The following is a 57,671-nucleotide window of genomic DNA, read 5'->3' as shown; positions in this document are numbered from 1 at the left end:
TGAGCGATCAACACATGGTCGAACTGCCCCTCGGGAAGCTCGGTGGTCAAAGCGTCGCCTTGAATGGATTCAAAGCGATCACCCAACTCGATCGAGTTGGCAGTTGCGAGCGCCGCTTCCAAGGCACCGGGATGGTCCACCAACGTGACTCGCAACTGTGGGTCACGGTGAGCCGCCGCACAGCTCCATACCGCCGACCCGCATCCGAGATCGAGCAACGTTTGTGGAGCCGAGTCGCCGGAACTCAAAACCGTTCCTGCGCCTTCGTCCTCTTCTCCTGGAGTCGGTCCAAAGTCCAAGATTTCTGCCGCCTGCATCGCCGCAGGTGTGTGCACCCACTGAGTCGCGGCAATGGAATCAAAGCGACTCTGAGGGACGGCGGCATCGGCAGACGATTGTGGCTCGGATTTCAATCCGGCCGGGGCGCCCTGCCAAATCGCGTCGCCCAGGTCCGCGTCGTACTGGCACAACAAACGAGCGACCGATGAAATCGCATAATCCTCGGCGTACTTCTCGATGATCCCCACCGATGTCAGGGGTCGCAGCAACAGCAACAACCGTGACTCCGGCAAACCGGTGCGTTCGGCCAGCACCTCGAGCGTTTTCTGACCTTCCAGCAAGGCGTCGAACAATCCGAGTTCACGGCCGGTTCGCAACACGTGCGAAGTGGCGTTGATGGTCATCAATTCCTGGTAGTGATCCAGGGTACGGTCTTGGGCAGACATGCAATCAGAGAAAGAAGAGTCAAACGGATGGGTGGGTTGGGCAACGCCTCGTGAAGGCTGCACAGCCAAGAAATGATCAGGTCAGCTTCGAACAACGAATCTCGTCAGCGGATTGTCCAGTCAGTCAGCCGATTCAATGCTGAGCCGAGGGGCGTGAGACTGGAATCCAACGCCTAGACCACCTCTCGCTTCGCTCGACCCTCCCAAAGGGAAGGTGAAACCCCAGAGCAGGTGGCTTCGGACTCATGCCGTGCCGCTCATGAAACGGCAAACGTGGTTCACCACTCTTCGCCGCGCAGACGAGCGATTTCCATCGAGTCCTTGTCGCCTCGTCCGGACAAGCAGATCACCAAGTGTTCTTGGTCCGACATTTCGGCCGCGACCTCCATGGCCTTGGCCACCGCATGAGAGGTTTCAAGGGCTGCCAAGATGCCTTCGCTAGATGCCAAGCGTTCAAACGCGATCAGCGCTTCCTCGTCACGGCAACCGATGTAGTCGACGCGTTTCGTGTCCTTCCAATAACTGTGTTCAGGACCGACCCCGGGGTAGTCCAATCCGGCGCTCATCGAATGCACGTCACACGTTTGACCATCATCGTCTTGCATCACGTAGCTGTAACTGCCGTGCAGAACGCCGGGGCAACCATAAGACAGTGGCGAGGCGTGATCACCGGGTGTTGCCGATCGGCCACCAGCTTCCACACCGACCATTCGCACCCCTTCGTCTTCGACAAACGGATAGAACATGCCCGCCGCGTTGCTGCCACCACCGACGCATGCGACGACGCAATCCGGCAACCGACCAAACGTGTCCCGGCACTGCTCACGCGTTTCGCGGCCGATCACCGATTGAAAATCGCGAACCATCATTGGGAATGGATGCGGGCCGATCACGCTGCCGATGATGTAGTGCGTGTTCTCGACCGAAGCCATCCAGTCTCGCATCGCTTCGTTGACCGCGTCCCGCAGCGTTCGCGAACCGGACTCGACGGGCGAGATTTTGGCCCCCAACAACTTCATGCTGAACACATTGGGTTTTTGCCGCCGAATGTCTTCCGCGCCCATGTAAACGGTGCAGGGCAGTCCGAAGTGGGCGCAAGCGGTCGCCGACGCCACGCCATGCTGACCAGCGCCGGTTTCGGCGATCACTCGAGTCTTGCCCATCCGCAGCGTCAGCAGGGCTTGCCCGATCGTGTTGTTGATTTTGTGAGCGCCGGTGTGATTGAGGTCTTCGCGTTTCAACCAAATCTGGGCCCCACCAACGGCCGAAGACAACCGCTTGGCGTGGTACAGCGGGCTGGGACGCCCGACAAAGGTCTTCAGCAAACCGTCCAATTCACGCTGAAACTCGGGATCCCGCTTGGCCTTTTCGTACTCTTCGGAAAGCTCATCGAGTGCCCGCGTGAGTGTCTCGGGAACGAAACGGCCACCAAAATCGCCGAATCGCCCGCGAGAATCGGGGACTTGGGCGGAGGCATGTTGCTGCGACGGGACGGTACTCATGAGGTAGTTTCAGCGGGAAAAACGAAAAGGGTTCGAAGACTTCCGTAACCGAATTGTCACTGGAGAACAAAACTTGGTCAACGTGAAGCCCGACATGTCCGCCATGATGTTTTGCACGTCCGATGCCAAGATTGGCGTTCCGATGTTCTCCGGCGTCGACTTCCGAGTCGCAGCCCAGGCGAGAAAGAACCCCGGCATCCCAAATTTTTCAGCAGCAAAGCCATCCCCCCGCTGAGAGATCGTGCCGTTTTACTTCACCCTCCCTTGGAGGTCGTGCAGTTTTCTGGTGCTGCGTTTTGGCGGGTTTTCACGTGGCGCACCTCTCCTGAAACGAAGTTTTGGGGGAGGTCGAGCGACGCCGTTCAGGCGTGCGCGAGGGAGGGGGCCGAGCAGGGGAAGCGGCGCGTGTTGCCCTCCCCCGGAAATCTCGCTGAACGCTCGCTTTCCGACCCCTCCCGCTGCACGGGCGGGGTTCTTAAGGCATTGCAAGCACAGCATTTAAAAACTGCACGACCTCCTGAGAATGGTGGATTCTCAACCAGTGGGGCGGGTCGCCAGACAAGGTGACCGCCCAGGTCAATGACTTTGCTTCCTGCTGAACCGATTGGGTCAAGTTTGACGGGCTCGTGAGCCGATTCAACGAAGACACGTGTGCGCGCACGAACGCTCGGCTTCACACTTTCGCGAGACGACCATGGGGCTGTTCGGCACCATCCAACAATCCAAGGGGGCGCTTGACGCGGCCCAGATTGGACTGCAGGTCGTTGGCAATAACATCGCCAACGCCAATACCGAAGGGTATATCCGCCAACGTCTGGAACAGACGCCTGCGGTGGCCTACCGTCAGGGCAACTTGATCCAGGGCCACGGTGTTCGCGCCACCGGTGTCGTGCAGGTGATCGACCAGCAATTAGCCGAGCGGATGTTCAACGCGAAAACCGCGGCGGCCGGTGCCGATTCGCTCAGCTCCGCCTACGGCCAACTGGAGTCCCTGATCACGGACCTCGATGGCGGTGGACTGAATGAACAATTCAGTCTCTTCAACAATGCGATGCACGACCTGTCGACGCAGCCCAACGATGCGGCCACCCGAGAATTTGTGATCATCCAAGGCCAAACTCTGGCCAGCAACGTCCAACAACTCCGCACCAACGCGGGTGAACTGCAAGACGGCTGGAATGCAGAACTCGATGACGCGGCGACGCAAATCAATCGCCTGACTGAACGAATCGCTCAGCTGAACGTCGAAATCGCAACCATCGAAGGTGGCGGCACACTCGGCAGCGACGCGACCGGACTGCGTGACCAACGCTACCGCGACCTGGAAGAACTGGCCAGCTACGTCAACATCAACTTCCAAGAGCAAGCGTCGGGAAACGTCAGCGTCTTCGTGGGCGGGGACTACTTGATTGCCGATGGCAATCGCCGCGAAGTCTACTCTGCCTACAGTGAAGAGGCGGGCGGGCAGGAAGTCCGAATCATCGACACCGACGCTCCTCTGAAAGCCACCGGAGGCAAGCTTGGCGCGGCGATGGAAGCTCGCAGCGGTGTCTTCGGCGAATATGTTGAGAGCCTGGATCAAATGGCTGCGGCACTCATCCAGGGCGTGAACAAGGTTCACTCTCAAGGCCAAGGCCGGACCGGATTCACCTCGTTGGTTTCCAGCAACACCAGCCAACCCGGTGTGCCACTGGGCGAAGCGGAATTGCCCTTTGAACCGAGCAACGGCAGCTTTGATTTCAACATCGTGGACTCCGACGGAGAACTGGTCAGCACCACGCGGATCGACGTTCGCAACTTGGGGACCGTCAACGACTCGACCATCTCATCCATTGTCTCTGACATCAACGCCGTCGAAGGTGTGACAGCGTCGCTTTCCGGCGATGGTCGCATTCGAATCGACAGCGACTCGGCCACGGCCCAGTTCACCTTTGGGCAAGACACCAGTGGTTTTGTGGCGGCGGCCGGAATGAACACCTTCTTCACGGGATCGTCTGCGGTGGACATCGAGGTCAACTCGGTGCTGGCCGACAACATCGATTTGCTGGCGATTTCCGACGGCGGCATCAATGCTGATACCAACACGCTGTACAACATGCTCGACCTGGTGGATCAACCGCTGGACGAACTGGGCAACCGCTCAATCCGCGGAATCCACGAACAAACCATCGCGGCACTGGGACGCGAAATCAGCGTGCAGAACAGTGCGACCGAAGGACTCAACGATTTGTATTCGACGCTGAAAAGCCAACACCTGGCGATCACCGGTGTGAACATCGACGAAGAGTCGATTAAGATGATTTCCTACCAACGCGCCTTCCAAGCTTCGTCGCGCGTGATTTCAACCGCAGCGGAAATGCTGGACATCTTGTTGGCAATTTGATTTGAGTGGTTACCTGCAAGAACTGACGTTGCGATTGTCCGTCGGTGCAAGTCGGCTGAGCCCCGAATTCCGATCTCGCCACGCAGACTGGCTGAGATTGCGACAACGCGACGACGGTGGATTTGCGGGCCGCGAAGGCGAAAGCGATCCCTACTACTCCTCCTTTGCGTTGCGAACGCTTTGGCTCCTCGACGAACTCGACCCCCCAACCGCCGAAGCAGCAGGCATTTTCCTACGCCGGCGGATGAGACAACGGGATTCCATCGTGGACCTGATGTCCCTGATCTTTGGTGCGGCGATTCTCGAAATGGCCTCCGGCGTCGTGGTGATCTCGGACGAAGACCACCAATGGCGAGACAACGTCGCGGCGTTGCTGGCAGACCTCCGCACCGACGACGGCGGATTCGCGAAAACGCCGGAGGGCCGCGCCGGCAGCACCTACCAAACGTTTCTCTCTGTGCTGTGCTACGAACTGATGGAGGTCCCCGTCCCCGACGTCGATGGCCTCCTCCGATTCCTGGCAAGCCAACAGCAACCAGATGGCGGCTACCGCGAGATCCGCGTTGCCAAACGAGCGGGCGTGAACCCGACCGCGGCTGCGATTGGATCGCTGAAGACACTCGGGCGACTGGACCCTGCTCAGCAGGCCGACACGATTGAGTTTCTGCTGGAGATGCAGAGTGACGAAGGTGGCTTGACCGCCAACACGCGAATTCCGTTCGCCGACTTGCTCAGCTCTTGCACCGGTCTGATCACGCTGGTCGACCTCGGTGCCGGTTCCAGAATCGACGCGCCGCGATTGCAGCGATACGCTGATTCCATGCAGCGAGAGGGCGGCTTCGTTGGGTTTGAACTCGACCAAACCCCGGACGTCGAATACACGTTCTATGGCGTCGCCACACTGTCGTTGCTGCAGACACTGGATCTGTAGACGAGTCCGAATGCTTGGCAAATCCGGCGACTGGTCTGTCACAGCTAAAAGATAGGGTTGATCGTAGTGGACGAGGCCACGAGTCCTTGGATTTGACGCCAGTTCAGGACTCGTGGCCTCGTCCACTACCCTAAAAACAAGTCCTGACAGACCACTACGCTTGGATCACAAAAAACGCCTTGCTCATGAAAGCCATGAGCAAGGCGTTTTGAATTTCAGATTCGCGGGTCAACAATCAGTTGACGGAGACTCGCTTGAAGACCACCACTTCGGCTTCCGGGTGGAATTCTTTGATCGCAGCTTCGACGGTCTTGCTGTCGTCCAGTGCGTAGAACTGGCTCAACAAGCAACGCTCTTGGTCGAGCAGCGTGTTGTCGGCGATGAAACGCTCGAGCTTACCAGGAACAATCTTGTCCCAGATCTTCTCAGGCTTGCCTTCGGCCTTCAGTTCTTCCTTGATCGCATCTTCGGTCGCAGCCAAGACTTCAGGAGTCAGTTGGCGACGGCTTGCAAACTGAGGAACGTTCTTCATCGGCTTGCCGAGGTTTTCTCGTTCGTTCAGTTCATTCTCAGCGTTGATCTGAGCCTGAAGTGCTTCGGTTTCCTTGGCAACGAATTCTTCATCGAATTCGTTGGGGTGAAGGATCGAAGGTTTCATGGCAGCGATGTGCATCGAGACGCCGCGGAAGAACAGGGGCGCGTCTTCTTTGCCACCGTCTTTGTACGACACCAGGACACCGATCTTGGCACCCGCGTGGATGTACGACGCCAGGTTTTCACCTTCGACGACTTCCAAATTGGAGACTTCGATCTTCTCGCCGACCTTGCCGGTTTCGTTGACCAAACGCTCTTTGACCGTCGTGCCGTCGATTTCGAGTGCGTTGACTTCGTCAATCGTGGTGCAATTGGCGTCGAAAGCCATCTTGGCGATGGTGTTGGTCAGCTCGATGAACGCTTCGTTTTTGGCAACGAAGTCGGTTTCGCAACTGAGTGCCAACAACAAGCCTTTTTTGCCTTCAACCACGGCAGCCACAACGCCTTCGGAAGCTTCGCGATCCGCTCGCTTGGCCGCGACCTTCTGGCCTTTTTTGCGGAGGTAGTCCATCGCGCCATCCAAGTCGCCACCGGATTCTTCCAATGCCTTCTTGCAATCCATCATCCCGGCGCCGGTGGACTTGCGAAGTTCGCTCACCGCCTTGGCGGAAATCGTCGTCATGTTTCTGTTTCCTAATCGTTGATTGAATTCAGTGAATGTGGTGGTCGAGATCAGCCTTCGCTGGGAGCGGCGGCGACTTCTTCTGCGGGCGCGGCAGCGGCTTCCGGAGCAGCCTGGGTGTTGGGTGCCGCTTCGGTTTGGGTTTGTCCCTTGCCAGCGATCACAGCGTCCGCCAGTTCTCGCATGATCATTTCAACGCTGCGAATCCCGTCATCGTTGCCTGGAATCGGCAAATCGATTTGGCTTGGGTCGCTGTCGGTATCGATCAGAGCAACGGTCGTGATGCCCAAACGTTTGGCTTCGCGAACCGCGTTGCGTTCTTTGCCTGGGTCGACGATGAACATGACTTCCGGCAACCGGTTCATCGATCGCAAACCGTTCAAGTTGCGATACATCTTGCGATATTCGCGGTTCAACGACGACTGCATCTTCTTGCTGTATTCGTTGATGCCGTCACCCTTCCGCAGGGCTTCCAGCTCTTCCAAACGGCCCAGTCGGCTGCGAATGGTGCGGAAGTTGGTCAGGGTGCCACCGAGCCAACGCTCGCTGACAAAAGGCATCCCGCAACGCAGCGACTGCTCTTCAACGGCTTCCCCAGCTTGACGCTTGGTGCCGACGAACAGAATCAAGCTGCCGCCAGCGGCGACTTGCGACAGATACTTCTTCGCTCGCAGCAAACCACGCAGGGTTTCGCGAATGTCGAGAATGTGGATTTGGTTTTTCTTACCGAAGATGTAAGGAGCCATCTTCGGGTTCCAGAGACTGGTGCGGTGACCAAAGTGGACACCAGCTTCAATCATCTCTTTGACAATTTCGTTTGCCATCAGAATCTTTGCCGCGCATTGTTCGCGGCATCTCCAGGATTTGGTTCAGTGCGGGTTCGGAGAACTGGCTTTCCATCAACAGGAAAACAGCAGCCCCAGAGCGGTGAAAACGACGCAAAAACGCGTGATTTCGGTGCCCTTCGCCCCAAAATGCAATGAACTGGGTAAAGGATACGCCCTGCCAAAACACTGGCGGGGCGGGAAAGGAAGGCAAAAAGTACGTCTCAGAGCGAAAATTTGCAACCCCGACGGACTTCTTCCAATCGGGTCTTCCCAAGGAATTCACGGGATTCCATGAATCTTTCATCGGCACGAACCGATCCGAAATCGACTCGGAGTCCAGCAAATGGGATCGGTGATTCCTTCTTGCGAGCTTCATGCAGCATTCACCTTTCACACAAGTTGGAAAGCTACGATCCCCGCCTTGCGGTGACACATCCCTCATCATCGCACACGCTTCCAGCCAAACGGACCTGTTCATGCGAATCGCTGCCATTGCCAATCGCTTGGACCGAAGCCACCCAATCGCGTTGACGCTCTGGGCGATGCTGGCGGCTTTCGTCACGTACTTCTGCATGTACGCCTTCCGCAAGCCGTTCACGGTGGTCAAGTACGAGGGCCTGCTGATTGGCGGCCTTGATTTCAAGGTGGTGCTGCTATTTGCCCAGGTGGGCGGCTACGCACTTTCCAAGCTGATCGGCATCAAGGTGATTTCCGAGCTATCGCCTCGGCGAAGGGCGGTGATGATCCTGTCGCTCATTGCCGTCTCCCATCTGGCGCTGCTGCTGTATGCCGTGGTGCCTTTTTCGCTGAAACCGATTTGCCTGTTTTTCAACGGCTTGCCGCTGGGGATGGTGTTCGGTTGCGTCTTTGCTTATCTCGAGGGACGCCGTGTGACGGAGGCATTGGCCGCAGGACTCTGTGCGAGCTTCATCATGGCCTCTGGATCGGTGAAGTCCGTGGGAGCAATGCTCATGGAATACCAACAAGTCAGCCCTTTCTGGATGCCCTTCGTGACCGGGGCGTTGTTCTGGGTGCCACTGCTTCTAGGTGTCTGGATGCTAGAACAATTGCCTCCCCCAGGCGAACTTGACATCTCCGCCCGTTCTCCTCGAACCCCATTCAACGGGGAGGAACGTGGACGCTTCTTTTCACGCTACGCATTGGGGATCTGCGCATTGGTCTTGGTCATGGTTTTGCTCACTGTGTTCCGAAGCATCCGTGACGACTACGCAACCGAAATCTGGTCGGGATTCGGCGTTGAACGACCGGAGATATTCGCTATTTCGGAAACCTGGGTGGCGGTCGTCGCCGTCCTGTTGAGCGCAATCACCGTTTTGATTCCGGGCAACTACCGAGCGTTCCAGGTCAGCATGGGGATCATCGCGGTTTCATTTGCCAGCGCCTTTGGCACCACACTGTTTTGGTGGAGCACCCCTGAGTGGACGGAAGCAACCGCGTTTCTCTACATGGTTCAGATTGGAATCTGCCTCTACGTTCCCTACGTCCTATTTCATACGACGGTCTATGAGCGGGCAGTCGCGCTGCTGAAAGAAAAAGCCAACGCGGGGTACTTGCTCTACCTAGGCGACTGCGCGGGCTACTTCTGCACCATCTTCATGATGATCCTTTTTCATCTGATCAGCCCCGAATCGGTCGACTTCAAAGGCCTGCTGTTCAGGCTCGCTGTGGTCATTTCACCTGCCTCCATCGCCCTGGCGGCGGTTGTGGCTCTCTACTTTCGAAAACAAGGAAGTTCCTTCCCGATGGAAACCATTGAACACCCTCTTCCCGAAACCGCAGTGCCGACAGGAGTCACGCCATGAGCATCTCTCCGTCAGTGGATCACCTCGAAACATGGGAACAAAAAGGTTACGTCCAATTCCCTGGCTTTCTTTCTGAAACCGAAACCAACGACCTGAAAGAATGGGTGGAGCAAATTAGCTCATGGCCGCCCGATCCGGAAAAGTGGATGCATCACTTTGAGCAAATCGGTCCCATCGCAAGGCCGGCTCGAACGGAGTACATCATCGATTTTCATGACGGACTGCGACGACTGCTGACCACCGGCAAAGTCCCGGAAACAGCCGGCAGCCTGCTCGGGCAGCCTGTTGTCCTGTACAAAGAAAAAATCAACTACAAGTATCCCGGTGGTGGCGGATACGCCGCACACCAGGATGCTCCCGCCTATGAATTCGTGAAGCTGCACATCACGTGCTCCATCGCAATTGATGACGCGACACCAGAAAACGGCTGCCTTTACTTCGCTCCAGAGTTGCACCGCGAAGGTTTGATTCACCTGAACGACCAGGGCTGCATTGAAGAGAGCAAAGCAAAATCACTGAACTGGGAACCGATCCCGATGAAAGCTGGAGACGCATTGTTCTTCAGCTCTTATGCCCCCCATTACAGTCCTTTCAATCAAACGGATCAGTCCCGGCGGACGCTCTACCTCACCTACAACGCGCTTGCAGAAGGCGATCTTCGCGCATCGTATTACGCCGACAAACGACAAGCCTTCGCGGAGGCGGCGAAGGCTGGCGATCAGAGAATGCGAGTTAGTAAAATCGGTCACTTCAACGGCAAACCCCCGGAACAATCATGAATCAGAAAGTCGACACCTCGCTGGCGGAGTGCCTCGAGAACGCAAAGACAGCGGCAGACAAAGTCAGCTTGCTGTTCCAATACATGGACCAGCATGGCCAGAGCTTCTACGACGAGTCCGTGACCCAACTTCAGCACGGGCTGCAGGCGGCGTTCCTGGCACGAACCAACGGAGCCACTGACGAACAGGTGACCGCAGCGCTGCTGCACGACATCGGTCACTTCCTAATGGACGAGCACGATGCCCAGGGGGATTTCTTGCAAGAAGATTGGTGCCACGAGACCGTTGGGGCAGACCTGCTCGAGCCCTTCTTTCCAACTGTGATCATCGAATCCATTCGTCAGCATGTGCCTGCGAAACGATACCTCTGCGCAGTCGACCCCCGCTATCACGACGGGCTGTCGCAGGCGTCGAAACGAAGCCTGGACCTGCAAGGTGGAAAGTTCACGCCCGAAGAAGTCGCCGAATTCGAGAAGAATCCGCACCACGAAACGGTTGTGCTCGTCCGCCGCTGGGACGACGGCGCCAAAATCAAAGACCTCGAAGTCCCCGGCCTGGAAGCCTACCAAGAAACGGTCGAAAGCTGCGTGCTTCAAGGCAACGGCAAATAGCAGAATCGAAACCCGCTGGGAGTGGAGCCGCATCCGCCTGTTTCACTCCGCTTGCTGCTTGGAGCGATTCAACAAACTGATCGCAATCAACGGACTCACCAGCGAACGTGAATAACACGAGGAGCGTGGGAGTCACCAGAAACGCAAAGACGACTGAAGAACACGGCAAACAATCGCCGAACGGTCCTCCGCACAGAACCCGTCCCACCCAAGCCGGCGGCACTCAGCAATGGGAATTTCCGTTTGCGCTGCCCCAATAAAAAACCCTCCGCTGAAGAACAGCGAAGGGTTGGATGCTTGGAACACAGAGGGCGGAACGGAACGTTCGGCCCGACTGGATCAATACATGTCGTGGTCGCCACCGTGACCGGCTTTGCCACTCTTTTCTGGCTTCTCAGCAACCAACGCGTCGCTGGTCAGCAACAAGGTTGCGACGCTGGCTGCGTTGCCCAATGCGGTGCGAGTCACCTTGGTTGGGTCGATGACGCCGGACTTGACCAAGTCTTCGTAAACGTCGGTCAACGCGTTGTAGCCTTCGTTGCCCTTCATCGCCAAAACTTTTTCGCAGACGATGCCGCCGTCTTGGCCAGCGTTTTCGCTGATCATGGTCAACGGAGCACGGCAGGCACGCAGAACGATGTTGTAACCAACCAATTGGTCGTCGCTCAGGGTCTCAGCCGCTTTGACTTTGCCGCTGGCACGAAGCAAGGCCACACCACCGCCGGGCAGGATGCCTTCTTCGACCGCTGCGCGAGTCGCGTGCAACGCATCTTCGACGCGAGCCTTCTTTTCTTTCATTTCGCTTTCGGTTGCCGCACCGACGTTCACCTTGGCAACACCGCCAGCCAACTTGGCCAAACGCTCTTCCAATTTTTCGCGATCGTAGTCGCTGGTGCTGAGCTCGATTTCGCGACGAATTTGGTCGATGCGAGCCTTGATGTCAGTGCTCTTGCCGCCACCTTCGATGACCGTCGTGTTGTCTTTGTCGACGATGATCTTCTTGGCACGACCGAGTTGTGGCAGGTCGACGCTTTCCAGCTTGACGCCCAACGCTTCGAAGATCGCTTGACCACCGGTCAAAATCGCGATGTCTTCCATCATGGCTTTGCGACGATCGCCGTAGCCAGGTGCCTTCACTGCACACACGGTGAACGTGCCACGCAGACGGTTGATTACGAGCGTTGCGAGTGCTTCGCCATCGACGTCTTCGGCGATGATCAACAAAGGCTTGCCTTGTTGAACGACTTTTTCGAGCAACGGCACCATGTCTTTGATGTTGCTGATCTTCTTTTCGAAGACCAAGACATAGGCGTCTTCGAGAACGACTTCCATGCTGGTCGAGTCGGTCACGAAGTAAGGCGACAAGTAGCCGCGATCGAACTGCATGCCTTCGACCCACTCTTGTTCGGTCTGCAGGCTCTTGCCTTCGTCGACGGTGATCACGCCGTCTTTGCCGACCTTGCTCATCGCGTCGGCGAGCAACGTTCCGATTTCACGGTCGTTGTTGCTGGCGATGGTCGCGACGTTGGCCATGGCTTCTTGGTCTTTGACCTTGACCGCCATGCTGTGAAGTTGCTCGGTGATGTCGGCAACCGCGGTTTCAATTCCGCTCTTCATTTGGATCGGGTTGACGCCAGCGACGACGGCTTTGAGGCCTTCGTTGAAGATCGCTTCGGCCATCACGGTTGCGGTGGTCGTTCCGTCACCGGCAACGTCACTGGTCTTGCTCGCGACTTCGCGAACCATTGCAGCACCCATATTTTCATAGGGGTCTTCCAGTTCGATTTCCTTGGCAACGGTCACGCCGTCTTTGGTCACGGTGGGACTGCCGAAGCTCTTTTGCAAAATCACATTGCGACCCTTGGGGCCCAAAGTGACTTTCACGGTGCGAGCGAGTTTGGACACGCCGCGGCGAATGGCTTCGCGTGCTTCTTGGTCAAACGCAATGATTTTTGGCATGGTGGTCTATTAAATTTAAAGGTGTGCAGAGATGGGTTTCAGAACAACGCGATGGAAACCATCGCCGATGATCACTCGATCACGGCCAGGACGTCGTCTTCTCGCATAAGCAGGTATTCGGCGTCGTCGACTTCGACGGTTTCGCCGGCGTAGCTGCTGAACAGCACGCGATCGCCAGCGACGAGTTGGAAGTCAGCTCGGCTGCCGTCGTCCAGCAATTTGCCGGTGCCCAAGGCCACAACGGTCCCTCGAGCAGGCTTTTCCATGGCCGAATCGGGCAACACGATGCCGCCGGCGGTCGTGGTTTCGCTTTCCTCACGCTGAACAACGATGCGTTCGCCGAGGGGTTGCAAACGAATTTTGGTTGCACTCTTGGTGGCTGCTGCCATGTCCGTGACACCTTTCGTGGTCTGGAGTCGAGATGTGGGGGAAATGTGTGGTGGGGCTAACCGGTTCCGGCTGGCTGATCGGAGCGATTTCAAACGCGTCCGACTTCACGGCCAACCAAAATGGCAGCTTTGTTCGTTGAAGCCGCCCAATAAGCAATCGCTGTGCCGCAGACAGAAAGACTGGCCGCAAGCCCCTGCGAGACAATGACTTGCGCCAAATCCGAGGATCGTGACCTGAATTCAGCAGCTCATCAGTGACAGCCCGCCAGCGTGGCACACGCGGCAAAACTGCCACTCGCAAGTGCTCCCCCAACCCGCCGCGTCAGCAAGGAACGAGCACGGATGTGGAACTGTCACTGTCCGGTGGTTTTCGCTTTGCTCGACCACCGGCTACCGTCTGTGACCACTTCGTGGCCTCACTCGCGAACGCAAGCCCCTGTGAAACCCGAGCAAAATGCGACCACCTTGATTGGACCGCTTTCCACCGATTCGTCAGGCCAGGTGAGACCTGGCCGACGGCTTGCAAAACCCCGCCCGCGCAGCGGGAGGGGTCGGAAAGCGAGCGTTCAGCGAGATTTCCGGGGGAGGGCAATCCGCGCCGTTTTCCATGCTCGACCCTCCCCTCGCTTCGCTCGACCCTCCCAGGGGGAGGGTGATGATAAACGCTCGGCAATACAGCACTTCAAAACTGCACGCCCTGTTCAACACGAGAGGATCCTCGTTGTCGGAACTACTTCGACATTGCCTTGACGACGGCTTCGCCCATTTCAGCGGGCGAAGGAGCGACGACGATGCCGGCGTCTTCCAACGCGGCGACCTTTTCTTCTGCCGTTCCTTTGCCGCCACTGATGATCGCACCGGCGTGGCCCATGCGTTTTCCGGGAGGTGCGGTGCGACCCGCGATGAAGGCGGCGACCGGCTTGGTCACGTGCTCTTTGACGAACGCGGCGGCTTCTTCTTCAGCGCTGCCACCGATTTCACCGATCATCAAGATCGCTTCGGTTTGGTCGTCTTCTTGGTACATCTTGAACAGGTCGATGTAGTTCGTTCCGACGATCGGGTCGCCACCCAGACCAACGCAGGTGCTTTGGCCGAGTTTCAGCGAACTGGTTTGCCAAACGGCTTCGTAGGTCAGCGTTCCACTGCGGCTCATCACGCCAACTTTGCCGGGATTGTGGATGTAACCGGGCATGATGCCGATTTTGCATTCACCGGGGGTGATCAAACCGGGGCAGTTGGGGCCGATCAGCGTCGATCCGCTGGCTTTGACCTTTTCGTAGACTCGGACCATGTCGATGACAGGCACGCCTTCGGTGATGGCGGCGATGACACGAATGCCAGCGTCAACGGCTTCCAAGATGGCGTCCGCGGTGAACGGCGGCGGGACGAAAATCATCGTCGCGTCGGCGCCGGTCTTTTGAACCGCTTCTTCCACGGTATCGAAAACAGGAATGCCTTCGACGTCTTGGCCACCTTTGCCGGGCGTGACACCGCCAACCATTTGCGTACCGTAGTCGCGGCACCCGAGAGAGTGAAATTTCCCGGCGTTGCCAGTGATCCCCTGGCAAATGACCTTGGTGTTTTTGTCGACCAGAATACTCATGTTGATAGCTTTTCGCGTTTGGCTGGTGGCGTCGCACCAACAGCCGAGGGTGATGTTTTGGAAGGAAGAGATCAGGCGATGCCTGAATCTTGTTTACAAATCAAGCGACCGACTGGAAGCCGATCGCGAGTCGCTCGACGCGAAGCGTCACGCAGTCGCTGCGACGATCTTTTTCGCCGCGTCGGTCAAATCCATCGCGTTGATGATGTCGACATCGCTTTCCGCCAGCATTTTGCGGCCTTCCTCGACTTCGGTTCCTTCCAATCGCACCACCAAAGGCACGTTGAACCCGACTTCTTTGCTGGCCGTGATCAACGCGTCCGCGATCGTCGTGCAACGAGCGATCCCGCCGAAGATGTTGACCAACACACCCTTGCAGTTGGGGTCCGACAACAGGATCCGGAACGCTTCGGTGACCTGAGCCGCGTTGGCTCCCCCACCGACGTCCAAGAAGTTGGCCGGTTCGCCACCGTGGTACTTGATGATGTCCATGGTCGACATCGCCAGGCCGGCTCCGTTGACCAAGCAAGCGATGTTGCCATCGAGCTTGACGTAGCTGAGCCCAGCCTTCTTGGCTCGCATTTCGGACTCTTCCTCTTCACTGAGGTCCCGCAGCTCTTCCAAGTCTTTGTGACGGAACATCGCGTTCTCGTCGAAGATGATCTTGGCGTCCAAAGCCACCATCTCGCCTGATCCGGTGATCACCAAGGGGTTGATCTCAGCCATTTCGCAGTCGAAATCGACAAAGAAACGGCACATCGCGGTCATGAATTTGTAAGCACTCTTGGCCGCAGCACCTTCGATGCCGAGCTTTTTGCAAAGCTTGCGGACCTGGAAACCGTCCAGCCCGATCGCGGGATCGAAGTGTTCTTTGAAAATCAGTTCGGGTGTTTTTTCCGCGACGGTTTCGATCTCCACACCACCTTCGGTGCTGACCATCAGTACGGGCTTGCTGCTGCCGCGGTCGACCACGATGCCCAAGTACAATTCGCGAGCGATGTCGCATCCGGCTTCGACGAAGACCTTGGAAACCGTTTGGCCTTCGGGCCCGGTTTGAATGGTGACCAATTTGTTGCCCAACAATCCCTCGGCTGCCGCTTTGGCTTCTTCGGCCGATTTGACCAGGACGACGCCCTTTTGGTCCGGGTTGTCGATGACATTGCCTTTGCCACGCCCGCCCGCGTGAATCTGAGCTTTGACGACCGCGATTTTGCCACCCAGTTTGTCGTATGCGGCAGCCGCTTCGTCAGGCGTTGTCACCATGTGCCCTTCCAAAACCGGCACGCCGGCGGTTCGGAAAAGCTGTTTGCCTTGATACTCGTGAATTTTCATCGGGGGTTCAGCCCAGTTGGCAAGCGAAAGGAATGCGAAGGTACGTCTCCTCGCCATGATGGCGAGCGAGTCCGGGGTCTGTCAGACTGCCGGAAGTGAAAATGGTAGCAGCTCGGAAAATTCCAACCACCACCGCTCAATAGATGACTGGCACCGACCACCCATCCGCCTCGACACCGAATCCCAATGCCAACGCGGAGGGCTCCGGGGTCGCTGATCCATCCGAAAACAGCCCGGACGGTGCTGCCCCCAACGGAACCGACCATGGCGTCGTTCAACTGCACGATGGCGACAACGTTTGGATGGCCGCGCGGGCCTTGGTGGCAGGCGAAACAATCGGCAACCTCCGTATCGCAGGGTCCGCCGTTCCCGCGGGACACAAAGTCGCCGCTCAAGCGATTCCCGCCGGCGAATTGGTGATCAAATTTGGCCAGCCGATCGGCAAAGCTTCCTGCGACATCCGCGTCGGTGAACATGTGCACTCGCACAATTTGGTCGACGCCCATCAAGTCGACTCGGATTGGCGTTCGCTGGTCGGAACCGCTTTCTCAAAATCCGCTCCCGCGAAAAAGCCAACCGTTCCAGCCGAAAAAACCTGGCAAGGGTTCGTGCGACCGGACGGCCAAGTCGGCTCGCGAAATTACGTTCAGATTCTGGCTCGCGTGAATTGCAGTGCGACGGTTTGCCACCATGTCGCGGCTCGGTTTCCTCCCGAACGCTTGGCGGAATTCCCCAACGTGGATGGAATCGCGATCGGAACGCACACGACCGGCTGCGCGCTTCGCTACGCCGGCCAAAAACAACAAATGCTCGGCCGAGTCCTCAAGGGCTACGCTGGTCACGCGAATGTCGGATCCTGCCTGACGATCGGACTGGGCTGCGAACAAACGACGCCCGAGTACCTGAGCGAACATCACCAATTGGTCGCGATTTCCGACCCCCGGTCGCTGCCGATCACCTCGCCCGAATCGGAATCGGTCTCGACGACGATGCTGACCATGCAAGCCGAAGGCGGCACGCGAGCGACGATCGATCGCGCGGAAAAGCATCTCGAAACGATGCTCGAGATCGCCAACCAAAATTCGCGAACCACGGTCCCGGCTCGCCACCTTCGACTCGCTCTGGAGTGCGGCGGCAGCGATGGCCATTCGGGATGGACTGCGAATCCGTTGGTCGGTGCACTCGCCGATCGCATGGTCGCTCACGGGGGCGCGGCGGTGCTCAGCGAGACCACCGAACTGATCGGCGCCGAACACTTGCTGGTCGCCCGTTCGCGTGACGAAACGGTGGCCCAGCGTTTGATGGACAAAGTCGATTGGTGGAAGCAGCACGTCGCGATGTACGGCGGCGAGATCGACAACAACCCTTCGATCGGCAACAAAGCCGGTGGGCTGACCACGATCACCGAAAAATCGCTCGGTGCAGTCAGCAAGTCCGGAACGGGAATCCTCGATGGTGTCCTGGACTACGCGGACACGGTGCCCAAACAAGGTCTGTACGTGATGGACTCGCCGGGCTTTGATCCGTCCAGCGTCACGGGCAAGGTCGCCGGCGGCTGCAACTTGGTGTTGTTCACCACCGGCCGCGGAAGTTGCTTCGGCGGCAAACCGGTTCCCGTGATCAAGATCGCCAGTCACTCGGCTCTGTTCCACGCCATGCGAGACGACATGGACTGGAACGCAGGCCAGTTGCTCGAGGGTGTCTCGATGGAAGAGCTCGCGGATCAACTGTTCGAAGAGTTGCTGCAGTTCGCCAGCGGAATGCAAACCGCCAGCGAACGCCTTGGATTGGGCGACCATGAATTTGTGCCGTGGACGGTCGGGCCGGTGCTGTGAATTGTGAGTGGCTCTGAGTTGCGATTGGCACCATGAACATTGACCTGATCATCACCGAGATGAACTTTGGCGGGGCCGAACGAGCGCTCACACAACTCGCCATCGGTCTTCGCGATCGAGGCGATGACGTGCGACTGTTCAGCTTCGGCAAACTGCCCACCGCAGACTCTCTGCCCAAAGGCAACGACCGACTCGTCCAACAGTTGCATGACGAAGGCATCGAGGTCACCAGCGGCGGAGTCCAAACGTCTCGCGGTTTTCTGCCAGCGACGATTCAGTTGCGAGGTTGGCTGGCACGTCGACCTGGTTCATTGGTTCAAACGTTTCTGTGGCACGCCAACGTCCTCGGCATGCTCAACGTCTCGTCCCGACAACCACGAGTCGCCGGCATCCGTGTCGCCGAACCCAATTCGTTGCGACTGGCGGTGGAACGACAAACGCTTCGCAACGTGGACCACGTGGTCTGCGTCAGCCGAGCGGTCGAGACCTTCGCGCAGCAACAACTGAACCTCTTACCGGATCGCACATCGGTGATCCCAAACGCGGTCGACGTCGATGCGTTTGCTTCCGCCGATCCAATTGACTGGACCGACCTGGGTTGGCCCGCCGACAGTCCCGTGGTTCTGTTCGTCGGGCGACTGCACACGCAAAAGGGCTTGGAGCACCTGCAACGCACTGTCGAGCGGTTCGCTCCCGAAGACAGCCATCGCAAGTTGGTGCTGATCGGCAACGGCCCACTGCAAAACGAACTGGCCAACTGGGCGAAGCAAGTCTCCGGCGACCGCGTTCGCGTGCTGACATGGCAGAGCAACATCGCCAGCTGGATCGCCGCCAGCCGCGTGGTGGTTTTGCCAAGCCGTTATGAAGGCATGCCCAACGTGATTTTGGAAGCCATGGCGGCGGGCAAGCCCGTCGTCAGCAGCCATGTCGAAGGCAGCCAAGAGTTGATCGGCCATGATCCCAACCAAGGTTTCGAGCTGAACGATGACACGGCGCTCGTCCATTCGCTGGAACGATTCTTGGCCGACGAAGAACTGGCAAACCAAACCGGACAAGCCAACCAGTCTCGCGTCCGTTCCCAATTCACCATCGACGCAATGGTCGACGCCTACCGCGAACTGTACGCCAAAATAGTAGCATAGGCTTCCAGCCTGTGATTTTCACTCCACAGGCTGGAAGCCTATGCCACTTTGCCATCTTTCGATCCAATCGTTTTTCTTGACTCCAGGACTTCACCCCACGAGACTGATTCACAGGGGATTCACACCTCAAAGGCAGGACGGAGCAGTCCATTCAACCTGCCCCAGTTCAAAAGACGCAGCGACTTAGTCCTTGCCTCACGAAACTGAACACTGACTTGCAACAGCCGCTGCTGCGGCGAAGGTGAACACTGATGAAAGCTTCGTTTCGACGACTGCGGACTGGGGTAAACATTGCGGCCATCGCCATGGCGGTTCTCTCCGGTCACAGCACTTTTTCAGACGAGCCTCCGCAGCCCACTGGCATACTCGGTTCAGACGAGCGGTCATCGGACATAGGCCTGGCTCAAAAACACGCGGTTCACTTCTTGGAGTCTTGGAACGATTTCCCGGCGGACTTCGCCTGCTGGATGGACTCGCAGATAACTCAGATTGTAGAACGCAGTGAGGATCCGCAAGACATACACATGTCGGAAATCATTGCGTTGGGACCTGGTGACAATAACAAAGCTTCATGGACCTATCATGGTTTCGGTGAAGTGCCTGTTCAGAAAGGCCTTTCAACCACTCGCCCGCTGTGGGACCACAGACTACGTGTTAATCAAAAACCCGCCATCCTGTTTGTGCGCCAAGCCACACTATCAACCCCACTAGGGGTTTCCAAATACATCATCGGTGAAGAGCCAGATCCTCCTCGAACGCACAGGGCTTGGTTCCATCCTTTCGTGCTACCTTTCGCTCGACATTCGAATTTGCTATCCGGCCGATGTACGAAAGAATGGTTCACAAGTATCTTCCTCAACAAAGATCTCATTGAGAATGTGGAGTGGTCCGATGACCGAGAAACGCTAACGGCCTCGTATGTTTACGGCGGTGTGCGAATACCAATCATTTGCAAGGTAACCTTTTCAAAAAAGAATGATTGGCTACCCACTTTGGTAGATTACCGCCTCAAGAAAAATGGAGCTCTGGTTGCCACCATTGGAACGTCTTACGAAAAACGGAATGGCCGATGGCTACCAAAGGTGGTCGAGCAAATGAGTGTGTCAGGGAGCGGGAAGACTCGCATTAACTCGCACACCGAGTTGGACTGGCGGATTGCTGACGAATCTCCAGACGGTGCCCCAGACAGCGATGACGACTGGCGGTTGCACTTCTGCAAAATCTTTGAGAAAGACTGTTTGGACCCACGAATGGAAAGGCAACAAATGTTTAACTTCCTCAAACAGGTCGGCGGCGCAGACTCCAAAGAAGCAAACAGGCAATAGTCGAGTGTGGCATAGGCTCCCAGCCTGGGGAGTCGGAATCACAGGCTGGAAGCCTATGCCACTTTGTCTGCTCAGAACTGCTGACGGTTGGCCAAGCGTTCTTTCAAACGTTGTTGCAACTGCTGAACCAGTTCAGGGTTTTCGTCGGCGACGTTTTTGGTTTCGCCGGGGTCCGTTTCATGATCGTACAACTCATAAAAACCCTTCGGATGCGAGATCAAACGATGCGTCGACGTGCGAATCGTCGTCGCCTTCGCATACGAAACCGCTTCGCCTTCGGAGGACGCCGGGTCTTTCAACACGGGCACCAACGACTCGCCATCGACCTTTGGCGGCGACGGCAAATTGGTCAGCTCGCACAACGTCGGAAACACATCGATCGTTTCCACGATCGCGTCCGTTTGGCTGGAGCTGCTCATCGACGGATCGTGAATGATCAGCGGCGAGTGCAGCGATTCCTCGAACAAAGCGTGCTTGCCCCAAATCGCATGTTCGCCCAAGTGCCAACCGTGATCTCCCCAAACGACCACGACGGTGGACTCTCGCAGGCCCAGCTCATCGAGTTGCTTCAACACCTCGCCCACGTTCGCATCCGCGTAGGACACACAAGCGGCGTAGTGCCGCCGGACGGCCTCCGCGAATTCGGCGTCTTGGTTCGGATCCTTGCCCCAGCGGTTGTATCGCATGAACTCACCGGATCGATGCCAAGTCGTTTGGCCTGATGGCTTGGTGGGATGCTCGATCCTCGGCAACACGGTCTGCCGGTAGGGTTCCATGTGCTCGGCGGGAGCCCCAAAGGGCAGGTGCGGTCGAATGAACCCGACCGCCAAAAAGAACGGCTTGTCGGCGGCGTCCTTGGCCAGCGTGGCAAGCTCATCCAGCGACGTTTCCAGGATCAAATCATCAGGGTACTTCGCCTCACCGCCTTCCGATTGGAACACATCCATTTGGCTGGCGTCTTTTCGAATCTCGCCATCGGCCAAGCCGTGCATGGCTCCGCGAGGATGCTGCCACGGCCCGGTGGGCATCCGGTGCCGGTCCCAAGCACCTGGCATTTCAATCTCGTCCTCTTTGTTCCAGTCCGCTCCGCCACGACCGCCGGGATGATGCGAGACCTTGCCGACGGAAACGCTGGTGTACCCATGATCGCGGAACCAACGCGGCATCGACGGGGTGACGGAACTCGGGTCCTTCGCCATCTGCTTGGCTCGCGAAAACAACGCGTGGTTTCCCGAAGGACCGTAACAACCCGTCAGCATCGCAAATCGAGATGCACCACAGGTCGGGGCCTGCACGAAGTGCCGATTGAACTGGATGCCTTTGGCGGCGAGTGAATCAATGTTGGGCGACGAGATGTAGTCCGCTCCATAACAGCCCAACTCAGGTCGCAAGTCGTCGACGCAGATCAACAACACGTTCTTGGGCGTCTCAGCGAAACCACTGACGGCGAAAGCCAACCAACAGACAGTCGCGGCCGCGCTTCGCAGTGTCCAAGCCGAGTGAAAACCGGCTCGTTCAAAACAGCGTGACAAAATGGGAAAGGATCGCATCGCGAGAATCCTTCGTGGGTGAGAGGCAGGGAAGGGGCACCCACCATACTTCATCGCCACCGCCAATGGTCGATCCCGCAACCATCAAATCCTGATGCCCCAAGGCCTTCTTCGACCTCGCCAGGGAAGACACCCTGCGTTTCGGGCCGGCATTTCTACAAACTCCGATGAATCGCGACCAGCAATTCGGCGGTGGCTTCGGTTTGTCGGTCCAAGCGAGCGAAGCTGCGAAGCACGACTCGTCGCGGTTCCAGTTCGTACCCACGCCGCAGCACAGCAATGAAGACGACGCCGTCCACTTCGGGCGGCGCGTCGGGGCCGAGGTGTCCCGTGATGGCCGCGGACATGGTTGCATCAGGGGTGCGTTGAAGGACCGAGGTCGCCATCGCGTTAGTGATCGCCTGGCTCTCGGCAGTGTGCTGTTTCAGGTCGGCTTCCGAGACTCCCAGCCACGCTTGTTTGGTGGTTTCCCGGTACGTCACCGCGCTACCGCAGAACACGTTGGACGCACCCGGAACGCCTCCAATCGCGGCGGCAGCAGCGCCACAGGTGCAGCTTTCGGCCAGGATCAAACGTTGCTGCGACTGATTCAGTTGAGAGACCAGTTTCGCTGCGATCGAGGACGGGGAAGCGGCTTCGTCACTTGGGTCGCTCTCAGACATGATCATGCGTTTGGATCGCTCGACGTGGAATTGGTCGCCGTGGCATCCAGGCATTTGCGAACCAACCGCAGAACTTCTTGGCGGACTTCGTCGGGAGTCATCCCATCGGTTTGCAGAACGATCGCGTCGGCAGCGGCTCGCAACCTTCCGACGGGTCGCATTCGATCCTCGAGATCGCGTTGATTCTGCGCGGTCAGAATTTCTTCCACCGACATCACCTGGCCGCTTTGGGCGAGTTGCTGCTGCCGTCGACGAGCGCGTTCTTCCGGGGATGCAGTCAGGAAGATCTTGCAATGGGCATCGGGAAAGACTTCGGTGCCTTGGTCACGACCTTCCGTCACGATGTCACGCCCGGTGGCGATGCGACGCTGCTGCGATGTGATCCGCTCGCGAATCCTTGGTGGGTCCGCCAAGTGCCGAATGTGACGAGTGACCTGCGGCGAACGGATTTCTTCGGAGATATCTTGGTCGTCGAGATAGATGCAGTCGTCCTGCCAAACCAAACAGACGGCATCGGCGAAATCGACCAACGCATCCACGTCGTCCCACGCGATCTGACGCTGCATGGCGCCCCAAGTCACGGCGCGATACATCGCTCCGGTATCGAGGAATTCGAACCCAAGTTCGTTGGCGACGCGTCGTGCGATGCTGCTCTTGCCTGCTCCGGCTGGACCGTCGATGGTGATGATCATGGGGTGGAACGCTTTGCAATTTGGCGAAGGGTACTCAGTGCGTCTTCCACGTCAGGGCGTGACAACAGCGACGACTCCGGTTGGGGTGCAGGGGCAGCCGATCTGGAATTCACGGCGGAGACTTTGGGGTCAACACGGGAAACTTGGCCGGAGGCTTCTGGATCTCCGGCCGGCATCTGCCCATACCGTAATGCGTAGAACGCGTCGGTCAATCGACGCATAGGAGCATGAAGCTGGGACGACTGCTGACCCGAGTCCGAATGAGCTTCGGATTGGGGACTGCGGGTGGGATCCAGGCCCGGCGACACGTCAGTGGCTTCCAATTGCCGGGTCAGTTCTTCCGGGGTTTGGCCCGGGCGTCGTTCGATACCAAGACTTGAAAGCAGGTCGAGTGCTTCAGCGTAGAAAGGGATCGAGGGGCGTGGGGCCTTGATTTGCCGATGCTTGCCAAGTTTGCTCTGCAACCATCGTGGGAAGCGGATTTTCAGCCCAACCATGGCCAGGATGGTGAGCACGATCGCGGCGACGGCACCTTGCCAAGAAAACAGTTTGCCACCGCCAATGCCTTCGACATCGCCCGAGTTGATTCGCATGGCGAGTTCCTTTGTGCGATCGATCCATGATCGATAGGAAGCGGTCATCGGTGCCAAGCCTGGTGTCGACATCAGGGCCGCCTCTTGTCGCTTGGAATCCATTTCGATGACATAGTCGTCCCACAGATCCCGTGCTAAATCGAGCATTTGGTTGCTACTCGCTTCGGCTCCTGCCACGCCTCCGCCGCCTGGGGTGGGGTCCAAACGCAACCAGTAAAAATCGGACTCCGGTTGCCCGTAAACCGATGTCCCCATGGGGATGTCGGCGCGAGCGATCAAGGCCTCCACCCAGACATGAGCGTGGCTTTGGCGAACGATGAAGTACTGCCCCAGTTCGCTGAATTCATCGGTGTGATAACCAACGACCACGCGAGCGGGGATGTTTTGGCTGCGCAGCATCATCACCAACGCCGAAGCAAAGAATTGGCAGTGGCCACGTCGGTCGGTCGACAAAAATTGCTCGATTGGATCGACGCCGACCATCGCCGATGGGTTGGGCTGCAACGAATAGCGGAAGTCACTGCTCAGCGACAAATGCTTTTGAAACGCGTCCGCAATTCCCGCGGGGGTGCGTTTGTTCGGTGGCATGTCTTCAACGATCTTGTTCGCCAGCGATTCTGCGGTGGGGATCAGGACTTGCGGGTACTCAAGCAATTGGTCCAAGTAATTCAGATCATTCGCGGTCAGATCGGCGGGGGAAGGGGAATTTTCCAGGGACCGATCGAGCACCGGGGTCTTGTACGCCAACCAGCGGCTTTGAACGCCACTTCGAAACGCGTGGGTTCCGAAGTGATACTTGACCGGCGGGTACCAAGGCAGACCCAACGCACCGGTGGCGACAGACCCTCCCGAAGCATTGCGACGCGCGACCGTCCACTTGCCACTGAGTTCCATCAGGTCGTCACTGCCGGGAGACCAGTGATAGGGAGCGATGGCAAACAGCGATTCGGTGGACATCGATTCGCAAGCAATGCGAACGTTGACACGATCATAAAAATTGGAGTCGCTGATTCGTTTCGGAACGAATTCTGGGGGCAGTGGTGGAGGTGGCGACTTGGACACCGACGTCGCTCGCCAGCTCGTCGCTTCATCGGCCAAGTACTGTTCCAGCACAGCGCCGCGTAAGTACAGGTCGCTGACAACGGGATAGGGCTTTTTCGTTTCGCGGTCGATCAGGTCAACGCGCAAGGCTCGTTGAGAGTTTTGTTGCATTTGGCTGATGTCGCTCAGGTGCAACGTGTCGCTGAACCCAACCATCGCGACACCTTGCGAGCTTCCTCGGTTGGCGTCCACGCGACGCGGAAGACCAAAGAAGAACATGGCGGCAAACAGCAGCACCGCTGGAAACAAAATCACTCCGACCATCCAGGGCAAACTCACCCCCGCGCGAGCAAAGGAATCCACCGCGGCGGAGTTGTTCCAGGTGATATTGAAGGCGTCTGTTTCTGCGTCTGCCTCCAACCCTCGAGCCAGCAAACTCGCTTGCTGATCCGGTGACTGAGCCTGCTCGACCAAGTTGTCAGCGGCGAGCAAGGCGATCGCCATGCCGCTGCAGATCGTCAACGGAACGAAGAAAATCGCGTAGGCAAACGCGTCATTGAAGACCGCTGCCACGACGCAGTTCAGCAACGCGAAAACCATCAATTGCTCGAACAGTCGCGAGGTCTTTTCCTGGAGCATCAAAATGGACTGCGCGATGATCAGCAGTTCCGCGACGGTTTCCATCTTGTTGCCGACTTGTATGCCTTGCATGAAGCCCGAGACACAATAGATCGCGGCAATAGCCATGGCGGCATAAGCGACCACGGCGGGCAACGCGAACAGCTTCATCCAGTCAACAAACAGGAACCCAATCACGCTGAAGAACACCACGATGATCGGCAATGATTCTGTTTGCCCGCTGCTGCCAATGACCAACCCACTGAGCATCGTGACCAAGGCGAAGGCCAATTTGGTTCGCAGCCGAAGTGGTGAATCAGGCGTGGTCTCGGTGATCGCCTGCAGTTCACGCAGATTGAGCGCGTCGGCGCCGCTCATGTCATCGTCGGTGATCGAAGCATCACTCATGAAGAGCCTCGGCAGGTGATTGGGAAGACGATCCTCCGGCGATCCAACTTGCAGCGTCACGACTGGACAAATTGACCCAGTTCAACCGCCCTCGTTGCTGCCATTGCCGCAGGAGGGAAGACTGACTGTCATTGGCTGCGAGAACTTCCGACAGCGGTCTGGGACTGAGCACGACCAGATCAGGCAAATGCTTGACCGCCTTGGCCACTTGCCCCAACGATTCGTCTAAATCAGGCGTGTTGGTGGTCTGCAATCGAGCGAGGATTTGCAGCATCCGCCGGAGGGCTTCGCGAGAAAAACCGCCGCCACAGGTTTCATTGTGTTGGCCGGCAACACTCAGCATGATTTGACTGCCGGAGCCACCGAAGAGCTGAACCACCAGCGAAGCGGCCAGGCTGATTGCGGTCTCCACACTCTGATGTGGGGCGTCGGATTCGGCAGCCGAGACGGGGCAATAGGCATCCACCAAAAAGCAAAGATCCAAGCGTCGTTGCTGCTCAAATTGACGGACCACAAGATCACCGATTCTCGCGGTGGTTCGCCAGTGAATGTGCCTGCGACTGTCCCCCCGGCGATATTCGCGAAGCCCAAAGAAGACTTCATCGGCATGCCCCTGCCGGTGAGCCGAGGAGGAGACGTTGCCGAGCTTGGTGGGCAGAAGCTGCCGCCAGGATCGAGTCAGGGGCAGCAGTCGCGGGTAGACATCGACGAACTCTTCTTCGTCAGTCGACTCACGCCAAGCGGTTGACAAAGCAAACGGCGCGGTCGTTGAGACTCGCCATCGCCCCAGCTGATAGCGCCCGCGATGCTCGAAAGTGACATCCAGGTAAGCGCTGGTTGCTTGTGAGGGCAGCAGCAGGCCCACACCCGTGTGGAGCGAGCGAGCGGTGGTGGTTGGTGGCAAAGAGTTGCTGCTTGAGTCGGTCGAGTTCGTATCGGCACCCGTTCGCATGATTTGATCACTGAGACAGATCAACCACAGCGGCATCAATCGATGGCGGTTGCTGACTTGGTACCGGATCCGTGCGGGTTTGCCAGCGAACACTTCCCGCGGGACTCGTCGATCGACTCGAACTGATTCGATGGTGGATCGGCTGACTCGCCATTGCGCAAGCAGCACGGCCAGCGTCATCGCCGCGACAACGATCAGCAAGTTCAATCCGTTGAGCGACCCACCCAGAAGCCCAAACATGCCGATCAGCATGAATTGCCAACCGAGCCGCGTCAGACGATTGCGGGTGTTGCGTCGCTGCAGGACCATCGTGTTTAAACCGGCACAGGGATGGGTTCGATCAAATCCGCCAATTGCTGCTCGACCACCGATCGGTTGCCGCCTTGGAAGATGCCTTCGGCCAACACGCGGTGAGCGAGAGACGGAACTGCCATTTGTTTGATGTCGTCCGGCGTGACATAGTCGCGACCACGCCGGATCGCCATGGCTTGGCAACCGCGATGAAAACTGATCAGCCCTCGGGTGCTGACACCCACTTGGAATGCATCGTGATGACGTGTTGCCTCGACAATGTCCAGCAAATAGTCCACCAGCGATTCATCCATGCGGACTTGTCCGACATAGGCTTGTGCTTCGCTGACTTCCGCGGCGCCCACGATGGATTGAAGTTCATCAACGGGCTCACCTGATTGGTGAGTCGTCAGAATGTCACGTTCCACGTTGCGAGAGGGGTAACCAATCGAGGTCCGCAGCAAGAAACGGTCAAGCTGACTTTCCGGCAACGCGTAAGTGCCTTCGTATTCAAATGGGTTTTGGGTTGCGACCACCATGAACGGTTTCGGCAATTCGTGAGTCACGCCATCGACGGTGACCTGCCCCTCGCTCATCGCTTCTAGCAAAGCCGATTGGGTGCGTGGCGGGGCGCGGTTGATTTCATCGGCCAAAACGATGTTGGCAAAAATGGGGCCCGGTGCAAATTCAAATTGGCTGGTGTCGGTGCGGTAGATCATGCTGCCCGTGATGTCGCTGGGCAGCAAGTCTGGCGTGAACTGAAGCCGAGTGAACTTGGCATCCAGGCTGCGTGCGAGCGCTTTGGCCGTCAACGTTTTCCCGACACCGGGAACATCTTCCAGCAAAACATGTTCACCGGCCAACAACGCGACAACTAACAAATCGACGAGTTCGTCTTTGCCCAAGACGACCTTTGCCAAGTGATCGCAGAGGTTCTGGCATAAGTCAGACGCGGCCCGAAATGACATTTGGTCGACCGTGATTGGTGAGCGAAGGAAGAAGGAGCGAAGCAGCCGTTTGAGAAGAACTGCTATGCTAGTGGCTCCGCGATCGCTTTTCTATCGGCCTGATCTTCTGGGGCGGTGCGTCCCCGTGTTGAGATTCCCCGTGTTGAAATCCCCCATACGAAAATTGAGTGGGATGAATTTCGCGGCAGAGGATCCCGTGCGAACCAATTCAATGGAGACCATCCGATGAACGACGGTCGATCGATTCCTGAACATCAACCAGGCGACGACGAGGGTGTCGCGCCGATGGACTCGGACACTCATGCATCTGGCGATGGCAACACTCAAAAGGAAGACACCACTCGTGAATTAGTGCAGTTGTGCTTGCTTCCGGGATTGGGGCCAAGGACGTTGACGTCCTTGTTGGATGCGTTTGGCTCGGCTCGTTCCATCCTGAATGCAGACAGAAACTCGTTGGCGTCGGTTCATGGTGTGGGGCCCAAGATGGCTCACGTGATCGACACAGCGGATGATCACGTCGATATCGAGGACGTGTTCGCTTGGTGTGCGGCCAAGGATGTCAACATTCTGCGTCGGGGGCAGGCGTCGTATCCGGCTGCCCTGGAAGAACTCGACGACGCCCCGCCGTTGATTTTTAGCCGCGGCTCGATTTTGCCGCGGGACACGGTCTCGGTTGCGATCGTCGGGACGCGGCACGCAACGGCCTACGGGCTGCAGCAAACGCGTCGCATCGCGATGGACCTGGCGCGGGCTGGGGTGACGATCGTCAGCGGGCTGGCGCGGGGCATCGACACGGCGGCTCACCGGGCGGCACTGGAGGCGGAGGGCCGAACGATTGCGGTGCTCGGCGGTGGGCTCGGAAAAATTTATCCTGCCGAAAATGCACCGCTGGCGGACGAAATTTCTCAGCGTGGAGCGGTGATCAGCGAGTACGCCCCGATGGCCCAGCCGCGCGGTGGAATGTTCCCGCAACGCAATCGAATCATCGCTGCGTTGGGGCAAGCGACGTTGGTCATCGAGGCTCCCATGCGAAGCGGGTCCCTGATCACCGCTCGCTTGGCATCGGAGCTGGGCCGGTCGGTCGGATCCCTGCCTGGGCAGGTCAACAGCCGGGCTTCGCAGGGGTGTCATCACCTGATTCGAGATGGTGCAACGCTGGTTCAGCACGCTGACGACGTGCTGGAGCTGCTCGGACCACTGAGCGGGAATGTCTCTCGAGCCACAGCGGCCGATGGGGGGGAGGCAGTCCGAGATGGGCGTGAGATGACGCTCAACGAGGTCGAGCGGCAGGTCCTGTTCGCGGTGGGCACCTCGGGCACGGCGATCGACGAGGTGACGCTCCGCAGTGGGCTACCCGCGTCTCGGGTCAATGCGATCGTGAGCATTCTGGAGATGAAACGGTTTGTTCGCCGCTTGAGCGGCCAGTATGTGTCGCGGATCTGAGAAGGTTGACAGTTCGGCCCTACAGCGCTATTCTCCCGCCTTGGTTCCAAGCCTCCGTTCGTGGCTGTTCACCGAAGGTCCTCGCGACGCTGACTTGGTGGTGGTGTTTCGACCCGCCTCGATGTGGCTTCATCTGCGATGGTGAATGACGCTTACGACTCAATCTCAACCGTTTCTTTCGATTCGATCGCCGCATTGTCTTGACCGATGGCTCATCACTCGTAAGAGAGATTTGCCACGCGCGCATTCGAATCGTCCCACGATGCTAGCAAAGCGACCGACATCCGATGACTGTTGATCTGGACGCAATCGCCCAACGCGGGCGATGCGAGGTCTCGAGTTTACGCCTGGCCCTGCCACTGATTGAGCAAGGTTACACGCCTCCTTTCCTTTCGCGGTATCGCCGTGACGAGCTCGGTGACATCGACGAGGCCAGTCTTTGGAACCTCGCCCATGCCGTGCGAACCCAGAAAGTGCTGGACGAGTACCGAGCGGATCTGCAAGCCGCTTGGCAGCAGACCCCCTTGGTCGATCCAGCGATCGGCCGAGCGGTCGGAAATGCTCAGTCAAAAAGACTGCTCGATCGCCTGAGTCGCCGCGTCAAACTAGAATCCAGCGAATCGGCGGGGCTTGCGCAGCGTTTGGCGGTTCGTGCTCTGAACCCGCAAAAAGGCGACGGCGAAGACCTGAAGAGCCTGGCGGAATCCTTGGCCGCCGAGCCGGTCGCGACAGCAGCCACGGCGGAAGAAGAAGCCCCCGCGACGCCGGACAGCACCCCAGCGGATGTCGACGGTGTGTTGGCAAAATTGGATGCGACCATCGCCAAGCGATTGATCGGCGATCCACGCATCATGGGCGCCGCGGTTCGCTGGCTTTCACGCAACGCGAAAATTCGCGTGATGGAAGTTCACGATCCTCACATTCAATCCGAAGCCGATTCATCGGATTCGCAGCCCAAGAATCAGAAATCAGACGCCGCTGCGGAAGCACAGCCAGAAGCCGCTGCCGCGGAACCGACTGCAGAAGCCCCGGCTGAGACCGCTGAAACTGCTCCTGAGGCCGAAACACCAGCCGCCGAAGCAACTGCCCCCGAGGCCGCGGCCTCCGAGGACGCAGCACCCGACGCGAGCAGCACAGTCGAAGCCAGCGCAGCCGAAGCCAGCAGCGAAGAAGCTCCGACGGCGGAAACCGCAGAGGCACCTGCTAGCGAGCAACCCGCTGCGGATTCGGACTCCACCGAAACCGAAGCGACCGCCACCACAGAACCTGTTGCTGCGGAAGCATCCACTGCGGATGCCACCGCTGCAGAACAGACCGAACCCGCTGGCCCTGAAGCGTCCGCTGATTCGGAAACGCCCGCCGGAACGGACAAACCCGCTGAGTCGGTGACCAAGACGGCTCCTGCAGCCAAGGCAGCGCCCGCGAAAGCGAAGCCCAAGAAGTCCAAGAAAATCTCCCCGCGGCAGCGTCGCCGTCGCTGGTTGGTCAGCACGCTCAAGCCGTTGGCCGGCAAAAGCATGCCTGCCAACAAGCTGAGCTCTTTCCAATTGGTCATGCTGGGCCGGGCTCTGCGAAGCCAGGTCGCTCAGTGTGCATTTGATTACGACGCCGCAAAACTGGTTGCGGAACTGCAAAAGACCGCCGCTGGCTTCAACCGCCCCTTGGCGGATCGCTTGTCCGGGTTGGTGCTCGAAAACGAAGCGATCATTCGCGACGCTGCAGAAGCCGCGTGGTGGGATGAACTGCAAGAGCAGGCTTCTTCACGATTGGTCGCCATCGCCGCTGACAACTTGCACTCGCAAATCAATCGCGGGGGCGTCGAAGCCAAAGTGGTGATGTCGATCGATGCCGTTGGGCCTCGAACCGCTGCCACCTCGATCGTTTCTTCGGACGGTCGATTGCTGCACAGCGAGGACATCCCGTGTCAGCTGTCCGCCGCGATGCGAACACTGGCCGTGACCAAGATGGGCGAGCTGATCCATGCTCATCACGTCGATTTGATCGTGATCAGCAACGGTCCTGCCCGCCGGGCTTGCATGATCGCGGTTGGCGAACTGATCAAGCAATCGGCTGACAAATCGGTGCGTTGGACGCTCGCTGATCGCAGTGGTGCAGACGCCTACGCGGGTGGCCCTGCAGGCGATCAAGAGATGAAATCGACGCCGCGTCGCTTCCGTGCAGCAGCTTGGATCGCATTCTCGGCCATGCAACCCGCTCAGGCACTTGTCAAAGTTGACCCGTTGAAACTGCGACTTGGTTCGTTCCAACGCGAATTGTCGGACGACGCCGTCCTGTCGGCGTTGGAAGACGTGATGGTCAGCGGCGCAGCCCGTGGCGGCGTCGACGTCAACTCGACCGCAACGACTTGGATGCAGCGTCTGCCAGGCATCACGTCGGAAATCTCCCAAGCCATTGATGAGCGTCGCCGAGAGAAGCTGATTGCTTCCCGCGAAGAGCTGGCGACCGCGATTGAGTGGCCTTCCGTTGTCAACTCTCGCCAAGCAATGCCATTCCTGCGAGTCTTCGCCAGCGAAGAAACGCTCGATGGCACATTGATTCATCCCGATGACTACCCGCTCGCGAAAAAACTCGCGACGGCCCTGAACATCGAACTGCCTCCAGATCGGCCGCCAGCCTACGAGTTGCCCGATTACAGCGAACCCGTTGTGGTCACCAGCGCCGAAGCCCCGGTCGAAACGGCCAGCGAACCAACGGCCAGCGAAGAGACTGCTGCCGGTGAAGAAGTCGCCGCCAAGGAAAAATCGGCTGCCTCCGAAAACGCTGAGCCAGATGCTGCGGCCAGTGAAACCACCGCGGAGCTGTCAGCCGAATCCGCGACGGAATCTTCCGATGCACCCGCTGCCCAGACGCCTGCAGCCGACGACACGGCCAGCGAAGAGCCTGCCGCGGAAGCCAGTGCCGAAGAAACCAGTGCCGAGGAAGCCGAAACGCCTGCTTCAGAAGAATCGCCCGCACCGGAAGCTGCCGCTGATTCAAGTGATTCAGAAGCTGCCCCGAGCGATGGCGAGACCACAGAAGGTGCCACCGAAACCAAATCGGAGGCACCCGCCGCGCCGGAACCCGTGCGTCGCCCAATGCCCGAACGGGCCGCCGTCGACAAACTGATCAAAGAATGGCAAATCGGAAAGCGTCGTTCGCACCAACTGGTTCGCTGGTTGTGCGATCCCTTTGGTGAAGGTGCCTCCGAAGGTGAGTCACCTGCCGTGATGACGGCGATGCCATCGCTCGCCGAGCTCAAACCAGGTGACCAAGTCATCGGTGTGGTCGTCGGCGTGATGCCATTTGGTGTGTTCATTGAATTGTCACCGGACTGCAGCGGGTTGATTCATGTGAGCCGCATCTCCGACAGTTTCGTCGAGGATTTGCACGAAGCTGTTCAGGTTGGTGACGTCATCACCGCTTGGGTGACCGGAACCGATGCCAAGCGTCGCCGGGTTGCTTTGAGTGCGATCTCGCCGGAACGCGAAGCGGCTTTGGAAGCCCGTCGCCAGAACGATCGCGGTGGACGCGGTCGCGGACCTGGTGCACGTGGCCCAGGCGGCCAAGGTGGTCGTGGACAACGCGGTGCCCAAGGCGCTCAGACGGGTGGCCAAGCGAGCGGACAGGGCGGCGGACAAGGTCAGCGATCTGAGTCGGCACCACGCGGTCGAGGCGGGCAGTCCGGCGGATCAGGCCAAGGTGGTCAACGTGGCGGGCAAGCTCGTGGTGGCCAAGGCCAAGGCCGTGGTGCTCAGGGCGGACGCGGTGGCAAGCCAGGCGGTCGTCCCGGTGGACGCGACGCAGGCAGAGGCGGACGCGGTCGCGGACCGAAGAAACCGGAAGTCTACGAAGTCATCGGCAAAGACCCTGAAAAGCCACAGATCAGCGATGCGATGGCCAAAGGCGATGAGCCCATGCGATCCTTCGGCGATCTGATGCAAATGTTCAGCAAGGAAAAAGGTCAAACGACTCCTCCTGCGGACAAGAAACCGGCTGCCAAACCGCCTGCTGCGGAGAAACCAGTCGCCGAGAAGCCAGCGGAAGTGAAACCAGCTGAAACACCTCAGACGGATCCGCCGGCCGCTCCGAAAGCAGAGGCACCTGCAACGGAAGCCCCCGCCTCACCATCCGCTCCTGAGAAAGACGAATGAGCGACGATTTTCAGTCTCGATTGGAATCGGCCATCGCTCGCGGACGCCGTCGTGCGGAGCATGAAGCTTCGCAGGAACGGAAGAAGGAGATGTCAGAGGAGGACCTGAAGCGGCTTCACACGTCGTATCGCTTGTCTCTGTCAGAACAAATTGAAGCGGCTGTGCGCCGCGTCGCAGATCACTTTCCCGGGTTTCGCTACGAATCGGTCTTCGGCGAAGAGGGTTGGGGAGCGGCGTGTTACCGCGACGATTTGCGACTCGATGCTGGACGTCGCACGAACCTGTACAGCCGCTTGGAACTGGTCATTCGGCCCTACAGCGACTTGCGAGTGCTGGACCTGAAAGGCAAAGGCACGGTGATGAACCGTGAACTCTTCAATCGCACGCACTACGCCAAAGTTGCGGACGCGGAACCGGAAGAGTTCAGCCAATTGATCGACGCGTGGGCGATCGAGTACGCCGAGATGTACTCCGCGAAAAGCTCAACGTCCTGAGCGTCGCCCACCATCGCCGCGGCCGACTGCCTCAGCCGTTTGTGGGTGACACCTGCATACGAGCGTGCGTTGGCAGATGATTCTTGCCGATGCGTCCGTCGGCTTTGACCCAACCCAGTGGGCGACCGAGATGCTGCACAATCTGCCATCCACGGCGGTCCGTCGGAATCGTGCCTCCCGACAAGTAGGTCGCCGCTTGGGCGTCATCCAAGTCGATTCGTCCCGCCCCCTTTGCGAACTCGTCGTCGACGTGTCGCAGAGCACAAGCGTGAGACGGTTTCCAGGTTTGACCGGTTCGGTACGCCACTTCGGGGCCAATGGTCCAGGCTTGTTTGACCCACTCGGGTGCACCCTTGCAGAACGCTTCGGCGATCCAGTCTCGTTGTCGCAACAGCCCTGAATCCTTGTCGGTGCTGTTTTCCGGAAAAGCTCCCAAGACCGATTGAAGCACTTCATCGCAAGCGGGATCGAGCGGTTGCTCGGATTGGAGAACGCCTCGGCGAAGCAACCAGGGATCCTCGACGAACTCGACCGAGTCTTCAGAGGCGTCAACATCGCCCGGTTTCTTCACGCGCGCTGCGAAGGCGCCGGCGCAACCGTCGCGATGCGGCCACACTCGGTAGCCGCATTCCGTGAGCGAGCTTTGGTAGTCACACAAGGCAGCGACTGGTGACGGCTGCATTCCCAGTTCACGGGTCATCCAGTCCACTTGGTCTTCGTTCTCGGCCACCGCGAAGGTGCACGTGCTGTAGACGATCGTGCCTCCCGGACGCAGCAGCAGATGCGCCGCTGCCAGGATTCGTTGTTGACGGGCCGCGTTGGTAGCGACCATCGACTCGTTCACGGCACCCTTGGATTGCCGGCCACGTGAGAGCAGGGCTTGGCCACTGCAAGGTGCATCGATCAAAATGGTGTCGAAGACGCCCGGCAGTTTTTCCGCGAGGGCGTCCGGGTCTTCGCAGCTGATCGCGTAACGATCCGATCCGGTTCGTGAGAGGTTGTACGCCAGCGGTGCGATCCGCGAACGAATCGGTTCGTTGGCGAGCAGGAAACCATCGTCTCCGATTGCTTCCAACAATCCGGTTGCCTTTCCTCCGGGGGCGGCACAGAGATCGCAAACCAGCTGCCCAGCAAGTGAGCCCGTGTGAGCTTCCGCGGCCGCGAGTGCGAGCAGTGACCCCGCGTCCTGCAGATAGAATTCCCCCGCGGCAAAGTCGATGGAACGGGAGGCGTGAAAGCCATCCGGGATCGAGACAGCGAGTGGATACCAAGGCACGTCGGTTCGTGAATCGGAGCCGCTGCTGCTTGGTTGCAAGCGAAATGTTGGAGCGCGGTCTCGACGGACCCGCATCACATTCGCATGACGTTGGCTCATCGCCGCTGCCAGGTGCTCCAGTTCAGCGTCTGGTAATTCAATCGGGTCGATCGCGGAGGAGACTTGTTCCGCCGTCAGCGCCACGGGCTTGCGATTGGCGGAAGGTTTGGAGGATGCCTGCGATTTGCGGCTGGCTTTCTTCGAGCCTTTTCGAGATCGACTCACGTTCTTGTGATCTTGTTCCAGACGGACATCACGAACGACAGCGTGATTGCGATCATGAGTGGCGAGGTGAAAGTGAACATGATGAACATGACTTGCGAGAGGCTGCCGGATTCGTCCTCGGGCGGTTGAGCACCAACCCAAATCGCAACGTCCGTTTGAACGCTGGGAACTCGCGAGGCATAGAACAAACCCGCCAGGAACAACGCACTGATCAGGACCAGAAGCAACGACACCGCGATGCTGACCTGTGGGCGAGGCGAATGAGATGCAGCCGTTCTTGGTTCGGGTTGGGAGACGGAATCAGCTTCAGCCATCGAAAATGCCAGACCCAAAATCGTCGAACGGTTCCGAACTCGCTTGCGAGGAGCGATCTGGTTGGGCCCCTCCAGCATCGCGGTTGGGAGAGTTTGTGACGGTCGAACCGCGAGACCCACCGCCGCGACGATGCAGGTGAGGTTGTGGGATGCGTTGCTCGTCGCCCTGTTCGCCCCGAACGATCAAGGTTTCAGAATCATCCTCCGCCACGGGTTTGGTGACCGGTTCGGTGTTGGAGTCTGATTTGGATTCGTCTGTCGAGGAACTGGTGTAGTCCGCTTCGTCGTAGTCGCCAGCATCGAAATCGTCTTCATATCGACTCCGGTACCCAGGCTGTTGCGATCGATCCAGTTCTGCTTCGAATTCTTCGATCACTGCCCGCTGAATCATTTCGCGGCATTCGCTGTTGATCGGGTGTGCGACGTCCGCATACAGCTTTTGAGGCGAATTGGCGTTGTGGCCGCTCAGTTTGGCGCCGCAGTGATTGCAGTAGGCTGCGCGCAGGTGATTCTTGGAACTGCAACGCCCACAGTGCCCCGTCAGTTTGCGACTGGGCATCGCAACGAAGGGGCCGCTCGTTCCGTCGATGATTTTCAGATCACGAACGACAAACGACTGATCAATGGTGATCGAGCAAAACGCCCGCAGACGGTCCTCCGAACCTTCCATCAGCTTGATGCGAATCTCGGTAATTTCCACGACGTCCCCTTATGCGATGTGGATCTCCGACGGCACCACACAACTCATAACCGGTCGGATCAATGCGCCGCCTGGAAAAGTCGAACGCAGCGTTTTCGCAGCGAGTGCTGCTTGTTGCGACGAGTCAGCCAAAGCGAAGCAAGCCGAACCGCTGCCCGTCATGTGGCAATGTGTCAGTCCAGCCTTCGACAGACATTCTAGGGCGGGATCGATGCGCGATGAAAGCCCGCGTGCGGGCGCTTCCAAGGTGTTATGCAATGAAAACGTGGTTTCGGCGGACATTCCTTGCAATGCGAGCACCAAATCATCGCTGGAACGGGGTGAATCAGGGACGGTGCACCGAGAATAAACCTTTGCAGTTGATACACTTGCCGCTGGGTAAAGGACGACTGCGTGCAGCGGATTGGCTAATGGGAAGAACTCCAGTTTCTCACCGCGACCCGTTGCACGGGCACATTGGATGCCTTCAGTTGACTTTGGAGCCCCGAGCAAACTGGCCCCCCCTAAGAAAAAGGGAACATCGCTGCCGATTTCGGCGGCCAGGGGCAAAAGCAGCTCTCGCTTGGAACTGGCTGGCATTTCCGGATGGGTTTCGCAGGCTGCTTCCCATCCCAATTGCAGCGCCGAGGCGGCATCGCTGCTGGCTCCTCCCATTCCCGCACCACTGGGAATGTTTTTGTTCAGCTGGACTTCCCAGCCGCCCTCCAGACCAAGGGTTTCGCTCAGGCGATTCAGAACGCGGACGACCAAGTTTTTGCCATCCGTTGGAATGAACAAGAGTTCGTCGTCTTCACTGACCTGCAACTCATTGGCGACGGCTGCGCGATTTGGAATCCAATCAACCGACAGCCGGACGCCAGGTTGAGTGGTGCGGCGAAGGCGAAGTTCGTCTCGCCAATCGATCGCGATCATCACGGTATCCAGTTCATGGAAACCGTCTTCGCGACGCGCCAACAGTTCCAGAAAAAGGTTGAGCTTGGCGGGCGGCGACGTGTGATACCAGCGAGATTCAGTCACGTGTTCAGGCTGCTTTTCGAGAAGATGGCAGTTGGTTTTCCACCGTATCAGCTGACTTCATCGCCACCAAAGCAATCCCCAGACGGTCCGCCAGTGCGATGGTTGTTTCGCTGTCCAGCAGAATGGTTTTGTCGGCTTCGATCGCGATCGCTGCTCCGCCCGCTTCGTGGACGCGTTGGATGGTTTGAGGTCCAACGGTCGGCACGTCGAACCGCATGTCTTGTTCTGGTTTGCTGACTTTGACCAGTGTCCAACCACCACGGCGGCACAACTCGCCGGTGCGTGCGATGCAGGCGTCCGTCCCTTCGATTGCTTCGACGGCGATGATGGTCCCATCCTTGATCGTGATGGCTTGGCCGATATCCAGCCCGCCCATGGTCTTGGCAATTTGCCAGCCAGCGGCAATGTCAGACTGAATTGCCGGCGAGGGTTTTCGCCGTGTCAGCCGCCCCGTTTTCGCGAGCAGTTCGGGAGCCAAGTCCGTGGCGGAGCAAATTTTCATGGTGTGATTCTCATAAGTGTCGATGACCGCGCCGAGCAGTCGGTCATCGCGTGCGTCTCGGCGTGCACCGAACAAACAAGGCCAGAAGGTTTTGATGCACGTCCAGTCCGGTGTGTGTCGAATCCAAACCGAACCACTGTAAAGCAGGTCCGACTTGAACAGTTTGCCTGCCATTGTCACGTGGCTGACTTCGTTGCGTTTGAAGTATCGAAGATGACCACCAAAACGCCCGACGCCTGACCACATCACGCTGTCGCAGAGGTCATTGAGTTCTTCGCCGGCGTGTCCCGTGATGGCAACACAGTGAACCGGATGCCCCAGGGCTTTCAGTTTCTCCGCCACGCAAATCGGAAAACGCCCCCAGCCCGCAATCAAACCAACGGGTGCTCCCTCGGGCACATTGCGATCGACGGGGCCACAAAGATCTGTGCCGCCGGCATCGTGAACCGCGGTTGGGTCGGGGGAAACATTTCTCATAACGGGCGCAAGGCTCATGGCAGTCGCAAGGTTGCGGGAACCGAAAATCGCTCAGGCAGCTTTTCGATGGCCAGCGTCTGTTGGCTGATTTTCAGCAGCGGCGGACAACCGGTTGAGCTGCTGTGTCAAGCGTTTGAGATCGCGACGCATTTCTGGCAGCTTGCGTTGGACGGCCATGATCTGCATCTGATCGCGTTGGGGGGTGGCGGGTGAACCCAAGTAAACTTGGTTGGGCGCCAGGTCATCCATCACACCGGCTTGAGCACCCACGATCACGCCATCTGCCAACGCGATGTGATCTTTCAATCCGACTTGTCCGGCCAAGACAACGTAGTCGCCCGTCGTGCAGCTTCCTGCGATTCCGACTTGGCTGCACAATAAATTGTGACGACCGATTTGGCAGTTGTGAGCGATCATGACTTGATTGTCGATCTTGGTGCCCTCACCGATTCGAGTGGCGCCATAGGTGCCGCGATCGATGGTCGAACTGGCTCCCACTTCCACATCACTTTCGATCACGACATACCCGAGCTGCGCGGTGGGCACATGGCGTCCATCGACCATCTTGTATCCAAAGCCATGTGCGCCCACGACGGTGCCAGCATGCAAGGTGACACGTTCGCCGAGTTGGCTGTAGGCGTAGAGCGTCACGTTGGGATGCAGAGTGCAATGGGCACCGACCTGGCATCCTGCTGCGATGGTGACACCCGGTGCAATGTAGCAACCGGGACCAATTTCTACGTCGGCACCGATGACCGCCGAAGGATGCACGTCGCTGCTCGAGTCAATCTTGGCAGTCGGGTCAATTCCGCTGACCGGCATCGAGTTGCCAAGGGCAGGACGAAAGTGGCTGACCACTTGGGTGAAGGCTGCGTGAGGATCGTCCACCAAAATTTGCAGCCGAATGGGAGACGCGGCCACGTATTCGGGGGCAATGACCGCGAAAGCGTCGCTGTTCGACAGTTGTCCGACGTGGTTGGCTTGATCAATCAGCGTGATTTCTTGGGAGCCCGCTTCGACTGGAGGAGCCGCACCTGTGCAAATCATGGCGGAGGTTTCATCGCTGGGGGATTTCCCCCGCGCGGCATCCTGCGACGAATCGGAATCGTTTTGGGTGCAATCGCTGAAGTCGAGCAATTGACCGCCGACCAAGTCGGCGATTTCTTGCAGAGACAGTCCATTGGAAGACGCCATTTGAAAAATCCTTTTTCGGTGACGTGTGTCGAGGTGCGGGTCCGGATCGGTGGGTGGCTTCCTTGTAGCGGCAACCTACAAATTGACGCAACGTGAATCGTCGGTCTTGCGACGGTTCGTCAGAAAGGACTAGTACAGGGCTGCATGACGCGCGGTGGTGTTCAACCTGCGCGTTTTCCGAATGGCTCCAGCACCCAGTCGCTAACGATGCCCAGTCCTGCTCTTCGCAACGATTTCTCTCCCTCGCCCGCCTCCCCGGTTTCGGTTGGCACGCAGTCGCATGCCCATGATGCGTCGACAGCGAACCCGAATGGTCTGCGGGTTTTCAATCCGGACGAGAGCCACTCGGCGGACGTGGATGTTCAGCCCGTTCGCCAAAGTCGCTGGACAATTTGGGGGTGTTTGACCGCCTCGCTGATCGTCGGCACCCTGTTTGCCTCCCTGACAGGATGCCAATGGGCAGCTGGAAGTCAGAACACACAGGGAGCGGCTCTGTACAACCAAGGCCAATACACGGCGGCGATGGAGCAATTCCAGAAGGCTATCGCGTCGGACCCGACGGACGCGGATGGCTACTACAACTTGGCGGCCACCTCACACCGACTCGGGAATCAGCGACAAGACCCCAATTTGATCCGTCAAAGTGAGGCACTCTACAACCAATGCTTGGATCACGATCCCAATCACATTGACTGTCATCGCGGATTGGCCGTTTTGCTGGTCGACTCCGGACGTCCTGACCGAGCTTTCACGCTGCTCAAAAACTGGGCCGCTCAAAACCCGGCGTTGGCCGAACCACGCATCGAATTGGCTCGCCTTTACGAAGAGCACGGCGAACCTCAGACGGCACTGAAGTACTTGGAAGATGCGGTGCAACAAGACGCCAACAACGCTCGAGCATGGCTGGCACTGGCACGTTTGCGAGAAGCCAGCAACGACCCGGTTCAGGCATTGCAGAACTACCAGCGTGCTCTCGCGCTGGGAGGAGGCGTTTTGGGCCCCAATGGGGCGATGGTCAGCGAACGCGTGGCTGCCCTGAGTCGTCAAATCAACTCGACTCGCGACGCCGCGTCCTTCAATGCGGGCGGCACCCAAATGGCCGCTCCCGCCGGATTCGGCTCGTCTCGCTATTGAATGCCACTTTGGATCCCCCCCGAAATCCTGCGATTTTGGCTTCCAAACGCCCTCAGCTGATGTGAGATTCCCTGTCCTTTGCGTCAGGACCAGTGGGATAGGCTAGCGAACGATTTTGAGGACAATGTAGGGTCGGATTTCCCTTCACTCCTCGATTGCCTGCCCGATTCTCATGAAATCAATGGACGCCCTGGTGTCGTTGTGCAAACGACGCGGTTTTCTTTTCCAATCCAGCGAAATTTACGGCGGTGTCCAAGGCTTCTGGGACTACGGGCCGCTGGGAGTGGAGCTGAAACGCAACCTCAAGGATGCGTGGTGGCACGACATGATCTCGGGCCACAACGAATTGGTGACGCCCGCTGGTGCTCCCTCGACCTTCGAAATGGTCGGCCTGGATTGCACGATCATCATGCACCCACAGGTTTGGAAGTGCAGTGGTCACTACGATCTGTTCCACGATCACATGGTGGATTGTCGCGAATCGAAGAAACGCTATCGCTTTGACCAAGTGCGTGGCCGGTTCGTGGAATACCAAGACAAGAAAATTTTCGTTTCAACGCTCGCCGAAATCGAGCAAGAAGAAGACGAAGTGCGTCGTCGTGGGATGAAATTCTTCAAACTTCGCGCCAAGAACGCGGACGAACTGACCATCGAAAAAGAATCGCTGACGCTGGACAAGCTCGATTCGACGGACAATGTCCTGGCTCCCGATGCGAAGACACTCGGAACGCTGACCGAGCCTCGTGAATTCAACCTGATGTTCAAAACCACCTTGGGTGCGTTGGGCGGCGAAGAGGACACGACCTTCCTACGTCCAGAGACCGCGCAAGGGATCTTCGTCAACTTCAAAAACGTCGTCGACAGCTCACGTGTCCGCATTCCCTTTGGAATTGGCCAAACGGGCAAGAGCTTTCGCAACGAAATCACACCGCGAAACTTCACGTTCCGCTCGCGTGAATTCGAACAAATGGAAATCGAGTTTTTCTGCCATCCTGATCAATCGCAGGAGTGGTATCGCTACTGGCGAGATCGCCGAATGGCTTGGTACACCAAACTCGGTTTGTCTGACGAATCGCTGATCATGCGGGAACACCACACCGAAGAACTGGCTCACTACAGCGTGGGCACAGCCGACATCGAATACGCCTTCCCGTTCTTGCCCGAAGGCGAGTACGGCGAACTCGAAGGAATCGCTCACCGGGGCGATTTTGACCTCCGCAGTCACATGGAAGGCAAACTCGATCCGTCGACCAATCCAATGACCGTGGAACTGAACGAACACGGAAAACCCAAGTATCGCGGCAGCGGCAAAGACCTCTCCTACCGCGACGACATCACGAACGAAAAATTCGTCCCGCATGTGATCGAACCGTCCGCAGGGGCAGACCGGGCAGCGCTCGCGTTCCTGTGCGAAGCCTACACCGAAGACGAAGCACCGGACGAAAACGGCAAGATGCAAACCCGAACGGTCATGAAATTGGACCCGCGACTGGCTCCGATCAAGGCCGCTGTGTTCCCGCTCGTCAAGAAAGATGGGATGCCAGAAGTCGCCCAAGAAATCTACGGCGCCCTCAAGGAACACTACAACGTGTTCTATGACGCCAAGGGAGCGGTTGGTCGACGATATCGTCGTCAGGACGAGGCCGGAACGCCGTACTGCATCACCGTCGATGGTGATTCACTGAAGGACAAAACCGTCACGATTCGCGACCGAGACTCACTGGAACAAACCCGCGTCAAGATCGACGACGTTGTCTCCGAGATCCAGTCGCGAATGAAAGCCTCCATCTGATTCGGTGGGGCGTCTGGATCGACGGATCCAGCGACAATCAAATTTCTCGAACGATAAAAACTCCCTTTGAATTCAATGAGCTCAAAGGGAGTTTTCGTTTCAAGGCTGTGATTTTCGTAGTCACGCGGCTCGGGCGATCGATTGCGTTTCGCGACTTCGTTGCATGGCGGCTTTCCAACAAAGACCTTGGGAACGACTCCCGTCCAGGATCCCGGCGTAGTCGTCACCTAGCACGCGATCGTAGGTCAACGCAGCGGTCAGTGCATTGTTCTTGCCATCGATTTCCGCCGAGATCCGTTTGCGATGCATCATTGTGCGGAGTTTTTCGATCCGCTGGCTGTACTTCTTGATTTTGCCGGCGACGGCAACGCTCGTGTCTCCCGCCTCAGCGAGCTCCGCTTGGGTGCCAGTCCGTTCGGCGTATGCCGCCATTTGTTCCGCCAGCTTTTGTTTTGTCTCGTGGTCCCCGGCACGGGCTGAGTTGAGCACGTAGTGATACCAGGCTCGGTAGTCAGGCCTGTCAATTTCCTGCGGTGATATCTGGCGAATGGTTTCCAATGTTGAGAAGAACGCGTGAGGAACGGTCACTGCGTAGCCAATCGCGTCACACAGAAAGTCCTGCTTGTTCTCCTGCTGGAACATCTGGGCTGGTTTGCAACGAGGGTCGTTAGCTTTGTAAGCATGGTGGGCTCCACCCGTGCTGACTGGACTGTATCCATTGAGTGTGAATGGGTGAGCGACATGGAGTGCATGGGCGCTCCTCAAAACGGCTTGGTACGTGACATAGACGTCGGGGTTACTGCTGGCAAAGCAAATGCCGTCCTGTGTTTCAATGCTACGCAAGAATTGTCGCGAAATGCAGCCGTGGTAGATGGCAGGTTTCGGGCCCAGTGTGCCGAGGTTGCACTCGAGCAGTTGTTGCTTGGCGTTTTTGCTATCAATTGTCTCGAGGTCGCCAAACAGGCCATTCCGTTGGAACTTCACGCTGCCAGTTCGCTTCCCATGTCCATCAATGGGCCAACCATAGGTTGGTCGGTCCCAGCTCAATGCATCCGGACGGTGTTGTTCAAGGATCTGTCGAAGAAAGCGAAACTGCCCCGGTAGAATGCAGTCGTCGTCTCCGATGTAGACCACGTAGTCGCCGTTGCTGTGCTGCAGAGCAAATTCGAAGTTCTGTCGCATCGAAACGCGTTCGCCGGTATTGATGTACTTGAGGCGAGGATCATGGATCGCGTCAGTGACTTGCTGCGTGTGGTCATTGCTAGCATTGTCGCTAACGATGAGCTCGAACTGATCGTCTTCGATCTGTAGCCCTGTCTGCACGGATTCTTTGAGGTAATCAGCTCGTTCCCGAGTTGGAATGATGAGGCTAATGATCACGGTGAACTCTCAATGATCGAGGAATATTCGGGAGCAACGACTGCCCGATGAGTGTAGGCACGCCTTAAATCCGGCCAAGCAAAGGCGTTGAGACGGAACAGATCTGACCTCTCTTAGCAACCACGCAGGGGAGCGGTCAATGTCGAAGCGATGGCACACGAAATTCGCCGCAGCAATTTCGGTATTGTTGGGAACGAGGAGGATCGCTAAGGTTTCACGCACTTCGAGTGCCCAAAGGCATGGGAACTCACTCGTGCTTCGATGACTAAAGGAATGGTCAATGTCGATCGTATTGCTCGCCGGTGGACTCGGCACAAGGCTTCAGGAAGAAACCACCAGTCGACCGAAACCGATGGTCGAGATCGGAGGGCGTCCGATCTTGTGGCACATCATGAAGCACTTCGCCCACCATGGCCAAGACGAGTTTCATATCGCTTGCGGGTACATGGGCGACTTCATCAAGAACTACTTTCTCGACCAATACAATTTGGCCGGTGACCTGTCGATCGATTTCGGTCGCAACGTGGTTGCCCGCAAAGAAACGGAAGCGGAGAACTGGCGTGTCAACTTGTTTGACACGGGAATCGACACTCAAACCGGCGGTCGTCTGCTGCGACTGAAGTCCCGCTTGGATTCCGGAACCTTCATGCTCACCTACGGCGATGGCGTCAGCGACGTGAACGTGGAGGAACTGCTGGATTTCCATCGATCGCACGGTCGACTGGCAACGGTCACCGCCGTTCGGCCCCCAGCGAGATTCGGTGGGTTGATCATGAATGGCGACTTCGTCGATCACTTCACTGAAAAGCCTGTTTCAGGCGAGGGCTGGATCAACGGTGGGTTCTTGGTCCTCGAGCCGGGCATCTTTGACTACTTGTCATCCGACCGCGACAGTTTGGAAGCGGACGCACTCGAGCGTGTGGCAGCGGATGGACAATTGGCCGCCTACCGTCATGACGGGTTCTGGCAGTGCATGGACACTCTTCGCGACAAGCACTACCTGCAGCGTTTGTGGGATGAGGACCGTGCTCCATGGCGAACTTGGGATCGCGATGTGCAAGAGCCACGGTTGCGGATTGGCCCCACCAAAGCCAAGGCTGCGTAAGTCCTTTTCCGCGTAGCGGAGATATCCGTTAGCGAAGCCCCACGTCACCCCACTCACATCGACTTCAGTTTTCAAGAGCAGATCATGGATATTTCCAATGCCAGCAGCGCAACATTTCAGCCAAGTTTTTGGCGGGATCGTTCGGTCCTGGTAACCGGTGCGACCGGGTTGGTTGGCGGTTGGTTGGTGAAGCGACTGCTCGAAGCGGAAGCCGATGTCATTTGCCTGATCCGTGACTGGACGCCCAATGCAGAGATCGCTCGAAGCGGAGACCTCGATCGAGTGACCGTTGTTCGCGGAGATATCTGCGACCAAGAATGCTTGGAACGAGTGCTGGGCGAACACGAGGTGTCGACCGTGATGCACTTGGCAGCTCAGACCATCGTCGGAATCGCCAACCGCAATCCCATCTCAACTTTCGAAGCCAACATTGGTGGAACCTGGAAGTTGATGGAGGCTTGCCGCCGCAGCCCCAAGGTGGAACAGATTGTCGTGGCATCGTCCGACAAGGCCTACGGCGATGCAAAAGTGCTGCCCTACACAGAGGAAACCCCTTTGGTCGGAATGCACCCGTATGACGTCAGCAAGTCCTGTGGCGATTTGATTGCTCAGACTTACGCGAATACCTACAACTTGCCTGTCTGCGTGACTCGTTGCGGCAACTTTTATGGCGGTGGTGACCTGAATTGGAACCGGATCATCCCTGGCACCATTCGATCCGTCTTGCGAGACGAAGCACCCGTCATTCGCTCCGACGGTTCGTTTGTACGCGACTACTTTTACGTGGAAGACGGCGCAGCCGCTTACATGCACTTGGCCGAGCAAATGGCTCAACGGCCCGAACTCAACGGCGAAGCATTCAATCTTTCCACCGAGATCCAAGTCTCGGTTCTGGAATTGGTCGAGCAGGTACTCGCGACAATGGAATCATCGCTTGCTCCTGTCGTGCTGGGCGAAGCATCGAACGAGATCCAACACCAATACTTGGATGCCAGCAAAGCCCGAGAAATGCTGAATTGGCAGCCAGATTTTGCTCTGAATGAAGGATTGGCTCGAACGATTCAGTGGTATCAGGACTACTTCGAGCACCATCAAAATCAGCGGCCTGTGATCGCGAAAGCCACGCGTTCAATCGCTGCGGCCTGACTGCTATCGTTGAATTCGCCGTCGCGTGGCGGATTTGCCGCATTCCCCGAATGCAGCTCGATGTCGGATCGATTCAGGTATCAGATGGCACCTGCGGACGTTCTGTGACAACCGGAACGTGAATCATTTCGTTCGCTTCAGAAATCCGTCTGGCGCGACGGTGATGAGCAATTTGTCGTTGTATGCTTTGTCAATCAAAAAGTCGTCATTGTCGCCGATGTATTCGTGAACGGCGGTTTTTGCGTTGTCGCCTTTTCCCCACGGTCGATCGGGAAACATGTCTTCGGGAAGGTCTTCAATGATTGTGTCGAAGACAACGCAGTAACTCCCGACGGAAGTCATCGGAGCGTAAGCTTTCAGCTCAGCTAAAACATGGTCGTGGGTGTGGTTGCTGTCGAGGAACACGAGGACGCGTTCTTTCTCGCTGGCAAGTTCGGCGACCTGAGCGACGATTTCAGGGGCGACGCTGGATCCCTGGATCATTTCAATGCGTTTGGACATCGGGTGTTCTTCGATCGCGCGACGATTGTGCTCGCGAATATCGATATCAACTCCCACGACTTTGGCGTCTTGGCTTCCACCGCATGCTGCGTTGAGTTCCAGCAACGAAGCGGAAAGAATCAATGATCCACCGTGGGCGATTCCGGTTTCGATGATCAAATCAGGCTGCGTGGCCCAAATCAACTCTTGCACCGCGACAATGTCTTGCGGGTACTGGATGATTGGTCGCCCCAGCCATTCGAAGTGGTACGAGTATTTGTGAGCATTCGCCTGGTGGATCCAGTTGCGTGTCGCATCCTGCAGTTCTTGTGATTTGCCCTGTGCCACAACTTCGTGATCGCATTCGGCTTTAAATTCTTCGTACGGTGTCATGGCTTGCTCTTTCGGGTATGCCCCATTTGCAGCTGAAACTCTCGATGGCTTCTCAGGTAAAAACGTAGGTGAATGGGTTTGGATTTGCAACAAGCTCGCCACTCCTGACTTCCCGGCAGGCGGTGGCATGTTCTTTAGGACACCTCAAGATGCCAACCAAGATCAAGATGTCGTCTACTCGCCCAATTCGTCTTCGCGTCTTTGCCTGACTACACGCGCAGGGTTACCAAACGCGATCACGCGATCGGGAATATCACGCGTGACCACCGCTCCAGCGCCAATGATCGTGTCTGCACCAATGGCGATTCTTGGTAACACTGTCGCACCAGCACCGACCATCGATCGGCAACCGACCTTTACGCACCCGCACAGAATCGCTCCTGGCGCCAAATGCACACCGTGTTCGAGTTCGCATTCGTGATCTACTTGCGATCCGTGATTCAAAATGCATGCATCGCCAATTCGAGTGCCGCTGGCGACAATCGCATTGGGAAGAACCTGCGTACCGTTGCCGATGGCAGAAGCCTTGGAAACAAGTGCATCCGACGAGATAAGCGAGGGCACTTTCAGTCCGGAGTTCTTCAACATTTGGTGGTAGTGATTTCTCACGCGACCGAAGGAACCGCCAATCGCAACAAGACCGAATACCGAGGCAACTGGCACATTGAGTTCAGACACCCACCTTCGAAACTCAGTTTCTCCGTAGAGCAACTCCACACCGGGAATCGACGAGGACGCGTTCTTGTTGTTGTCAAACAGTTGAATGACACGTCCACCTTGCAATTCGATGATGTCGTTTAACACCAAAGCGTGTCCGGCGCTTCCCCAAATCACATAATCCCGGTCAGACACACCCCAACCCCCGAATCACATCGACAACTCGTGCAATGCCCTCACTGGAAATGTCGTGATAGCTGGGAAGGTTGAAGGAGCGTTTGGGCAAGTCGTATGAGTTGACGTTCTCCGGTTGGCTTTCGAAGAAGTCAAGGCTACTCAGTGGATGGAAAAACACTCGGGCGTCAACGTTCTCGGCGCGGAATCGTTCGGCTAGCAGTTCGCTGGTGATGCCTGATTCCGGAGTGCAGACGATGGATGGCATCCAGGCTCCATTGACCGTGCCTTCGTCCTCGGGGTTCAGCGAGATCCAGTCCAAGTCCGATAGTTCGGTCCGGTACGCGGACATGATTTCGCGTTTGCGACTGATGAGCGAATCAATGCGTTCCATCTGGGCACATCCAATCGCCGCTTGAATGTTTGACATTTTGTATTTGAAGCCGACCATGTCAGGCCAAAACTGCTTGGTCTGCGAGCGAGAACGCCCGTGATTTGAAAGCGTCAACACTGTCTCGTACAAGTCAGCATCGTTGGTCACAAACATACCGCCCTCACCAGTGGTCAGTGTTTTCGTCCCATGAAACGAAAACGTTCCAAAATGCCCAATGCTTCCTGCTCGGCGGCCACGGTGTTGCGAACCAATTGCCTCGGCCGAGTCTTCGATGATGGGGAGGTTCTTGCGTTTACCCAGGTCACACAACGACTGCATATCGCAAACGTTGCCGTACAAATGCACGGCGACAATTGCTTTCGTCTTGCTGGTGATTGCACCCTCGGCCTTTCCAGGGTCGATGCACCAAGAGTCTTTCAAAACATCGACAAAGACTGGTGTTGCCCCCAAATGAACGATGGGTGCGACGGTGGCGATCCAGTTGGTGTCGGCAAGGATCACTTCGTCGCCTGGTCCAATTCCCAGTGCCGCCAGTCCCATGTGGATCGCCCCGGTGCAACTGGACGTCGCAATGGCGTAGTCCACACCGAGATGTTCTCGGAACGCCTGTTCGAAGCGACTAATGTATTCGTAGCACTTCGCGCCCCAGCCGTTCTCGGCTGCGTCTGTCGCGTAGCGCACCTCGAGATCTGTGATGGATGGTTTGGTGTAGTGGATCCTAGGTTTCATATGATCCTCAGGTTCGGGATGGCGCTCACTAATTGGGCGTTCCACTGCCGCGTGTAGTCCAGTTGTTTTGCGATTTCGTCGAGGAGGTTCCAAGGAAGGACGACGATGTAGTCGGGTTTGGTTGAACGCAATTTATCTTCATCGACGATCGGAATTCGGCTGCCAGGCATGAACTTGCCCTGCTTCGCAGGATTGCGGTCGACAACAAACTGGATCAAGTCGGGGCGAATGCCGGCATAGTTCAGCAACGTGTTCCCTTTGGCTGCAGCGCCGTAGGCGGCCACACTTTTGTTTGCCTTTTTGGCATCAACGAGGAAACGAATAAACTCGTCTTTGACTTGATTGGTTTTCTGTTGAAATCCGAGATAGAAATTGGCCGTGGCGAGCCCAAGCTTTGCTTCTGTTTCAAGCTGTTCATCGACCGCAGGACGTTTTGCTCGTTGTCCCGTGTCTGAACGCTGGGCGAACACACGCAAGCTGCCTCCATGTGTGCTGAGTTGCTGAACATCAAACACGCTCAGGCCATTGGATTCGAACACCGATTGCACTGCAGACAGTGACAGGTAGGAAAAGTGTTCGTGATAGATTGTGTCGAATTGACTTTCCTGTACCAGCTTTACTAAGTGTGGAAATTCGAAGGTCGCGACGCCATCGTCCTTGAGAAGGATGCTGAAGCCACGCGCAAAATCGTTGATATCGGGAACATGTGCGAGAACATTGTTCGCCGCGGTGAGGTCCGCTCGCTTGTTTTGCCCAGCAAGTTCTGTCGCGAGTTCAACACCAAAAAAACGCTCGACGACTTCTATCCCTTTTTCACGAGCGGCCTGGGCAGTGCTCGCCGTGGGTTCGACGCCGAGACAGGGGACACCAGCCGCTTGAACGTACTGGAGTAGGTAACCGTCATTGGCGGCGACCTCGACAACATGACTATTCTGGTTGAGCGAGAATCGCTCAATCATCTCGTGAACATACTTCTCGCTGTGCGTTAACCAACTGGTCGAGAAACCGCTGAAATACGCGTACTGAGAATCAAACAGCTCTTCTGCATTGGAGAAGTCTTCGGTTTGAACCAACCAACATTGATCACATACCAAGACACGCAGCGGAAACCACTTTTCCGGCGATAGCAGTGATTCCTTCGTGAGATAGGCGTTGGATGGCGGGGCGCTGCCCAAGTCGACAAACGGAAGCGTCAGCGGATGATGGCAATGTCGGCATTTCATAGTTGGATTCCGTTGAAACCATCGTCAAGTTTCGGAAGGCGATTGTCGCGGTCAGAGCGTTGGGCGAATTCCAGCGGCCACTCAATGGCCAAGTCTGGGTCCGTCGCATCGAGACCTGCTTCTGATTCTGCGTGGTAAAACGCGGTGTGCAGATACAGCAATTCACAGTCATCGGTCAGAGTTTGAAACCCGTGAGCGAATCCTTCCGGAATGAAGAATGTAAGATGATTGGATTCGCTGAGTGTGACTCCGTGCCACTGCAGATACGTTTCTGAGTCAGGACGCAAATCGACGGCAACATCAAAAATCTCACCGCGTAGGCAGCTGATGATCTTCTTTTCGCAATGAGGCGGCTGTTGAAAATGCATTCCCCGAACGGTGCCGCGTTGCTGAGTGAGGGTCCGGTTGATTTGGACGATCGTGGAACCATTGAGTAGCTCTTCAAGGTCCGCATTGCAATGCATTCGTTCCAGGAAACCACGGTGATCACCGATCGGCTTTCGCTCAAGAACATTCAAGTCTTCGAGTGGCGTCGTGTGAATCTGAAAGCGATTGGTCATAGGTTTCCGAGGCTCCATCCTGGATGATTCACCAGAGGCGTGACGCCGATCGTTCGACCTGCTGACGCCAAGTTGCCAAGCGGTTGGCGATCATCGGCGGATCGCGTTGCAAACCTCGCAGAGGGTGAATCTTCCGCCTAAGGTAACGGTTTTGCGTGCCAGTTCAATCATGCTGACACTTCGTCAGAACAACTCAGCCCATGCCGGTGAAGAGGTGCCGTTTGATGGCGGCGGCTTTGGGGGTGAGCTGGTCGGTGGCTTGCGATGGGGTGTTGGTGGAAGCCGGTGGGATCCGATCGGGATGGTCGAAGTCGATCAGCTCGAGTTCGCCATTTCCGTACTCAACCATGGCGGTCGCGTTTTCGACCCAATCACCCAGGTTGAAATACAGCGGTCGCTTCGCGTCGGGGTGGTCCGACGAAGGACTCAGTCGTCGCACCGTCGGGATGTGGATGTGACCGCAAACGATCGCATCACAATCGTTGGCACACGCGTGTTGCCGGACCTTGGATTGGAATCCGCTGACCCACTGCACCATTCGTTTGGTGGTCTGCTTCAAGTAGCGACTGATTCGACGGGGCTTCATCCGCAGCCACTTCAGCACTCGGTTGATCGCTCGGTCGGCTGTCAGCAGCAGCGTGTAAAGGAAGGTGCCAATCAGTGAAAGCCAATGGGCTTGGCGTTCGACTTTGTCAAATTGGTCGCCGTGCAGCACCACCACTCGCCGCCCATCGACCGTTTCGTGGACAAATTGCTCGCTCACCGTCACGTCATCGGATTGGGCGATCGCAGGCCAATCCGCATGTCGCAAGTAGTCGTCGTGGTTTCCCGGCGTGTAGTGAATCGCCGTTCCCTCCGCGGCCAATTCAGCCAATCGATTCAGCAAGCGGTCGTAGATTGGCGGCCAATACGGCTGCATGTGCAGCACGCGAGCGTCGATGAAGTCCCCGACCAAGTACAAATGTTCAGGTTCGTGACTGTTCAGGAAGTCGAGCAGGCGATCGACTTGGGCGTGTCGCAAACCGAGGTGGACATCGCTGATGAAGATCGACCGAACCGTTCGCAACGGTGGGCGATCTCCCACCGATTTCGCGGGCGCAATCGCCACGCTGGATCGAGACGAGGGGCCTGGTCGCGTGCCGCGAGGCGACAGGACGGCCGACGATTGGTTGGGCAGAAAAGTGATCAACAGGGTGGTCCATCGGGCCAAACGAAGGTCGCCAAACGAAGGTCAACATGTTCGTCGTCAGGATAACCACTGCTGTCAAAAGTCGAGTGCCAATGATTCGAAAGAAGAAATCAATTCATGAAATAATCATTTGCAGCTTGGATCGCTGAAACGGTTCCCGAGGTTTGCGGCAGCCCAGGGCACATTCTGAGCAGGGTTCGGTGGAAAAACACGTGATTGGCGGGCGTATCGGGACTCCTTCTTCATGAGTGACGGGGTGTGCGCATTCTCAACACAAACTGGTCCGGCAGGGGGACACTTTCGCGACAGATGGTCGCATCCGCCGAGAAGGTATGCCACGGCTCTCTAGGCTGAACTGTCCCAAAGGCGTAAACTTCGGGGGTTGAACCGATTCAACCGATGGGGAAACGCTTTTGTGCGTTGCCTGAGACGTTGGATGGCGGTTCTCAGATTGGCCAGTTTCCACCTCAAGAAGACCTGGACCCACGTGTCTGAACTCACTCGTTCGCAATCGTTTTTCCTGCGTCACGAATTTGCCATTCGAAGACTGCATTCGCTGACCGGGATTGTGCCGCTGGGCGTTTACATGGTCATTCACTTGACCACCAACGCCAGCCTGCTCAACGGAACCGCAACGTTCCAAAGAGCGGTTTTCTTGATCCATAGCCTGGGGGAATTGCTCCCCGTGGTGGAATGGGGCGGGATTTTCGCTCCGTTGTTGTTCCACGCGATTTTGGGCGTTTGGATCATCCGAACGGGCAAATCGAACTTGGGCAACTATCAATTCACAGGCAATCGACGCTATGTCTGGCAACGCTGGACGGGTTTGATCGCCCTGATCTTCTTGATGACTCACGTGTTGCACCTGCACGGCTGGTTCCACGCCGGTTTTTGGCTGGCCATCATGGAGCCGCTCGGGTTTGCCAGCTTTGACCCTTACAACGCCGCGTCGTCGCTGGGCAGTGCGATGCAGGGTTACGTTTGGCCTGCGTTTTACCTGGCAGGTGTCTTGGCCACCGTTTATCACCTGGCCAATGGCATTTGGACCGCAGGAATCACCTGGGGTTTGTGGGTTTCGCCACAGGCCCAAGCACGTGCGACCAAGGTTTGCACCGCATTTGGCGTGATTTTGGCAGTGGTTGGAACGTCGGCCTGGTGGGCCGCGGTTCGCATGGACACCGACGACATCGCTCAGGCGAGAGCGGAAGAAGCCATCATGTACGAAGCCGCCAAGGAAACCGGATTGGCTTACGACATGCCCGAAAAACGAACTCCCGTTGAAGTCGAAGTCGAAGAATCCGATGTCGTTGAAGCATCCGGTTCCAGCGACGACGCGGTCACTGAATAAGTTTGCAACCACCCATTTTGATTCTTTGAAGGAAACGTTCCATGGCACAATCCAACTCGCCCACCCGCGTGGTTGTCGTTGGGGGTGGTTTGGCCGGTTTGGCGTCGACGATGAAGTTGACCGAACTGGGCGCCCAAGTCGACTTGATCAGTTTGACACCCGTCAAACGTTCGCACAGCGTGTGCGCTCAGGGCGGCATCAACAGCTGCAATGATGCGACGCGGCAGCTCGGCGATGACGAGTGGAAGCACCTCGACGACACGGTTTACGGGGGTGACTTCTTGAATCACCAGCCGCCTGTCAAAGAGATGGCTTTTTGGGCTCCCAAGGTCATCGAGTTGATGGACCGATTGGGTGTGCCATTCAACCGTACCGGGGAAGGTTTCATCGACCGTCGGCGGTTTGGTGGCACCCTGTACAAACGAACTGCCTTTGCAGGTGCGACCACCGGGCAGCAGTTGCTGTATGCCTTGGACGAACAAGTCCGTCGCCAAGAGGTCGAAGGCAACGTCAACAAACATGAATTCTGGGACTTCCTCGGTCCGATCCAAGACGAAACCGGTCGTTGCCGCGGTGTGGTTGCGCAAGACATGGTGTCGATGGAGATCCGAGCGTTCCCGGCCGATGCGGTGGTTGTTGCCACAGGCGGATGTGGCCTGATCTACGGCCGCAGCACGATGAGCGTGTTCTGCACCGGCAGTGCTGCCAGTCGCTGTTTCCAGAACGGTGCCAAGTACGCCAACGCGGAATTCATCCAGGTTCACCCCACTGCGATTCCGGGTGCCGACAAATTGCGACTGATGAGCGAATCGGCTCGCGGCGAAGGCGGACGAGTGTGGGTGCCGCGCACCCCACAGGACCCACGCGGCCCACGCGACATTCCAGAAGCGGATCGCTATTACTTCTTGGAAGAGCGTTATCCTGAGTACGGCAACTTGGTTCCACGCGACATTGCCACGCGTGAGATCTTTGACATCTGCGTCAACGAAGGGCTCAGTGTCGAAGACGATCGGATGTGCGTGTACCTTGATTTGACACACATCCCGCGTCACGAGTTGGACCGAAAGCTCGGCGGGATCCTCGAAATCTACGAGAAATTCCAGGGCGTCGACCCACGCGACGAGCCCATGAAGATCTTCCCCGCAGTTCACTACAGCATGGGCGGTTTGTGGGCCGACTACGTCAAAAGCGACGAGGGCGGATTGGAAGCGGGAGCACCTCGCAACCACATGACCAGCATCGATGGTTTGTACGCGATTGGCGAGTGCGATTACCACTATCACGGTGCCAACCGTTTGGGTGCGAACTCGCTGTTGTCGTGCATCTTCACCGGGTTGTTCACCGGTTCGTCGATCATGAACTACTCGGCATCGCAAGAGTCGGGTGCGACCGACGTGCCTCAATCGCTGCTCGATTCCGCGGTGAAAGCTCAGCAAGATCGCCACGACCATCTGCTCAACGGCAACGTGGGCAGCGAGGAAAACCCGTACCTGATTCACCAAGAATTGGGCGACTTGATGACTCGGGTCGCAACCGTGGTTCGTCGCAACGACCAACTCGAAGAAGCCATTCAAAAGGTCGATGAACTGCACGAACGAGCGATGAAAGTTTCGCTCGCCGACACTGGCTCATGGACCAACCAAAACGTGATTTTTGCGAAATCGCTGCAGGACATGTTCCCGCTGGCGAAGGCGCTTTTGAAAGGTGCCTTGCAGCGTGACGAATGTCGCGGGGCTCACTACAAACCGGACTTCAAGAAGCCTTCCTTGACCTCGGACGATCCTGTTGAACGACGTCGTCAAGCGGAAGCTTGGTGCGATGCGTTCGAGGCCAACAATGAAAAGTATCTCAAGAGCACGGTTGCGACCTGGAACACCAGCACCAACCAGGCTGATCTTGCCTACGAAGATGTCGACACGTCGTTGATTCCACCCCGCCCGCGTTTGTACGGATTGGTTGGTGCCGAGGAGATCGAACAAGTCTGGAACGAACGAGCTGCTGAAAAAGCGGCTCAATCGAAATCAGGGCCTGGGTTGGTGGGAACCAACTGAGTTCTTCGACGTTTCCAACCGACTGCTTTGTTCACCGCACCGCCTCTCAACCACCTTTTGAATTCTTCCACCGATGATTGCTCTCGACCCTTCGACTAAGAAACGACCCGAGTTCATCAACGTTCGCGTGCGTCGTCAGGATGCTCCCGGAAAAGCTCCGTACTGGGAACTTCACAAGATCAAGTACGAGCCCGAAATGAACGTGATCAGCGTTCTGCAACGGATCGCGGCTCAGTCCACCAACCGCGACGGAAAGAAAGTCACTCCCGTCGCCTGGGATTGTGGTTGCCTGGAAGAGGTTTGCGGGTCGTGCACGATGGTGATCAATGGCCGCGTTCGCCAAAGCTGCAGTGCCTTGGTGGATCGTTTGTTGGCGGACAACGCCGACGAGATCGTTTTGGAACCAATGAGCAAGTTCCCAGTTGTTCGTGACCTGATCGTCGACCGGGCTCGGTTGTTCCAAGGTCTGGAACGAGTCAAAGCTTGGGTGCCTGTCGACAGCTATTTCAACATGGGTCCGGGCGAGCGAATTCTGCGGGACGACCAAGAACGCAACTACCCGCTCAGCCAATGCATGAGCTGTGGCTGCTGCGTGGAAGCGTGCCCTCAATACAACAAGATTGAACTGACCCAGAAGTCAGGCGAGTCGGACGAGGAGTTCGAAGCTCGCGAAAAAGCGGCGTATTCGGAAGCGTTTGTTGGGCCGCACGCGATTTCGCAAGCGATGCTGTTCAACAACCATCCCACCGGAAAAGTTTTGGCTGGCGAGCGACTGGATGCGTTGGAAGGCCCCGGTGGCCTGGCATCGTGTGGGAACGCTCAAAACTGCGTGGCGGTTTGCCCCAAGGAAATTCCGCTGACCACGTCCATCGCACGCGCCGGGCGAGCGACGACGCTGCACGCGATCAAGACGTGGTTTGAAAAGTAATTGCGTCCGTTGCGGTTTCGTTGGTTGCGATATCTCTGGGCCGCTCCCAACACTCTGATCGGGATCACGATCGGGCTGTTGCTGGGGGGCCGTATTGAGTGGGTCGCAGGCGTTGCTGAAATCCACGGGCGGTGGATCGCGAAAGGCTTGCGATCGATGCCGGTTCCAGCCGCGGCAATGACGCTCGGCCACGTCGTGCTGGGTTGCACGCTTGCGGATCTGGAGCGGACTCGGCGGCACGAGCGAGTTCACGTGCGACAGTACGAACGCTGGGGCCCGTTCTTTCTAGCCGCCTATCTCACCGCTTCGTTGGCATTGAAGCTGATGGGCCGCGACGCTTATCGCGGCAACCCATTCGAAATCGAAGCCTACGCCGTGGACGACCCGTCTGCGTGATCGAAGCAAAGGTGCGATCTAGCTTCTAGCTTCTAGCTTCTAGCTTCTAGCTTCTAGCTTTTAGCTTTTAGCTTTTAGCTTTTAGCTTTTAGCTACTGGCTACTGGCTACTGGCTACTGGCTACTCAGGGCTCAGGGCTCAGGGCTCAGGGCTCAGGGCTCAGGGCAACATACCTTGCGGTCTGCCTCCTTTCTGGAGGTGGTGCCGTTTCGAAGGGCTGTGCATCACACTTGCGAACGCCGCCCGTTGGCAGAGGGAGGGGTCGGAAAGCGAGATTGCCGGGGGAGCGGCATTGCGCCCCGCGATTCCATGTTCCCGCCCCCTCCCTCACCGACGCCTGAACGGCATCGCTCGACCTAGTTGTCGCTTCCCCGAAACTTCGGTGCTTGTCGCAGAAACTCAACCAAGTGCGACACCAGAAAACGGCACAACCACCAGTCGCGGAGAAACTATGGAGGGGGCAGGTCAGAGTGGAAAAGATTTGGCACACTCGTTGGGACGTTTAATAGCTTTTGAAACAATCCACAACGAGGTACCAAATCCATGTCCAAGTCTATCATGATTGGCTGCGACCTTCACGACCGCAGCATGCTCCTTCGCTAC

Annotated in this window: 48 protein-coding genes (2 of these 48 running past the window's edge); 20 read left to right on the top strand and 28 right to left on the bottom strand. The window is 57.4% G+C overall.

Annotated features, from left to right (window positions below; translation table 11 throughout):
• Positions 1–725 carry the 5' portion of a class I SAM-dependent methyltransferase gene (locus RISK_RS23220; protein ID WP_047816638.1) on the bottom strand. It extends 295 nt beyond the left edge of the window, so 725 of the gene's 1,020 nt are visible here — the first part of the coding sequence; its start codon is at positions 723–725; its stop codon lies off the left edge, out of view.
• Positions 726–1,003: 278 nt separating this feature from the next.
• Positions 1,004–2,227, bottom strand: a complete 1,224-nt coding sequence (gene trpB, locus RISK_RS23215) for a tryptophan synthase subunit beta (RefSeq protein WP_047816637.1) — start codon at positions 2,225–2,227, stop codon at positions 1,004–1,006.
• 649 nt (positions 2,228–2,876) lie between these two features.
• On the opposite strand from trpB, the gene flgK reads away from it, so the two are divergent.
• Both flgK and RISK_RS23200 read left to right on the top strand, forming a co-directional pair.
• Positions 2,877–4,610: a flagellar hook-associated protein FlgK gene (gene flgK / locus RISK_RS23205; RefSeq protein ID WP_236696601.1), complete on the top strand. Its 1,734-nt coding sequence runs from the start codon at positions 2,877–2,879 to the stop codon at positions 4,608–4,610.
• 1 nt (position 4,611) lies between these two features.
• Complete coding sequence (locus RISK_RS23200; protein ID WP_047816635.1) at positions 4,612–5,541, top strand: prenyltransferase/squalene oxidase repeat-containing protein; 930 nt, start codon at positions 4,612–4,614, stop codon at positions 5,539–5,541.
• 235 nt (positions 5,542–5,776) lie between these two features.
• Here RISK_RS23200 and tsf read toward each other — a convergent pair whose 3' ends face one another.
• Genes tsf through RISK_RS31925 form a run of 3 tightly spaced genes read right to left on the bottom strand, consistent with a single transcriptional unit; the run spans position 5,777 to position 7,888 of the window.
• Positions 5,777–6,757, bottom strand: a complete 981-nt coding sequence (gene tsf, locus RISK_RS23195) for a translation elongation factor Ts (protein ID WP_047816634.1) — start codon at positions 6,755–6,757, stop codon at positions 5,777–5,779.
• Between the two features lie 50 nt (positions 6,758–6,807).
• Positions 6,808–7,581, bottom strand: a complete 774-nt coding sequence (gene rpsB / locus RISK_RS23190; protein WP_047816633.1) for a 30S ribosomal protein S2 — start codon at positions 7,579–7,581, stop codon at positions 6,808–6,810.
• Positions 7,550–7,888 (bottom strand): hypothetical protein, encoded by a 339-nt coding sequence (locus RISK_RS31925; protein WP_150122684.1) that lies wholly within the window; start codon positions 7,886–7,888, stop codon positions 7,550–7,552. Before RISK_RS31925 ends, rpsB begins: the two co-directional genes overlap by 32 nt.
• Positions 7,889–8,060: 172 nt before the next feature.
• On the opposite strand from RISK_RS31925, the gene RISK_RS23185 reads away from it, so the two are divergent.
• Genes RISK_RS23185 through RISK_RS23175 form a run of 3 tightly spaced genes read left to right on the top strand, consistent with a single transcriptional unit; the run spans position 8,061 to position 10,797 of the window.
• Entirely contained in the window at positions 8,061–9,407 is a 1,347-nt protein-coding gene (locus RISK_RS23185) for a DUF5690 family protein (protein WP_047816755.1), read from the top strand.
• Positions 9,404–10,186, top strand: a complete 783-nt coding sequence (locus RISK_RS23180; protein ID WP_047816632.1) for a methylphosphonate hydroxylase — start codon at positions 9,404–9,406, stop codon at positions 10,184–10,186. Before RISK_RS23185 ends, RISK_RS23180 begins: the two co-directional genes overlap by 4 nt.
• Positions 10,183–10,797 (top strand): hydroxymethylphosphonate dioxygenase, encoded by a 615-nt coding sequence (locus RISK_RS23175; protein ID WP_047816631.1) that lies wholly within the window; start codon positions 10,183–10,185, stop codon positions 10,795–10,797. The genes RISK_RS23180 and RISK_RS23175 overlap by 4 nt, the downstream gene beginning before the upstream one ends.
• Before the next feature lie 339 nt (positions 10,798–11,136).
• Here RISK_RS23175 and groL read toward each other — a convergent pair whose 3' ends face one another.
• The 4 genes from groL to sucC all read right to left on the bottom strand — a co-directional run bounded on the left by groL (position 11,137) and on the right by sucC (position 16,080).
• Complete coding sequence (gene groL, locus RISK_RS23170; protein ID WP_047816630.1) at positions 11,137–12,756, bottom strand: chaperonin GroEL; 1,620 nt, start codon at positions 12,754–12,756, stop codon at positions 11,137–11,139.
• Positions 12,757–12,827: 71 nt separating this feature from the next.
• Positions 12,828–13,145 carry a co-chaperone GroES gene (locus tag RISK_RS23165; protein ID WP_047816629.1) on the bottom strand — a complete coding sequence of 106 codons (318 nt, stop codon included), beginning with the start codon at positions 13,143–13,145 and terminating at the stop codon, positions 12,828–12,830.
• Positions 13,146–13,875: 730 nt separating this feature from the next.
• Positions 13,876–14,748 (bottom strand): succinate--CoA ligase subunit alpha, encoded by an 873-nt coding sequence (sucD, locus tag RISK_RS23160; protein WP_007327387.1) that lies wholly within the window; start codon positions 14,746–14,748, stop codon positions 13,876–13,878.
• Between the two features lie 147 nt (positions 14,749–14,895).
• Complete coding sequence (gene sucC / locus RISK_RS23155; protein WP_047816628.1) at positions 14,896–16,080, bottom strand: ADP-forming succinate--CoA ligase subunit beta; 1,185 nt, start codon at positions 16,078–16,080, stop codon at positions 14,896–14,898.
• 143 nt (positions 16,081–16,223) lie between these two features.
• On the opposite strand from sucC, the gene RISK_RS23150 reads away from it, so the two are divergent.
• The 3 genes from RISK_RS23150 to RISK_RS23140 all read left to right on the top strand — a co-directional run bounded on the left by RISK_RS23150 (position 16,224) and on the right by RISK_RS23140 (position 20,382).
• Positions 16,224–17,915, top strand: a complete 1,692-nt coding sequence (locus RISK_RS23150) for a UxaA family hydrolase (RefSeq protein WP_047816627.1) — start codon at positions 16,224–16,226, stop codon at positions 17,913–17,915.
• Positions 17,916–17,947: 32 nt separating this feature from the next.
• Positions 17,948–19,057 carry a glycosyltransferase gene (locus RISK_RS23145; protein WP_047816626.1) on the top strand — a complete coding sequence of 370 codons (1,110 nt, stop codon included), beginning with the start codon at positions 17,948–17,950 and terminating at the stop codon, positions 19,055–19,057.
• A gap of 251 nt (positions 19,058–19,308) precedes the next feature.
• The gene (locus RISK_RS23140; protein ID WP_150122683.1) at positions 19,309–20,382 is read left to right on the top strand and encodes a hypothetical protein; all 1,074 of its coding nucleotides are present in this window, start codon (positions 19,309–19,311) and stop codon (positions 20,380–20,382) included.
• Positions 20,383–20,453: 71 nt separating this feature from the next.
• Here the strand turns inward: RISK_RS23140 and RISK_RS23135 are convergent, their stop codons facing one another.
• The 6 genes from RISK_RS23135 to RISK_RS23110 all read right to left on the bottom strand — a co-directional run bounded on the left by RISK_RS23135 (position 20,454) and on the right by RISK_RS23110 (position 28,109).
• Positions 20,454–21,932 carry a sulfatase gene (locus RISK_RS23135; protein WP_047816624.1) on the bottom strand — a complete coding sequence of 493 codons (1,479 nt, stop codon included), beginning with the start codon at positions 21,930–21,932 and terminating at the stop codon, positions 20,454–20,456.
• Positions 21,933–22,087: 155 nt separating this feature from the next.
• Entirely contained in the window at positions 22,088–22,594 is a 507-nt protein-coding gene (locus tag RISK_RS23130; protein WP_047816754.1) for a CinA family protein, read from the bottom strand.
• Positions 22,595–22,596: 2 nt separating this feature from the next.
• Complete coding sequence (gene cmk, locus RISK_RS23125; protein ID WP_047816623.1) at positions 22,597–23,286, bottom strand: (d)CMP kinase; 690 nt, start codon at positions 23,284–23,286, stop codon at positions 22,597–22,599.
• The gene (locus tag RISK_RS23120) at positions 23,283–25,946 is read right to left on the bottom strand and encodes a transglutaminase TgpA family protein (protein WP_047816622.1); all 2,664 of its coding nucleotides are present in this window, start codon (positions 25,944–25,946) and stop codon (positions 23,283–23,285) included. The genes cmk and RISK_RS23120 overlap by 4 nt, the downstream gene beginning before the upstream one ends.
• Positions 25,939–27,207, bottom strand: a complete 1,269-nt coding sequence (locus RISK_RS23115) for a DUF58 domain-containing protein (RefSeq protein ID WP_083435132.1) — start codon at positions 27,205–27,207, stop codon at positions 25,939–25,941. Before RISK_RS23115 ends, RISK_RS23120 begins: the two co-directional genes overlap by 8 nt.
• A 5-nt stretch (positions 27,208–27,212) precedes the next feature.
• Positions 27,213–28,109, bottom strand: coding sequence for an AAA family ATPase (locus RISK_RS23110; RefSeq protein ID WP_047816752.1), 897 nt, complete (start codon positions 28,107–28,109; stop codon positions 27,213–27,215).
• Positions 28,110–28,442: 333 nt separating this feature from the next.
• Here RISK_RS23110 and dprA point away from each other — a divergent pair, with 333 nt between their 5' ends.
• From dprA to RISK_RS23095, 3 genes are all read left to right on the top strand, one after another.
• Positions 28,443–29,600, top strand: coding sequence for a DNA-processing protein DprA (dprA, locus tag RISK_RS23105; protein WP_236696618.1), 1,158 nt, complete (start codon positions 28,443–28,445; stop codon positions 29,598–29,600).
• Positions 29,601–29,887: 287 nt separating this feature from the next.
• Positions 29,888–33,751 carry a S1 RNA-binding domain-containing protein gene (locus RISK_RS23100; RefSeq protein WP_047816621.1) on the top strand — a complete coding sequence of 1,288 codons (3,864 nt, stop codon included), beginning with the start codon at positions 29,888–29,890 and terminating at the stop codon, positions 33,749–33,751.
• Positions 33,748–34,245, top strand: a complete 498-nt coding sequence (locus RISK_RS23095; RefSeq protein ID WP_047816620.1) for a hypothetical protein — start codon at positions 33,748–33,750, stop codon at positions 34,243–34,245. Before RISK_RS23100 ends, RISK_RS23095 begins: the two co-directional genes overlap by 4 nt.
• A gap of 31 nt (positions 34,246–34,276) precedes the next feature.
• Here the strand turns inward: RISK_RS23095 and RISK_RS23090 are convergent, their stop codons facing one another.
• The 6 genes from RISK_RS23090 to lpxD are packed head-to-tail and all read right to left on the bottom strand — an operon-like array spanning position 34,277 to position 39,989.
• Complete coding sequence (locus tag RISK_RS23090) at positions 34,277–35,785, bottom strand: methyltransferase RsmF C-terminal domain-like protein (protein WP_047816619.1); 1,509 nt, start codon at positions 35,783–35,785, stop codon at positions 34,277–34,279.
• On the bottom strand, positions 35,782–36,099 hold the full coding sequence (locus RISK_RS23085; RefSeq protein ID WP_047816618.1) for a hypothetical protein: 318 nt from the start codon (positions 36,097–36,099) through the stop codon (positions 35,782–35,784). Before RISK_RS23085 ends, RISK_RS23090 begins: the two co-directional genes overlap by 4 nt.
• The gene (locus RISK_RS23080) at positions 36,092–36,799 is read right to left on the bottom strand and encodes a septation protein SpoVG family protein (protein ID WP_047816617.1); all 708 of its coding nucleotides are present in this window, start codon (positions 36,797–36,799) and stop codon (positions 36,092–36,094) included. The genes RISK_RS23085 and RISK_RS23080 overlap by 8 nt, the downstream gene beginning before the upstream one ends.
• A gap of 9 nt (positions 36,800–36,808) precedes the next feature.
• Entirely contained in the window at positions 36,809–37,816 is a 1,008-nt protein-coding gene (locus tag RISK_RS23075; protein WP_047816616.1) for a 4-(cytidine 5'-diphospho)-2-C-methyl-D-erythritol kinase, read from the bottom strand.
• 4 nt (positions 37,817–37,820) lie between these two features.
• Positions 37,821–38,795 carry an LpxI family protein gene (locus RISK_RS23070; protein WP_047816750.1) on the bottom strand — a complete coding sequence of 325 codons (975 nt, stop codon included), beginning with the start codon at positions 38,793–38,795 and terminating at the stop codon, positions 37,821–37,823.
• Positions 38,796–38,846: 51 nt separating this feature from the next.
• Complete coding sequence (gene lpxD, locus RISK_RS23065) at positions 38,847–39,989, bottom strand: UDP-3-O-(3-hydroxymyristoyl)glucosamine N-acyltransferase (protein ID WP_047816615.1); 1,143 nt, start codon at positions 39,987–39,989, stop codon at positions 38,847–38,849.
• 207 nt (positions 39,990–40,196) lie between these two features.
• Between lpxD and RISK_RS23060 the strand changes: the two genes are divergently transcribed.
• Both RISK_RS23060 and RISK_RS23055 read left to right on the top strand, forming a co-directional pair.
• Positions 40,197–41,123: a tetratricopeptide repeat protein gene (locus tag RISK_RS23060; RefSeq protein ID WP_236696600.1), complete on the top strand. Its 927-nt coding sequence runs from the start codon at positions 40,197–40,199 to the stop codon at positions 41,121–41,123.
• A gap of 181 nt (positions 41,124–41,304) precedes the next feature.
• Positions 41,305–42,915: a glycine--tRNA ligase gene (locus tag RISK_RS23055; RefSeq protein ID WP_047816748.1), complete on the top strand. Its 1,611-nt coding sequence runs from the start codon at positions 41,305–41,307 to the stop codon at positions 42,913–42,915.
• A 120-nt stretch (positions 42,916–43,035) separates the two neighbouring features.
• Here RISK_RS23055 and RISK_RS23050 read toward each other — a convergent pair whose 3' ends face one another.
• On the bottom strand, positions 43,036–44,295 hold the full coding sequence (locus RISK_RS23050; protein WP_047816614.1) for a glycosyltransferase family 2 protein: 1,260 nt from the start codon (positions 44,293–44,295) through the stop codon (positions 43,036–43,038).
• A gap of 280 nt (positions 44,296–44,575) precedes the next feature.
• Between RISK_RS23050 and rfbF the strand changes: the two genes are divergently transcribed.
• Together rfbF and RISK_RS23040 are read left to right on the top strand one after the other, a co-directional pair.
• Positions 44,576–45,400, top strand: coding sequence for a glucose-1-phosphate cytidylyltransferase (gene rfbF / locus RISK_RS23045; protein WP_047816613.1), 825 nt, complete (start codon positions 44,576–44,578; stop codon positions 45,398–45,400).
• 84 nt (positions 45,401–45,484) lie between these two features.
• On the top strand, positions 45,485–46,546 hold the full coding sequence (locus tag RISK_RS23040) for a GDP-mannose 4,6-dehydratase (RefSeq protein WP_047816612.1): 1,062 nt from the start codon (positions 45,485–45,487) through the stop codon (positions 46,544–46,546).
• 123 nt (positions 46,547–46,669) lie between these two features.
• On the opposite strand, the gene RISK_RS23035 is transcribed toward RISK_RS23040, so the two are convergent.
• From RISK_RS23035 to RISK_RS23010, 6 genes are all read right to left on the bottom strand, one after another.
• On the bottom strand, positions 46,670–47,419 hold the full coding sequence (locus RISK_RS23035; RefSeq protein WP_047816611.1) for a cephalosporin hydroxylase family protein: 750 nt from the start codon (positions 47,417–47,419) through the stop codon (positions 46,670–46,672).
• Between the two features lie 174 nt (positions 47,420–47,593).
• Positions 47,594–48,253: an acetyltransferase gene (locus RISK_RS23030; RefSeq protein ID WP_261340233.1), complete on the bottom strand. Its 660-nt coding sequence runs from the start codon at positions 48,251–48,253 to the stop codon at positions 47,594–47,596.
• Positions 48,254–48,263: 10 nt separating this feature from the next.
• Complete coding sequence (locus tag RISK_RS23025; RefSeq protein ID WP_047816609.1) at positions 48,264–49,373, bottom strand: DegT/DnrJ/EryC1/StrS family aminotransferase; 1,110 nt, start codon at positions 49,371–49,373, stop codon at positions 48,264–48,266.
• On the bottom strand, positions 49,370–50,596 hold the full coding sequence (locus RISK_RS23020; RefSeq protein WP_047816608.1) for a class I SAM-dependent methyltransferase: 1,227 nt from the start codon (positions 50,594–50,596) through the stop codon (positions 49,370–49,372). Before RISK_RS23020 ends, RISK_RS23025 begins: the two co-directional genes overlap by 4 nt.
• Positions 50,593–51,156: a dTDP-4-dehydrorhamnose 3,5-epimerase gene (gene rfbC, locus RISK_RS23015; RefSeq protein ID WP_047816607.1), complete on the bottom strand. Its 564-nt coding sequence runs from the start codon at positions 51,154–51,156 to the stop codon at positions 50,593–50,595. The genes RISK_RS23020 and rfbC overlap by 4 nt, the downstream gene beginning before the upstream one ends.
• A 193-nt stretch (positions 51,157–51,349) precedes the next feature.
• The gene (locus tag RISK_RS23010; protein WP_047816747.1) at positions 51,350–52,345 is read right to left on the bottom strand and encodes a UDP-2,3-diacylglucosamine diphosphatase; all 996 of its coding nucleotides are present in this window, start codon (positions 52,343–52,345) and stop codon (positions 51,350–51,352) included.
• A gap of 487 nt (positions 52,346–52,832) precedes the next feature.
• Between RISK_RS23010 and RISK_RS23005 the strand changes: the two genes are divergently transcribed.
• The 5 genes from RISK_RS23005 to RISK_RS22985 all read left to right on the top strand — a co-directional run.
• A complete protein-coding gene (locus RISK_RS23005; protein ID WP_047816606.1) occupies positions 52,833–53,693 on the top strand; it encodes a succinate dehydrogenase cytochrome b558 subunit in 861 nt (286 codons plus the stop codon).
• A gap of 41 nt (positions 53,694–53,734) precedes the next feature.
• Positions 53,735–55,744 carry a succinate dehydrogenase flavoprotein subunit gene (sdhA, locus tag RISK_RS23000; RefSeq protein ID WP_047816605.1) on the top strand — a complete coding sequence of 670 codons (2,010 nt, stop codon included), beginning with the start codon at positions 53,735–53,737 and terminating at the stop codon, positions 55,742–55,744.
• Positions 55,745–55,817: 73 nt separating this feature from the next.
• Positions 55,818–56,672: a succinate dehydrogenase iron-sulfur subunit gene (sdhB, locus tag RISK_RS22995; RefSeq protein WP_047816604.1), complete on the top strand. Its 855-nt coding sequence runs from the start codon at positions 55,818–55,820 to the stop codon at positions 56,670–56,672.
• Positions 56,673–57,068, top strand: a complete 396-nt coding sequence (locus RISK_RS22990) for a hypothetical protein (RefSeq protein WP_047816603.1) — start codon at positions 56,673–56,675, stop codon at positions 57,066–57,068.
• A 543-nt stretch (positions 57,069–57,611) separates the two neighbouring features.
• A protein-coding gene (locus tag RISK_RS22985) for an IS110 family RNA-guided transposase (RefSeq protein ID WP_047816602.1) crosses the window boundary here: on the top strand, positions 57,612–57,671 show its 5' end (the start). The gene runs 1,074 nt beyond the window's last position; the window shows 60 of its 1,134 coding nt (coding positions 1–60); it begins with the start codon at positions 57,612–57,614; its stop codon lies beyond the right edge, outside the window.

Source organism: Rhodopirellula islandica (assembly GCF_001027925.1).
GTDB classification, from domain to species: domain Bacteria; phylum Planctomycetota; class Planctomycetia; order Pirellulales; family Pirellulaceae; genus Rhodopirellula; species Rhodopirellula islandica.
The sequence above is the reverse complement of the archived record's forward strand: the minus strand, read 5'-3'. Positions and strand labels throughout refer to the sequence as shown.

Coding starts and splice junctions, on each gene's coding strand:
- RISK_RS23100 (WP_047816621.1), top strand. CDS start 29,888: ATGACTGTTGATCTGGACGCAATCGCCCAACGCGGGCGATGCGAGGTC.
- RISK_RS23140 (WP_150122683.1), top strand. CDS start 19,309: ATGAAAGCTTCGTTTCGACGACTGCGGACTGGGGTAAACATTGCGGCC.
- sucD (WP_007327387.1), bottom strand. CDS start 14,748: ATGAGTATTCTGGTCGACAAAAACACCAAGGTCATTTGCCAGGGGATC.
- RISK_RS23020 (WP_047816608.1), bottom strand. CDS start 50,596: ATGAAATGCCGACATTGCCATCATCCGCTGACGCTTCCGTTTGTCGAC.
- RISK_RS31925 (WP_150122684.1), bottom strand. CDS start 7,888: ATGAAAGATTCATGGAATCCCGTGAATTCCTTGGGAAGACCCGATTGG.
- RISK_RS23180 (WP_047816632.1), top strand. CDS start 9,404: ATGAGCATCTCTCCGTCAGTGGATCACCTCGAAACATGGGAACAAAAA.
- RISK_RS23095 (WP_047816620.1), top strand. CDS start 33,748: ATGAGCGACGATTTTCAGTCTCGATTGGAATCGGCCATCGCTCGCGGA.
- RISK_RS23175 (WP_047816631.1), top strand. CDS start 10,183: ATGAATCAGAAAGTCGACACCTCGCTGGCGGAGTGCCTCGAGAACGCA.
- rfbC (WP_047816607.1), bottom strand. CDS start 51,156: ATGACCAATCGCTTTCAGATTCACACGACGCCACTCGAAGACTTGAAT.
- RISK_RS23150 (WP_047816627.1), top strand. CDS start 16,224: ATGACTGGCACCGACCACCCATCCGCCTCGACACCGAATCCCAATGCC.
- RISK_RS23070 (WP_047816750.1), bottom strand. CDS start 38,795: ATGAGAAATGTTTCCCCCGACCCAACCGCGGTTCACGATGCCGGCGGC.
- RISK_RS23135 (WP_047816624.1), bottom strand. CDS start 21,932: ATGCGATCCTTTCCCATTTTGTCACGCTGTTTTGAACGAGCCGGTTTT.
- RISK_RS23060 (WP_236696600.1), top strand. CDS start 40,197: ATGCCCAGTCCTGCTCTTCGCAACGATTTCTCTCCCTCGCCCGCCTCC.
- cmk (WP_047816623.1), bottom strand. CDS start 23,286: ATGATCATCACCATCGACGGTCCAGCCGGAGCAGGCAAGAGCAGCATC.
- groL (WP_047816630.1), bottom strand. CDS start 12,756: ATGCCAAAAATCATTGCGTTTGACCAAGAAGCACGCGAAGCCATTCGC.
- RISK_RS23055 (WP_047816748.1), top strand. CDS start 41,305: ATGGACGCCCTGGTGTCGTTGTGCAAACGACGCGGTTTTCTTTTCCAA.
- RISK_RS23085 (WP_047816618.1), bottom strand. CDS start 36,099: ATGGCTGAAGCTGATTCCGTCTCCCAACCCGAACCAAGAACGGCTGCA.
- RISK_RS23185 (WP_047816755.1), top strand. CDS start 8,061: ATGCGAATCGCTGCCATTGCCAATCGCTTGGACCGAAGCCACCCAATC.
- sucC (WP_047816628.1), bottom strand. CDS start 16,080: ATGAAAATTCACGAGTATCAAGGCAAACAGCTTTTCCGAACCGCCGGC.
- RISK_RS23165 (WP_047816629.1), bottom strand. CDS start 13,145: ATGGCAGCAGCCACCAAGAGTGCAACCAAAATTCGTTTGCAACCCCTC.
- RISK_RS23025 (WP_047816609.1), bottom strand. CDS start 49,373: ATGAAACCTAGGATCCACTACACCAAACCATCCATCACAGATCTCGAG.
- RISK_RS23120 (WP_047816622.1), bottom strand. CDS start 25,946: ATGAGTGATGCTTCGATCACCGACGATGACATGAGCGGCGCCGACGCG.
- sdhA (WP_047816605.1), top strand. CDS start 53,735: ATGGCACAATCCAACTCGCCCACCCGCGTGGTTGTCGTTGGGGGTGGT.
- rfbF (WP_047816613.1), top strand. CDS start 44,576: ATGTCGATCGTATTGCTCGCCGGTGGACTCGGCACAAGGCTTCAGGAA.
- RISK_RS23145 (WP_047816626.1), top strand. CDS start 17,948: ATGAACATTGACCTGATCATCACCGAGATGAACTTTGGCGGGGCCGAA.
- RISK_RS23035 (WP_047816611.1), bottom strand. CDS start 47,419: ATGACACCGTACGAAGAATTTAAAGCCGAATGCGATCACGAAGTTGTG.
- sdhB (WP_047816604.1), top strand. CDS start 55,818: ATGATTGCTCTCGACCCTTCGACTAAGAAACGACCCGAGTTCATCAAC.
- dprA (WP_236696618.1), top strand. CDS start 28,443: ATGGACTCGGACACTCATGCATCTGGCGATGGCAACACTCAAAAGGAA.
- RISK_RS23115 (WP_083435132.1), bottom strand. CDS start 27,207: ATGGTCCTGCAGCGACGCAACACCCGCAATCGTCTGACGCGGCTCGGT.
- lpxD (WP_047816615.1), bottom strand. CDS start 39,989: ATGGCGTCTTCCAATGGACTGTCTCTGCAAGAAATCGCCGACTTGGTC.
- rpsB (WP_047816633.1), bottom strand. CDS start 7,581: ATGGCAAACGAAATTGTCAAAGAGATGATTGAAGCTGGTGTCCACTTT.
- tsf (WP_047816634.1), bottom strand. CDS start 6,757: ATGACGACGATTTCCGCCAAGGCGGTGAGCGAACTTCGCAAGTCCACC.
- RISK_RS23130 (WP_047816754.1), bottom strand. CDS start 22,594: ATGTCTGAGAGCGACCCAAGTGACGAAGCCGCTTCCCCGTCCTCGATC.
- RISK_RS23040 (WP_047816612.1), top strand. CDS start 45,485: ATGGATATTTCCAATGCCAGCAGCGCAACATTTCAGCCAAGTTTTTGG.
- trpB (WP_047816637.1), bottom strand. CDS start 2,227: ATGAGTACCGTCCCGTCGCAGCAACATGCCTCCGCCCAAGTCCCCGAT.